Below are 57,671 nucleotides of genomic sequence, written 5' to 3' on the forward strand. Positions count from 1 at the left end.
CAATACCGCGAACTGGAGCCCAAATCGGTGATCGTGCTGCGCTCGCTGCAGGCCGAAGTGGCGCTGAGCCGCGGCGAGCTGGCGCAGGCCGCGCAACGCATCGACGAGGCGCTGCAGCTGGCCCAGCGCCACTACCTCGCCGGCACCTTGCCGATCGCCACGGTCGAACTCGCCGCCGCGCGCATCGCCCTGCGCCGCGGCGACCCGGCGCGCGCCGGCGAGTTGCTGAACCGGGCCGAGCCGCTGCTGCGGCGCGAACTGCGCCCGCAAGCGCCGGCCCTGGCCGACGCCGCGCGGCTGCGCCAGGAGCTGGAGCACGGCCCTGGGTCCGGCGCAGGACACGACGCCAGCCGGGAATCCCGGCGCGACGCGCGCCAGGACGCGGCGCCCGCGCGCGCCGCGCCGGCGCCGCGCGGAGCCGGCGGATGAATGCGGCCGCTTGCGCCGGCGCGCGCGGCCAAATAAATTCCAGCGGCGATGACGGATTCCGCCACCGCCCTGCGAACTCTTGATTGTTCCAACTCCGCAGCATGCGATTCGAACGCGCGCCGCGCCCAGGAACGCCATTCACCTCCCCGTGAGAAGGAATCGACATGCGCACCACCGCCCTTGCATTCGCCCTGCTGATCGCCGCGACCGCGGCCTTCAGCGCCCCGTCGTTCGCGCGCGAGAAGTCCTACCAGGCGTGCAGCCCGCCGTTCTCCGGCCCGCCGTTCTGCCAGCCGCCGCTGAGCCAGGGCGAGCTGTCCTCCGGCACCGACCGGCGCGCCACCACCAAGGCGCCGACCCAGGCGCCGCGCTCGGCGCCGCAGCCGTCCACCGCGAAGAAGTGATCCAGCGCCGAAGGCGACGGGGCATCCGCCTCGTCGCCCGGCCGGGCCAAGCAAGCCGATGACGCCGTCATCGGCTTTTTTCTTGTCCGAAATCATGCGCCGGCGCCCCGCTGCGCTTGCTCGCCGGCACCGCCTCGAACATGTAAACGTCCTACGACCGCTTCGATGCCGTCATCCTGCTCAACGCGAGCAAGGACTGCCGGCCGCGATGCCTGCGCCTGGGCGCTACGGCGCGACCGTCGCCGCAGGCCCGACCGCGGCCGCCTGCGCGTCGCCTTCGTCGCCCGACACCGCCGCCAGGAAGCTAGCCGACGGCGCGAAGAACAGCGAACCGGTGACCGCGCGGCTGAAGTCCAGCAGGCGGTCGTAATTGCCCGGCGGGTTGCCGACGAACATGTTCTCCAGCATGCGCTCGATCCGCCGCGGCTGGCGCGCGTAGCCGATGAAGTAGGTGCCGAACTCGCTCTTGCTGGCGTCGCCGAACGGCATGTTGTCGCGCACGATGCTGAGCTCTTCGCCGTTCTCCTCGATCACCGTCAGCACGTTGTGCGCGTACGAGGGCTTGGCCGCGTCGTCGAGCTCGACGTTGGACAGCTTGTGCCGGCCGACGATGCGCTCCTGCTGCTCCACCGGCACCGACTCCCAGCCCTTGAGGTCGTGCAAGTACTTCTGCACGATCACGTAGCTGCCGCCGGCGAAGCTCGCGTCCTCGGCGCCGACCAGGGCCGCGTCCAGCGCTTCCTGGTCGACCGGGTTCTCGGTGCCGTCGACGAAGCCGAGCAGATCGCGCTGGTCGAAGTAGCGAAAGCCGTGCACTTCCTCGGCAGTGGCCACCGCCTCGCCGAGCCGCGCGAGGATCTGCGCGGTCAGCTCGAAACACAGGTCCATGCGCTCGGCGCGGATGTGGAACAGCAGGTCGCCGGGCGTGGACACGGCGCGGTGCTTGCCTTCGATGGCGCGGAACGGATGCAGGTCCGCCGGCTTGGGCGCGCCGAACAAGCGCTGCCAGGCCGCATCGCCGAACCCCAGGATGCAGGACAGGCGGCCGTCGGGATCGCGGAAACCGACCGAACGCAGCAGCCCGGCGAGGTCGGCGCACAACGCGCGCACGGTTTGCCGATGCTGCGCCTGCGGCCGCAGGGTCACCACCAGGAACACGGCCGAACGGGTCAGGCCCGCCACGATGGGTTGGGAAACGATGGCTGCCACGATCTGCCTCTGTGCGCTGCGAAGGGGGCCAGGATTCGATGAATGCGCGAGGCGTCCGGCGCGCCATCGAACGGCGGATCGGCCGATGATAGCGCCGCGGCGGGCGAACGCCGCGCGAGGACGCGCGCGCACTGGCCGGCCCGGCGGTTTGAGCCGCGCGCCCGGGCGATGCTAGATTCGGACCGGACCCGATACGGACAGCGAGCATGCGACAGCGAGGCGACCTTCCTGAATCTGCGCCCGGACCGGCCGACGCCGGCCAGGACGCGGGCGCGATGGCGCCGGCGTGGCCGCGCGAGCCGATCAGCGCGCAACGTTTGCGCGACGCCGAAGTGGCGCAGGCCCAGGCCACGCTCAAGCGCGAATTGGTGCGCGTCTACGCGCAGTCTTGCGGGGCCTGCAAGCCCAGGCAATGAAGGCGGCGACGGCCGGCGTCCGGGCCGGCGCACTCGCGGCCCGGCCCCGCGCGATCAGGCCTGCGCGCGTTGCGCCTCGCGCTCGCGCAACAGATCGCCCACCCTGACGAACCCGTAGCCCTGCGCGCGCAGCGCCGGCACCAGTTCGCGCACGATCTCGACGATGCGCGGGCGCGCGCGGCCGTGTTCGTCGTCGCCGTCGTGCAGCAGCACGATCGCGCCGGGATGGGCCTGCGCCAGCACCGCGCCGGACACGCAGTCGACATGGCCGGGCGCATCTGGTTCGAGCCAGTCGCAAGGATCGATCGACCAACCGGCGACGGTGTAGCCGTGGCGCGCCAGCAGGTCGACCTGGTCGGCGCGGATTTCGCCGAACGCCGGGCGGTACAGGCGCGCCGACAGCGCGTCGGCGCCGGCGCGGCGCAACTCGGCGGCGGCCGGCGCGACTTCGTCGTGCAACAACGCGTCCGCGCCCAGGCCGCTAGCGTCGGCGTGGCTCATCGAATGATTGGCCAGTTCGTGGCCGTCGGCGAGCATGCGCGCGCTCAGCCACGGCACCGCGCGCAGCAGCCGGCCGACGCAGAAGAAGGTCGCGGCGACGTCGAGTTCGCGCAGCGCCGCCAGCAGCGCCGGGGTGGCCTGGCCCGGCCCGTCGTCGAAGCTCAGCGCGATCGCGCGCCGGCGCGGCAGGCCGCGGCCGAGATAGGCGCGCGGGCGCTGCGCGAGGAAGGCGTGATAGTCCATGCGCGCCTCAGCGGGTCATCCAGCTCTTGCGGCCGCCGCGCAGTTCGTCGAGCAGGCCGATCAGGTTGGCCGGCAGCAACAGCGCGTCGATGACGGTGTTGTAGACCGACACCAGCAACAAGTCGGCCAGGCCCAACTGCAGCCGCTCGCGCGCGTGCAGCACCGAGACGAAGTTCAGCGCGGCCATCAGCAGCCAGTTCAGCGCCGCCACCGCCAGCAGCGCGTGGCTGCGGTAGAACAAGGCGCCGGCGATCAACAACAGCAGGGTCGGCACCAGCGCCGACTGCGCCCACAGCAGCCACCACGGCAGCATCTTCATGGTCCGCGCCCACGAGATGCCCCAGGCCACCCGGAACGATTCCAGGCGCCCGCGCGCCCAGCGCCGGCGCTGGCGGAACAGGCCCATCAGCGTGGTCGGGCAGATCGTGTAGGCGACCGCGTCCGGCGCGTAGGCGATGGAATAGCCGTGGGCGAGCGCGCGCCAGGTCCAGGCGATGTCCTCCACCAGCCACTCGCCCCAGCCGCCGAGTTCGCGGATGACCTGGGTGCGGTGCAGCGAGAACGCGCCGGCCACGACGTTGACCGAACCGAGCTTGCTCTGCACGTAGCGGATCGCCGCCAGCGCGCCGATGTGCTCGTAGAACTGCAGCCGGTGCAGCCACGACTGGTGGCGGCCGGCCGGCACGATCAGCCCGCAGGCGGCGGCGTGGCGCGGCGAGGAATACAAGGCCTCGACCGCGCTGCGCAGCGCGCCGGGCGCGATCACGGTATCGCTGTCGATCACCGTGACCACGTCCGAGTCCGGCGACAGCCGCGGCAGCGCCGCGTCCAGCGCCAGGCCCTTGGCGCCGCCGTTGCGCTCGCGGGCGATGAACTCGTAGCGCTTGCCGCGCGGCTGCGCCAGCCACTGCGCGACCGCGGCGGCGGTGGCGTTGGTGGAGCCGTCGTCGACCAGCAGCACCTCGACCGGGCCGGGGTACTCGCTGCGTTCGATCGACTCCAGCGTGCACAACAGCGAGCGTTCGGGTTCGTTGTAGAACGGCACCAGGATCGATACGAACGGATAGCGCGCCAGCGCGCGCGGCGGCGACCGCCGCAGTTGCCGCCAGCACGCCCAGCCGGCCAGGAACAGCAGGCAGGCGAGCAGTATCAGGGTGGAGAAGCCGACCACGCCGGTCAGCACGAACTGGCTGAGGACCAGGTGGTCGAGCGCGAGCCGGTCGAGGACGAATTGGCCGAAGCCGGGGCGATCGGGAACGAACGTAGTGGGCATGGGGCGAGCGGCATCCGGCGAATCGCGAACGCGACGGCGCGGCGCTGGCGCGCGCGACGCTGCGTTTCGCAAGGGTCTGGTTTGGCAGACCGGACGCGTCGATACGGGCCGCGCGATGCGGACCCGCACGCCAGGTGCTGAAGCGGACAGGCAAAGCGGACGAAACGACTGCGGTGGGGGAACGCTTGCGGATGAAACGATTCGCGGGCGTCGTGCATGCGCTGCATCGCGACGGCGATTCGGATCCAGGCGCCGTCCGCGCGGCGCGAGCGCGATGCATGGCCGCGCTTTCGCAAGCAAGAATGAAAGCTGGACACGATTTAATCTGTGACGCCGCCATGCAGTTCCGCGAAACCTGCGCGTGTTCGCGCTCGACACGCGTTCGCGCATGGGAGAAGAATCGACGCGCCCCGCCCGCGCCGAGCCCGCCTTCATGCCGACCACCGCTTCCGTTTCCGATTCCAATTCCGATCCCGCCGCCTTCCACCCGCGCTTCGACATCGGCGCGCAACGCATGGACTGCGGACGCGAGCCGCACGTGGACACCCACCAGGCCGCCGACGCGCGCGCGACCTGGCCGCTGCTCGACTACTCCGAGTGCGAACCCACCGACGACCAGGCGGCGATCAACCGCTGGCTGCAGGCCGCCGCGCTGGACGGCGCCGCGGTGCTGCACGTGGGCACCGGCAACTCCTCGGTCGCGCGCCTGCTCGACGGCCGCGCGCGGGTGGTCTCGGTCACCGTCGCCCGCGGCGAGTTCGAGCACGCCCAGTCGCTGGGCCTGCACGACTACCGCGTGCACCTGCTCAACAAGCACGGCCTGGAATTCGGCGAGCGCTTCGCCGCGGCCAGCTTCGACTGCATCCTCGACAACAACCTGGCCAGCTTCGCCTGCTGCCAGCGCCACCTGGAGCGCTATTTCGAGGCCCTGGCGCGGCTGCTGCGGCCCGACGGTTTCGTGCTCACCCATTGGCAGGGCATGCAGTGGACGCTGGACGTCGGCGTGGACGACGTCGAGCCGGCGTGGCGCCTGGACGCGGGCAAGCTGGAGGCGATCGCCGCCGCGTTCGGGCTGGCGACCACGCGCGAAGGCGACCTGTTCTTCCTGCGCCGCGCGGCGCGCGGCTGAGCGCGCCCGCGTGCGCATGCGCCGGCAGCGCCATCCGGCCGCGCGGCTGTGGCGGATCGGCCGGCGCGACCCGCGCCCGCGGTGGCTGCTGCTCGACAACCTGATCACCACCTTCGGCGCCGCGTTCACCCTGATCGCGCTGCCGTTCCTGGTCATGCGCCTGAGCGGCCGCGCGCTCGACCTCGGCGCAACCGCGGCGATCGAGGCGCTGCCGAGCCTGCTGTTGCTGTTCTGTTTCCGCGGCGCGCTCGATCGCCTCGACCCGGCGCGCCTGCTGTGGTGGTGCCGGGCCGCGTACGTGCTGCTCAACGCCACCCTCGCCGTCGCCACCTGGACCGGGGCCATCGGCTTGCCGCTGATCTACGCGCTGGCGCTGATCGGCGGGCTGGTGTGGGCGGTGGCCTACCCCGCCGGCCGCGCCTGCTTCGGGCTGTACCTGCGCCGCGGCCTGCTGGCGCCGGCCAACGCGCTGTTCGCGGTCGCCTCCAGCGTGGCGATGATGGCGATGCCGATGCTCGCCGGCGGCCTGATCCTGGCGTCGTCCGGCCCGCACGCGCTGGCCGCGGCGTTCGCGCTGGATGCGCTGTGCGTGGCCGCGTCGCTGCCGCTGATCGCGGCGCTGCGCAAACGCGGGCCGGCGCGCGGGCGCGAGGCCACGGCGCTGGCCGAAAGCGCGGCCGCGGACGGCCCGCCGCTGGCCGCGCCGTCGCCCGCCGCCGGCGACGTTCCGCGCAGCTATTACCTCTATCTGCTCGCCAGCACCGTGCTCGCGTTCGGCCCGGTGCAGATCCTGCTGCCGGTGCTGCTCGTGCAACGCCGCGACCCGGCGTATCTGGCGATCTACGCCGCCCAGTTCGCCGGCATCGCCGTGGCCGCCTCGGCGGCGGCGCGACGGGTGCCGACGGCGATGGCCGACACCCTGCGCGGCGTGGTGCTGTGCTGGGTCGGCGCCGCCTGCGCCTACGCCCTGCTCGGCGCCGCGGCCGATGCGCCCAAGGGCGCCGCGCTGGCGGCGGCGCTGCTCGGCTTCGGCCTGCTCGCGGCGGCGTCCAACCACTACGGCATCCGTTCGCTGTCGTGGCTGCAGCGCAGCGCCGACCCGCGCCGCATGGGCCGCGAGATGACCTGGTTCTCGGCCGCGACGATGGGCGCGATGCCGCTGTCCTCGCTCGCCGTCGGCGTGGCGGTGGATCGCCTGCGCTGGAGCGGCGCCGCGCAGGCGCTGGCCGCGGCCACCGCGCTGGCCGCGCTCGCAGCCGCGCCGCACCTGCTGCGCCTGCAACGCCGCGCGCCGCAGCGCGCGCAGGACGAAACGGCCGCGCCGCCGGCCACCGGCGACGGCGCGGCCGCCCGTTGACCGCTCAGGACGCGGTCTTCTTCGCCGCCGGCGCGCGCGCGCACGCCGGCGCCGCGGCGCCGGCCAGGCGCTTGGGATCGGGCTTGCAGGCATAGCCCTGGCCGCCGGTGCCGACCGGCTCGGTGCCGACCCGCTCGTAGGCGTCGATCAGGATCGGTTTCAGCGACACGTTCTGCGGCGGATAGGCCACGCGCTGGGCCTTGGGTTGCCACGGAATCGCGCAGGTGGTGGCGCCGGCCGGATCGGTCTGCACCAGGTACACGTCCTGCGGATCGGCGCCTGCGTCGCGGTCGATGAAGGTGCTGCCGGCCAGCAGCAGCCGGTCGGGCGCCTTGAGGTCGATCGACACCAGCATCTCGCGCCCGGCGCCGAAGTAATTCATCGATCCGGTCGCCGGCAGCAGGCTGGACGTGCGCGCGCCGAGCGCGGCGCCGAACTCGGGCACGCCGCGGGTCGCGGCGATGGCCAGGATGCTGTCGTCGCTGCTGCGGTCCAGCGCTTCGACCACGTCGTAGGCGCGGATCGAAGTGGTCTTGGGATCGGACCAGAACGCCTGCGCCAGCACCTTGCAGCCGACCGGTTCGAACCGCGCCAGATAGACCTGGGTGGCGCCGTCGGCGGGGTTGGACTGCAGGCCGACCAGCGCCGACTGGCCGAAGTAGCCCGGCGCGCGCAACGCGGTAATGCCATGGAACAGGGCGTGTTGCTTGTCGGCGTTGTTGAGCGTGCTCGCGCACACCGGCGTGCCGCTGATGTCGGTGCGCAGCAACAGCGCGCCCATCAGGCCGGCGCCGTTGGTGGTGTTGCCGGCCACCACCAGGTCGTCGGCCAGGCCGGTCGCGGCGACGTTCTGCGCGAGCGCGCGCAGGCGCACCTCCGGCCAGCGCGAACCGCCGTCGTAGAACTGGTTCCACAACAGCCCGCCGCCGGCGTCCAGGCGCGCGATGCGGCCGAACTTGCGGCGCGCGTCGCGGCTGATTTCCTCGCCGACCAGGTACAGGGTCTCGCCGCGGTCCGGCGCGCTCTCGATCAGGTCCAGGCCGACCGCGTTCTGGCCTTCGACCCGGTTGCCGAGCACGCTGGTCCAGGCCGGCCGGCCTTCGCAATCGACCTGCAGCACGTAGATGCGGTCGGTGCTGCCGCCGTACTGGACCGCGCCGGTGATGGCGAAGCCGCGGCCGCTGCTGAGCTCGATCACCGCCTCGCCGCGGCTGCGCTTGCTGCCGCCGATGTAATACGCGGCCTGCCAAATCAGGTTGCCGTTGTCGTCGGCGCGGCTGAGCTGGGCGAGTTGGGTATCGCCGGCCTGGCGGGTGCCGACGGTGATCGAACCCGGTCCGCAGGCGCGGGTGGCCTTCACGTCCCAGCCCGAATCGGCCGGCTCGGGATCGCCGTAATAGGCTTCGAAGTTCTGCGCCTGGGCGAGCGGCGCGGCCAGCAGCAGGGAAATCGCCAGCGCCAAAGCGCAGCGGCGCGAACCGCAAGAGCTACGTTCCATCGTGTCCATGTCGGCCTCGTGTGCGGAAACTTCCGCGAAGGGGCCGGCGCGCCGCGCGGACGCGCCAGCGATACGTGAGCGGGCAGGCCGGACGCTCGAACCAAGGGCCTGCGCGGACGCCCGGGCTGCACGGACGGCGCGTCGCGCAACCGCGGCGTGCCTGGCATGAGCGTTCGCGTCTCGACCTTAGCGCCGCGGCGCGCGGCGGCGTAGGACCGTTGCGGGCAGGAAACGGGACGCGCCGGGAAGCTTTCGCAGCGCGCGCGGGCACGGCTTGCGACGCAGGTGGCGGTTCGGCGTTAAAGCGCGCGCTGGGTCACGCCGGCGGTCATGGCGGGTTCGCGGGCGGTGGCGGTGGCGGCGGTTCCAGCGGCATCGGCTATCGCAGCGGCGTCGGCGGTCGTATTGGCGCGGTCGCGGCTCGCGCCGCTCCTACATGGGCGACCTGTAGGAGCGGCGCGAGCCGCGACCGCGAACCCGCACGCCCGCAACGCGGCTTACTTCGCCTCGCCCAGCAACTCGACTTCGGCCAGTTCGATCCCGCCGGCACCCTCGCCCGCCAAGCGCAGGCGATAGCGCGAATACGCCGCCGGCGCGGCGATGGCGAACGCGCGGGTCTGCCGCCGCCACGGGAAGTCCTGGTCGCGGCGCTCGTCCAGGGTGGTCCACTGCTGGCCGTCGTTGGAACCCTGCAAGGCCCAGGCCGCGGCGTCGCCGGGCTTGTCGGACGAAGTCAGCGTGTACAGCCTCACCGTGGCCGGCGTCTTGAAGTTCCAGGCCAGCAGCGGCATCGGCGCGTTCAGCCGCGCCGAGGTGGTGGCGTCGTCGTCGAACAGCGCGCCGGCCTGCTTGGCGTTCAAGCCGGCGACGCTGGCGTTGTCGCGCCGCGCCAGGTCGCGCCAGGGCCGCGGCGCGTCGCCGTCGGCGGTCAGCGATTCGGGCAGGGCCTGCGCCGCGCTGCCCCAGTTCGACGGGGTCGGCCCCATCCGGAACTCCAGCAGCGCGCCCTGCGCCAGCCGCGCATGCGGCAGGGTCAGCCGCTCCCACGGCTCGCCGTCGATCTTCAGCGACTGCACATAGCGATTGCGCGCGCTCACCCCCGGCGCGAGGATCTCGATCCGCTTGCCGTTGTCCAGGGCGATGCTCATGCGCTCGAAGCGCGGCGCGCCGATCACGTACTCCGGCGAGCCCATGCGCAGCGGATAGAACCCGGCGGCGCTGAACAGCCACCACGCCGACATCTCGCCGTTGTCCTCGTCGCCCGGATAGCCCTGGCCGATCTCGCTGCCGGCGTACAGCCGGTCCATGATGTCGCGCACCTTCTCCTGGATCCGCCACGGCTGTCCGGCCATCGCGTACATGTAGGGAATGTGGTGCGAGGGCTGGTTGCTGTGGCCGTACTGGCCCATGCGCACGTCGCGCGCTTCCAGCATCTCGTGGATGACGCCGCCGTAGCTGCCGGTCTCGAACGTGCCGGGCGTGGCGAAGAACAGATCGAGCTTGTTGCCCAGCGCGGTGCGGCCGCCGTACAGCGCGGCCAGGCCGGCGCCGTCCTGCGGCGCGTGGAAGGCCATGTTCCAGGCGTTGGTCTCGGTGTAGTCGCCGCCCCAGCGGGTCGGTTCGAACTCGGTCTCGGTGGAACGCCAGCGGCCGTCGCGGTGGCGGCCGACGAAGAAGCCCAGGCGCGGATGGAACAGGTTGACGTAGCCCAGCGCGCGGTTGCCGTAGTAGGCCGCGTCGTCGGCGTAGTGCGCGCGATACGGATCGTCGGCGCCGGCCTCGCGCGCCAGCGCGCCGGCCAGCTGGCCGATGGCGAAGTCGTTGATGTAGCCGTCCATCGACCACGACAGCCCCTCGTCGGTGCTGGTGTCGGTGTAGCCGCGGAAGATCGCCCGCTCGATGCCCTTGCGCCCGGCGCCGGCCAGCGGGCTGGCGCTGGCCGCGTTGCGGATCGCCGACTGATAGAAGCCGCGCACATCGAAATTGCGCACGCCCTTGAGCCAGGCGTCGGCGAAGGCCACGTCCGAGCTGGTGCCGACCATCAGGTCGGCATAGCCCGGCGAGGACCAGCGCGCGATCCAGCCGCCGTCGCGGTACTGCTGGACGAAGCCGTCGATCATCTCGCCGGCGCGCGTCGGCGTCAGCAGCACATACGCCGGCCAGGCGGTGCGGTAGGTGTCCCAGAAACCGTTGTTGACGTAGACCCGCCCGTCGACGATGCGCGCGCCGCTGCGTTCGCCGTCGCTTTGCGCCGGCGCCGGCACGAACGCGCTGGCGTACTGCCAGCGCGGCTGCTGCGCGCTGCCGGTGTTCTCGCTGGCGTTGTTGGGATACAGGAACAGGCGATAGAGATTGGAGTACAGCGTGGCGCGCTCGTGCTCGGACGCGCCCGCGACCTGGACGATGCCCAGCTGCGCGTCCCACGCCGCCTGCGCGCGTTCGCGCACGCGCTCGAAGTCGTCGTCCTCGCCGACCTCCAGTTCCAGGTTGCGCTGCGCCTGCTGCAGCGAGATCAACGACGTGGCGATGCGCATCGTCACCTGGCGGTCGCGGCCCAGCGCGAAGCCGTACCACGCCGACACCCGCTCGCGCCCGGCCTGCGGCGGCAGGCGCTCGCCCTCGCTCGCGGGACGGTCGAAGCGCGCATGGAAGTACAGCCGGCCGGCGCCGGCGGAGAGCTTGCTCTTGTTCTCGGTCCAGCCGCTGAGCGTGCCGGCCTGGCGATCGACGACCATGTCGCCGCGCTCGTCGCGCTGGTCGAACAGCAGGCGCCCGCGCGCTTCGGGGAAGGTGAAGCGCAGCATCGCGGCGTGGTCGGTCGGGGTCATCTCGGCGACCATGCCGTTGTCGAAGCGCACCCGGTAGTAGTCCGGACGCGCGGTCTCCTGGTCGTGGCCGAAGCTCAGCGCGCGCTTGCCGCGGTCGAACTCGACCGCGCCCTCGCCGGGCGCCGGCAGGATGTGGAACGCCTGGCGGTCGCCCATCCACGGGCTGGGCTCGTGCGACAGCGCCAAGGCTTCCAGGCGCGGCCGGTTGGCCTCGCCGTTGCGCTCCTGGTACTGGTAGATCCAGTGCGAACCGGCGTTGGTGGTCGGCGTCCAGAAGTTGAAGCCGTGCGGCAGCGCCACCGCCGGGAAGTTGTTGCCGCGCGAGAAGCGCGCGTTGGAATTGCTGCCGCGGCGGGTGTCGACGAATTCGCTGGGATGCTTGGCGGCGAGCTTGTCGAGGTCCTTGTCCTTGCGCGCGCGCACCGGCTCGATGCGCACGTCGTCGAGGTAACCGCCGTAGCGCGCGCCGAGCGCGCCGTCGTGGACCAGCACGATCCGGCGCACGCGCTTGCCGGCCGCGACCTCGCCGATGCGCGCGGCGACCGCGTTCCACTGGTCCGGGTACAGCAGCCGCGCCTCGCCCTGGCCGCGCGCGCTCAAGCCGAAGCCGTAGCGGTCGGCGGCCTTGAGCTGCGACAGCCGGCTGCCGTCGTCGAATTCCAGGTCGAGGGCGACGAAGGTCGAGGCGTAGCGCAGGTCGTCGAGCTGGCTCGCGGCCGCGTCGAGCTGGCGCGCCGACAGCGGGAACAGCCGGTAGGACAGTTCGCTGTCCTTGGCCACCGGCAGGTCGACCTCGAACACCTGCGCGCGCTGCTCGCCGCCGCCGCGGCCGTCGAAGCGCAGCGAGTGCAGGCCGGTGAAGCCGGCGTCGGGCTTGGCGGTCAGCGCTGCGGCCGCGGGCGGCCCGCCGGCCGGGGCTAGGCGCGGCGCGCCGTCGGCGGCCAGCGCCGGCGCCGGGTCGGCGGGTTCGAACGAACTCCAGAAGCTGCGCGCCTTGCTGCCGGCGTGGGCGCTGAACGCCGCGGCCAGCGCCGCCGCCAGCAGCGTCGCGGCGGCGGCCAGGGGCCGGCCTTCGCGCGGCTGTGTCGCCTGGCCGCGTCTTATCCACGCAGCGGCTGTCGACTGGTGCATTACCGACATCCGCGCCGGCCCCTTCGAGACCCGCATTTGCGAACCGTGCCCTTGCGACATCCGCGCCCTCCTCGCCGGACGGCACGATCGCCGCCACCAACCCGCATTCATTCGATTTGAATCGATCTAAAAGCACCTTGTCAAACCGCGGCGCAGCATGCACGACACACCCTTCACCCCATAAAAATACAATCAAAACAACGGCTTGAATTACGACAACCGCACGCCGCCCTGAGCCACTTGGCACAGCTTTTGCGTCAACGTCCCAAAGTGTGACTTTTTTCACACTTTTGAATCTCCCCGTTCGTGCCCGTCCCCCAACGGAACCCGGTCCCCATGCCGATACAGCGTCCCCTTGCCCTCGCCGCCGCGCTCGCGGCCGTGATCGCAACTTGCCCCTCAACGTCAGTTTTTGCCGCAACGCGTCATGATCCATCGCCCCCTTCAACCGACCCGCTGCCGGAGATCGAACGCCTGCGGGCGCAGCGGCAATGGCTGCCTGCGCTGGCCCGGATCGAAGCGGCCCAGGCCGCGCGCCCCGGCGACGACCGCTTGTACCGGCTGCAGGTGCTGACCCTGGCCGACCTCGGCGGCGCCGAGCGCGCCTGGATCCTGGCCCAGGCCCGGCCGCAGCTGTTCGACGCCGGCGAGCATCAGCGCCTCAACGCCGACCGCTTCGCCCGCCGCGTGCTATGGGGCACCGGCTACCCGCAGAGCGAGGCCCAGCGCCTGGACGAGATGCGCCAGGCGCGCGAACTGCTGGCGCAGCAGCGCGCCGCGCAGACCCCGGAGCAGCAGCGCGCCGACCTGCGCACGCGCTTCGACGAACTGATCATGCTCAACCACCTGGAGCGCCACGCCGAGGCGGTCGAGCGCTACCGCGAACTGCAGGCGCAGAACATCGAGATCCCGATGTACGCCCTGGCCAAGGTCGGCCAGTCGCTGCTGGCGGCCAAGCACCCGGAAGAAGCGGCGACGGTGCTGGAGAAAGTCACCCAGCAGTGGCCCGAGGACGAAGACTCGCAGCTGCAGCTGGCCTACGCCTATTCGGAAAGCGAGCGCTTCGCCGACGCCGACGCGCAGCTGGAAAAAATCAAGCGCGCGCAGCCGCCGTTCGTGCGCGTGCCCGGCGCCAAGGAAAGCCACCAGAACTGGCGCCACTACGACGCCGACAGCCAGCAGGCGATGATCGCCCTGTACGGCGAGGACACCGTCGGCGCGCAACAGCGCTTGGAACAGATGGCCCGGATCGGCCCGAGCAATGCCGGCCTGCAGTCCGACCTGGGCGTGCTGTACCAAAAGCGCGGCTGGACCGACCGCGCGCTGGAACGCTTCCGCATGGCCCAGACCCTGGAGCCGACCGACGTCTCCGCGCGCGTCGGCCAGGTCGGCGGCCTGCTCGAACACAACCGCGTCGACCTGGCCCGGCCGATCCACGACGAACTGCTGCAAAACCGCGCGCGCGACGTCCAGGTCGAGCAGATGGGGCGCTCCTGGGACAGCCGCCTGGGCTGGCAATGGCAGGTGTCCACCACCTTCGGCCGCAGCGATTCCGACGGCGACCGCGGCGCCACCGCCTCGCCGCTGGGTTCGCGCGATGCGGCCCATAAGGTCGAAGTGGCCAGCCCCCTGATCGGCGACCGCTGGCGCCTGACCGCGCACGCGCAGGACGCCTGGGCCGACTACGAAAACGGCGTCGGCAAGGACCGCGTGCACGACCGCCGCGCCGGCGTCGGCGCGCTGTACGCCTACGACCGCCTGAGCTTCGGCTTCGGCGTGGACCGCAGCAACGACCGCTGGCTGCCCAGCGGCGACCGCACCGGCTATTACGTCGATGCCGGCTGGCGCTTCAGCGACGTCCTGCAAGGCACCGCCGCGTGGTACGCGACCACGCCGGAAGCCTCGCTGCAGGCGCGCCGCGCCGGCCTGCACGCCGACGCGCTGAGCCTGGGCCTGCGCTGGACCCCGAGCGAGCGCAGCTCGCTGGCGGCGACCGCGCAGCAACTGCGCTACAGCGACGACAACACCCGCACCGCGTTCGGCCTGAGCGGCGCGCAACGCCTGTACACCCGCCCGCACCTGCTGATCGACGGCCTCGCCGACGTCTACACCAGCCGCGCCAGCCGCACCGGCGCCGACATTCCCTACTTCAACCCCAGCCGCGACGGCTCGCTCAACCTCGGCCTGCGCATCGACCACCTGGCCTGGCGCCGCTACGAGCGCCACTTCCGCCAGCGCCTGACCGTGCAGGCCGGGCCGTACTGGCAAGAGAACTTCGGCAGCCACTGGGTGCCGCAGGTGCGCTACGAACACGAATGGCGCTTCGGCACCGGCCGGGTGCTGGACTACGGCGTGAACTGGTCGCGCCCGGTCTACGACGGCATCCGCGAAGACCGTCTGGGCTTCGACCTGAGTTTCCGCTGGGGTGAGCAATGAACATGAGCCACGCATCCGTCCGCGCCGCATTGCGCCGCGCCCTCGCCATCGCGCTGCTGGCATTGCCGCTGGCGGCGCCGGCCGCCCCGGCCGCGCAGGCGCCCGAGGACAAGGACTACAGCGCCGCCGACGCCGCGCAACGCGAAAACCGCGGCGACCAGCTGCTGGTGCTGAGCTACCACGACATCCGCGACGACGTCGCGCGCAAGGGCGATCCCGACGCCTACGCGGTCAGCACCCAGAACTTCGCCGCGCACCTGGACTGGCTGGCCGGCCACGGCTATCGCCCGGTCGCGCTGAGCGAGGTGATCAAAGCCTCGCGCGGGCAGACGAAGCTGCCGCCCAAGGCGGTGCTGCTGACCTTCGACGACGGCCTGCGCAGCATCTACACCCACGTGTTCCCGCTGCTGCGCGCCTACAACTACCCGGCGCTGATGGCGGTGGTGACCGGCTGGGTCGACCTGCCGCAGGACCAGAACGTCGACTACGGCCCGCGCATGTTCACCCACGACGACTTCGTCACCTGGGACCAACTGCGCGAGATGCAGGCCTCGGGCCTGATCGAGATCGCCTCGCACAGCGACAACCTGCACCGCGGCGTCACCTCCAACCCGCAGGGCAACACCATGCCCGCGGCGATCACCCGCGAATGGGACGCCAAGGCCCAGCGCTACGAGACCGAGGCGCAATACCTCGACCGCGTGCGCCGCGACCTGGCCGCCAGCGCCGGCAAGATCAAGCGCGAGCTGGGCGTGTCGCCGCAATCGGTGGTGTGGCCCTACGCGGCCTACAACAGCCAGACCAACGCGCTCGCCGACGCGCTCGGCATGACCGTCACCTTCGACCTGGAAGGCCGCCACCAGACCGTCGGCCGCGACCTGCACGGCCTGGCCCGCCTGCTGATGTTCGACAACCCCACGGTCAAGGACCTCACCTACGAACTGCGCCACGACGAGGAACTCGACGGCGTGCGCGCGCTGCAGGTCGACCTGGACTACGTCTACGACGCCGACCCGGCGCAGCAGGCGCGCAACCTCGACAAGCTGATCGAGCGGGTCAAGCAGGTCGGCCCCAGCCACGTGTTCCTGCAGGCCTTCGCCGACCCCGACGGCAACGGCTCGGCCGACGCGCTGTACTTCCCCAACCGCCAGCTGCCGATGCGCGCGGACCTGTACAACCGCGTCGCCTGGCAGCTCAAGACCCGCGCCAACGTCAAGGTGTTCGCGTGGCTGCCGGTGCTCGGCTTCGAACTGCCGGACAAGGCGCTGGACGCGCAACTGGCGATCAAGGCCAGCAACCCGGCCGAGACCCACCGCCTCAACCCGTTCGACCCGCGCACCCGCGAGATCGTCTCGCAGGTCTACGAAGACCTCGCCGTCAGCGGCTACACCGAGGGCCTGCTGTTCCACGACGACGCGCTGCTGCGCGACGACGAACTGCGCGGCATCGCCCCCGACGCGCCGGCCGCGCGCACCCAGGCGCTGATCGACTTCACCCACGCGCTGACCCGCGCCGCCGGCAAGTGGCGGCCCAAGCTGATCACCGTGCGCAACCTGTTCGCCGGCCCGGTGCTGCAACCCAAGAGCGAAGCCTGGTTCGCCCAGGACCTGGCCGCGTTCAACAACGCCTACGACTACACCGCGGTGATGGCGATGCCGTGGATGGAGAACAGCCGCGACCCGCAGCGCTGGATCGACCGGTTGGTGGCCAAGGTGAAGGCTTCCCCGCGCGGCCTGTCGCGCACCATCTTCGAACTGCAGACCGTGGACTGGCGCGACAACAACAAGCCGATCCCGGCCGCGCAGCTCAAGCGCATCGTCCACCGCCTGCAGGCCGACGGCGCGCGCCACCTGGCCTGGTACCCGGACGACTTCATCGCCGACCGCCCCTCCACCGCCGACGCGCGCGAGATCCTGTCCGCGCGCGGCTTCCCTTACCTCGAAAAATAGGCCGCAAGGACCCGCACCGCCCACCAGAGCAGCCCGCCCACCGCAGACCGTCTCTTCGAATCCACCAACGGCGCGCGGCCAGGACCGGCCGCCGCCGAGGGAGCGTCGCCCCGCCATGAACCCAACCACCAGCCCCGTGCTGACCGCGCTGTTCCAGTTCGCGTTCTTCTATCCGATCGTGATGTCGTTCTTCTGGATCGCCGGCGGGCTGTACTACTACTTCCGCCGCGAGCGCGGCTCGCGCGGCCGCACCGACCCGCCGCCGCTGGACGCGGCGCCGTTCGTCAGCATCCTCATCCCCTGCCACAACGAAGGCGACCACGTCCACGAAACCCTCGGCGCCGCGCTGGCCCAGCGCTACCCGGACTTCGAGGTGATCGCGATCAACGACGGCAGCCGCGACGACACCGGCGAACAGCTCAACCGCCTCGCCGCGATCCACCCGCGCCTGCGCGTGGTCCACCTGGACCGCAACCTGGGCAAGGCCAACGCCATGCGCATGGGCGCGCTGGCGGCGCGCTCGGAATACCTGGTGTGCATCGACGGCGACGCCCTGCTGGACGAGTACGCCACCCACTGGATGGTCTGGCACTTGTGCTCGGGCGCGCGCGTCGGCGCGGTCACCGGCAACCCGCGCATCCGCAACCGCTCGACCTTGCTGGGTCGTCTCCAGGTCGGGGAGTTCTCCTCGATCATCGGCATGATCAAGCGCGCCCAGCGCGTGTACGGCCGCATCTTCACCGTGTCGGGCGTGATCTGCGCGTTCCGCCGCAGCGCCCTGCACCGGATCGGCTACTGGTCCGACAGCATGGTGACCGAGGACATCGACATCAGCTGGCGCCTGCAGCTCGACCACTGGGACATCCGCTACGAACCCAACGCGATGTGCTTCATCCTCATGCCCGAGACGCTCAAGGGCCTGTGGAAGCAGCGCCTGCGCTGGGCCCAGGGCGGCGTGGAAGTGCTGATGCGCCACACCCGCGACCTGTTCTCGTGGCGCAAGCGGCGCATGTGGGCGGTGATGGCCGAGTACGTGGCCAGCGTGGCCTGGGCCTACATCATGGCCTTCATCATCGCGCTGTGGGCGGTGGGCCTGTTCGTCGAACTGCCGCCGCAACTGCGCGTCAACACCCTGCTGCCGTCGTGGCACGGCGTGATCCTGGCGCTGATCTGCCTGCTGCAGTTCGCCGCCAGCATCATCATCGACCGCCGCTACGAAACCGGCGTCGGCCGCAACTACTACTGGATGATCTGGTACCCGATGGCCTACTGGCTGGTGAGCTTCTTCACCACCGTCACCGCCGTGCCCAAGGCCCTACTCAAGCGCCGCGGCACCCGCGCGACCTGGGTCAGCCCGGATCGGGGGCTGCGATGAGCAACGGCAACGAACGCACGCCCGGCAACGGCGGCGACGCCGCGCCGCCGCGCGGCGCCGGCACCGGCCGCGCCGCCGACGGCTTCAGCCGCCCCAGCCACAGCACCGCCGCGCCGCCGGCGGCGCCGCCCAAGCCCGCCGACACCGCCCAACCGGTCTCGCACAAGCACGACTCGCGCCTGATCCAGAAACCGGCGATGCAGCACCCGCTGCCGCGCACCCTGTGGGGCGTGATCACCGGCGCGTTCTGGCTGGTGTACCTGTACCTGTGGACGCCGGTGCTGACCCTGGTGCTGTGGCTGCTCGGCATCCGCACCGTCACCTCCGAGCTGTACCTGCGCACTCACGAAGTCGACCCGTTCCTGATGCTGATCCTGCCCGCCACCGCCGCCGCGGTGGTGGCGCTGCTGCTGATCTGGGCCGAGTACAACCGCTGGCGCTTCGCCGGCCGCGACAGCGAACGCCGCAGCCGCCTGGCCGACGTCTCCATCGACGAGGTCGCCCAGGCCCTGGGCGCCAGCGACGAGGTCGCGCGCGCGCTCAACGCCGGCCGGGTCAGCGTGCTGCACATGGACCCCAACCACGCCGTGCCGCTGGGCGTGACCGCGGTGACGCCGACCCAGCCCGCGCAGCACCCGTTCCCGCCGCTGGCGCCGAAGCCGCGCTTCGCCCGCACCGCCGCCGCGCCGAACAACGCCTGGCTGCTGGCGGTGGCGCTGGGCGCGATCGCGCTGGTGATCGGCGTGCTGATCGTGGTCTCGCACGGCTACCGCCAGATCGAAACCTCGGCGCCGGTGCACGGCCTGGAAGGCGCGCCCGGCCTGGACCGTCCAGGGTTGGCCGACGACGCCGAAGGCTCGCGCTTCGTCGATCCCGCCGCCCAGGCCGACGCCGCCGCGCAGGACGACGCCATGCCCATCGCGAGCGCGACGACCGCCGCCACCGTCGCCGCCGCGCAGGCGCGCGAAGCCAAGAAGCGCCGCGACGACGAAACGCGCGCGCGGCGCAAGCCCGCCGCAGACAACGCCCGGCCCAAGCCGCTGCCCGGCTTCAGCCCGAAACCGGCCTATCCGCTCGGCTCGCTGCGCCAGCAGGAGGGTGGACTGGTGACCTTGCGCGTGCAGGTCTCGGCCCAGGGCGAGGCCACCCAGGTCCAGATCAGCCGCCGCAGCGGCTACCGCGCGCTTGACCGCGCCGCGGTGGACACGGTGCGGCGCTGGAAGTTCTCGCCGGCGGTGCGCAACGGCAAGCCGGTGGCCGCGGTGGTGTTCGTGCCGGTGGAGTTCAAGCCCAACCAGTGACGGCGGCCGCGACGCGCGGGCGCGGGCGCGACGCCCGGCCCGCGCGCAGCGCGTTCCGTGCCGGCGACAGCGCGCGAACCGCGACGCGCGCCGTGCTTGCGGGTGAGCGGGCGTGAGGAACCCGACCGTTGTGAGCGCAATCACGACGACCGCGAAAGCCGCGGGCTACGGTTCCCCCAAGCGCGAAGGCCCGCAGCCGATGGATCGAGATGGCGGTCGTCCCCTACCCCAACCCGCTGGCCTGCGCGCAGGCCGCCGAACCCGCCACGCGCATCGCCGCCGCATCGCCGCCGCAGGACGCCGCCCTGGCCGCGGCGGTCGCCGGCTGGCTGCGCACGCAAGGCATCGAAGTACGCGGCCGGCCGCAGGCGCAACGCCTGACCGGCGGCATGTCGCACCTCACCTACCGCCTGCGCTACGACACTCACGACCTGGTGCTGCGCCGGCCGTTGCAAGCGCACGGCGGCCTGCAACGCATGCGCCGCGAATACCTGCTGCAGGCCGCGCTCGCCGAACATTACCCGGTGCCCGCGATGCTGCGCCTGTGCGCAGACCCGGCCGTCGCCGGCGCGCCGTTCTACCTCATGGCCCACGTGCCCGGCCTGGTGCCGCGCCGGCGCGAGTTCGCCGGCATCGCGCTCGGCGCGGAGCAGGCGCAGCGGCTGGGCGCGAACTTCCTCGACGCGCTGATCGCCCTGCACCGCCTCGACCCGCGCACGCTCGGCCTGGGCGACGCCGTGCTCGCGCCGCCCAGCGCCCACCATCTGCGCAAGCGGCTGACCCACTGGCTGGGCCGCCACGTGCGCCTCAAGACCTGGCACACCCCCGACCTGTGCGCGATGGGCCAATGGCTGATCGACCGCGTCCCGGCGCAGCAACCCGCCTGCCTGCTGCACAACGACTGGCGGCTCGACAACCTCGTCTTCGACCGCGAATGCCCGAGCCGCATCCGCGCCGTGCTGGACTGGGAATTCGCCGGCCTCGGCGACCCGCTGATGGACCTGGGCATCGTGCTGTCGTACTGGATCGAACCCGGCGACCACCCGCTGATGCGCCGCTACCAATGGCAGCCCTCGCACCTGCCCGGCATGCCGCGCCGCGACGAACTCGTCGAACGCTACTTCGCCGCCAGCGGATGCAGCGCGCAGCACTGGGCCTACTACCAGGTGTTCGGATGGTTCCGCTACCTGCTGGCGCTGCAGGAACTGCACCTGCGCCACGCGCTCCAGGGCGGCGACGAAAAGGCCTTCTTCGCCGGGGTGTGGACGCTGATCCGCTACCTGCACTGGAAATGCCGCGCGCTGATGCGGCGCGGCTGACCCGGCGGTGGCGATGCGCAGCTGGCACGAACGCCTGCTCGGCGACCTGTCCGGATCGCTGCGCCGCCTCGCCTTCCTGCCCGAGGCATGGCGCTACCGCATCGTGACCACCGCGCTGGGCCGGCAGAGCCGCTACTTCCGCACCCACCGCCTGCGCATCGTCCACATCGCGCCGGGCCGGATCAGCATCGGCGCCGGCAACCACCGCAGCCTGCGCAACCGCGCCGGCGCCCTGCATGCGATGGCGGCCAGCGTGGCCGGCGAATACGCCGCCGCGCTGGTGGTCGCGCAGCACCTGCCGCGCGGCGCGCGGCTGCTGGTCAAGAGCGTCCACGCCGACTTCCGCACGCCGCTGCGCGGCGACGTGCAGGCGCAGGCCTGCATCGACCCGGCCCAGATCGGCGCGGCCTGCGCCGCGGCCGACGGCCGCCTGCGGGTGGCGATGAAAGTGATCGACGCCACCGGCAAGGCCCCGGTGCGCGGCCACGTCGACGTGGTCTGGTCCTCGCCGCCGCCCGCACAGGACGCCGCCGCATGAACGCCGCCGCCCCGGCCGCAACGCCCACCGCCGCGCGCCTGCCCGGCCTGACCCTGCTGGCCGCGTGCTTCGGCTTCATGGTCGTGCAACTCGACGTCACCATCGTCAACCTGGCGCTGCCGACGCTGGCCGCGGACCTCGCCAGCGAACTGCCCGACCTGCAATGGGTGATGGACGCCTACACCCTGATGTTCGCCGCGCTGCTGCTGTCGGCCGGCGCCCTCAGCGACCGCATCGGCGCGCGCCGCAGCTTCCGGCTCGGCCTGGGCGGTTTCCTGCTGGCCTCCATCGCCTGCGGCCTCGCCGCCGGCGCCGCGCCGCTGATCGCCGCGCGCTCCGCGCAAGGCCTGTTCGCCGCGCTGATGGTCCCGTCCTCGCTCGCGCTGCTCAACCACGCCTTCGCCGACGACCCGCCCAAACGCGCGCGCGCCCTGGCCGTGTGGACCGCCTCCGGCGCCGTCGCTGCGACCCTGGGCTCGGTCGCCGGCGGCGCGCTGCTGCAATCGCTGGGCTGGCGCAGCATCTTCCTGGTCAACATCCCGGTCTGCGCGATCGGCCTCGCCCTGGCCTGGCGCATCGCCGAAACCCCGCGCCGGCCCGAGCGCCACATCGACGCCGCAGGCCAACTGCTGGCCATCGCCGCGCTGGCCGGACTGATCGCCGCGATCATCGAACTGCCCCGCCTCGGCATCGGCCACCCGCTGGTGCTCGCCGCCGCCGCGGTGGCGGTGACGGGCGCCGCCGCCTTCCTCGCCGTGGAAGCGCGGGCCCGCCAACCGATGGTGCCGCTGGCGCTGTTCGCGCTGCCCAACGTCAGCATCGCCCTGCTGTCCGCCATCGCCGTGGCCGTGGCCTACTACGCCTTGCTGTTCGCCATGAGCCTGTACCTGCAACAGCGCGCCGGCTACACCGCGTTCCAGGCCGGCCTCGCCTACCTGCCCCTGGCCGCCGCCTTCATCGCCGCCAACCTGCTCAGCGGCCGGCTGCTGGCGCGGCGCGGCTTCCGCGTCGCCCTGCTGCTGGGGCTGGCGCTGTGCGCCGCCGGCTTCGCCTGGCTGAGCCGGCTCGCGCCCGGCGACCACTACGCCTGGATCCTGCCCGCGTTCGTCGCCATCCCCGCCGGCATGGGGCTGGCGATGCCGGCCACCACCACGCTGGTGCTGGCGAGCGTCGAACGCTCGCTGTCCGGGACGGCGGCGGCGGTGCTCAATGCCTCGCGGCAAAGCGGCGCAGCGCTAGGCGTGGCCGTGTGCGGCTTGCTGATGGCCGGCGAAGGCGGCATCGGCAGCGGGCTGCGCAGCGTCTGCCTGATCGCGGTTGCGGTGTTGGCGGGCTCGGCGCTCCTGGCCTGGGCGCGCATTCGCGATGGCGGCCCGGCCGCAGCCGCCAAGCCCTAGGCCTGCGCCGGTCCCACTCGGATTCCATGGCGGCCGCGACAGTGGCCGACGCGAAGCGTGGCGGCGCCCAAGATTGAACATCGCACTCGCCTCGCCGACACTCGCGCATACCGCGCTGCCGGCCCGACTGCAATGCGCGTCGAACCATCCGGCCCACGCCCACCGATTCGCAGGCTCCGCACGCATGCCCACTTGGCTTTCGCAAACCCGGAACGTCCCGTCGCTCGAAGCGGAGGTGTGCTTCCAGATCCACGACCGCTTCTACTACGGCCCCGACCGGATCGACGACCCGTCCGATCTCGAACGGTTCGCCGAAACGCTCGCGCCGCCGGCGATCGCGTTGATCGCGTCGTCGATGGTGCGAAGCGCCGAAGCGCTGGGACACGAGGCGGAACTGGCGGCGTACTACCGGCAGATCGTGCGCCTCGCCCGCCATCACCAGCGGCCGTTCAATTCCATCCGCCAGTATTTCTGGCTACGGCTGTGGCTGTGGAACCCGGAGCACGAGGCCTACGTGTCGTTTCCCTGGTACGACAGCTTCGCCGAGATCGACCGCGTGCTGAAGGCGCTGGTGGAGACCGAAGCCGGCCCCGTCCACGACGATGCCGATCAAGGCTGGGCCGTGCGGATCCACGCCCAGGACGAGGCCGTGCACCTGCTGCAGCACGACCCGGACGAAGACGAAACCCACGCGGCGATCCGCGTGCCGAGGGCGGAGCTGGTGCGTCAGGTCGCGCAGTTGCGCGAACGCACCCAGGGCCTCATCGCACGGCTGTCCAGCGAACTGGGCGCCGACGTCTGGACGTCCTACGTCCGCACCGAACCTAGCTTCGCGCCCTGACGCCGAGTCTGATCCAGGCGCACGCCGCTCGACCGCCGATCATCGCGCCCCGTCCTGCGACGCAGACGCCGTCGCGCGGGTTTCCGCATCGCTAACCGGCGCCGCGTTTTCGCCAATCTTTTCAGCGTCTGTGCGCGCGCGATCACGCCGCATCTGAGCAGTCGCGAGGGTCGTTTGCCGCGCGCGCAGCGAGGCGATGGAATCCGCCGGTGCCGCGCGGCGAGCACGCCCGGGCCGGCACCGCGACGCGAGACTTCCTCGCCGCCGCGCCCCTCCCCATGGAAAGGACGAAAATGAACATCTCGAACGCGATCGCGAACAAGAGCCGTTGGCTGGCGCTGGTGCTGGTCCCGTTGGCGCTGGCGCTGCCGGCGCAACAGGCGCAGGCGCAGTCGTTCACCACCCTGCGCGCGTGGCAGGCCGGCTCGTTCGGCACCGGCTGGAGCACCGTCGCCGAAACGCCCGTCGGCCTGTTCTTCTACAACGCCCAGAACGGCGCCGCCGCCGTCGGCCGGATCGACCCCAGCGGCAACTACATCAACATCCGCGACTACCCCGCCGGCGCCTTCGCCACCGGCTGGAGCAGCATCGTCTCCACCCCCAACGGCCTGCTATTCTACAACGCGCAGACCGGCGCCGGCGCGATCGGCACCCTCAACAGCGCCGGCATCTTCACCCACTTGGTCACTTACGCGCCCGGCGCCTTCACCCTGGGCTGGAACCGCGCGACCTACACGCCCAACGGCATCTTGTTCTACAACGCGAACAACGGCGCCGCCTCGACCGGACGGGTGAACTGACGCCGTCGGCGCCATCGCGAACTGCGCAACGGCCCCGACGGGCCGTTGCGCTCGCACTATGCGCCGCGCTCAGCGGCTCAGCGGAATCTCCAGATAACTCCCGCCATACCACCGCACCCGCATCGGCTCGCCGGCATCGGCGATGCTTTCCGCCGCCACCGCCTTGCCGCTGCCGTAGTTGATCTCCTGCTGCGGATTGCGCAGCACGCTGACCACCGCCACCAGCCGGCTGCCGGCCTGCATGCGCTTGCTGGTGGCGCGGCCGGCCTCGAAGTTCAGCACGGTGCGGCGGTCCGGCTCCAGCAGTTTGCGGCGGCTCACGTCGTCCACGTAGCTGGCGCGCGACTGGTAACGCGACAGCTCGAAGTAGCGCTGGTCGGGCATCAGCTCGTACAGCGAGATATTGAAGTCGAAATCGCGCTTGTTCGTGCTCGCCTCCAACCGGCCGGAGAACAGGCCGCTGAACTCCTCGGCCTGCGCGAACGGCTCGCTGACGAAGACCACGCTCTCGGCGGTGTCCAGCGCCGCATCGACGATGCCGCCGCCGGGCACGATGCGCTCGGCGTCGCGGCGGTCGCGCAGGTCGATGACCTGCTCGGCGTACGCGTCGGGCGCCGCGGCCTGCGCCAGGAACGCATAGCGGCTGTCGCTGCCGGCCGTCGCGCCGAGATAGAACTTCTGCCGCCGCTGCGCCATCGCCGCCAGCGACGGCGCGTGCTTCCACTCATTGGCGCCCATCACCTGATAATTGATCCGGTCGGCCAGCAGCGCCGGCTTGGCCGCGCCCTTGAACACGTAGTCGAACCACTGGTAACGCAATTGGCCGATGTCGATCTGCGCCTGCGGATCGAGCGTGTAGCCGCGCAGGCTGTCGCCGGTGGCGACCGTGCCGCGCTGGCCGCTGACGTGGTTGTACGGGCCGATCACCAAGTAGTGCTCGGCCTGCGGGCGATAGCGGTAATGCTCGCGCAGGTAATACAGCGCGCCGATCTGCGCGCCGTCGTAATAGCCGGTGGTGGTCAGCACCGGCAGGTCCAGCGCGGCGAACTCGTCGCGGTAGGGGATCATCGCCTGCCAGTACGCGTCGTAGTCCGGGTGCGAGAGCCAGCGCAGGTAGATCGGATTCGGCGTGCCGTCGATCTGCGGCAGCTCGCGATACGGCCGCCCGCTGACATACCAGCCCTGGTACATGCGCTGCCAGCGCGGGTAATCCTCGATCGCGGCGTTGTCCAGCTGGCGGCTGTTGGCGACATAGAACGGCCAGTAATACTGGAAGCCGTAGAAGATGCCGCCTTCCATCGGCACGTCCAGACCGGGCGCGCCGGTCACCGACGGCATCAGCGCCTTGAGCGCCTTGGGCCGGCGCTTGGCCGCCGCCCACTGGGTGAAGCCCTCGTAGCTGCCGCCGTACATGCCCACGCGGCCATCGCTCCACGGCTGCGCCGCGATCCAGTCGATCAGCGCCGCGGCATCGTCGCCGTCGTGCTCGTACGGCATCGCCTTGTCGGTGCTGCAACCCTTGCCGCGGCTGGTGCCGGTGACGCCGACATAGCCGTTGGACGCCGACCGCCGCGCCTCGTTGAGCGTGGTGCTGGGGTCGGCATAGATGGTGAAGTTCAACAGCGTCGGCAAGCGCGCGGCGGCGTTGAGCGGACGCACCACCGTCGCGCAGACCGTGGCGCCGTCGGGCGTGGCCACCGCCACATCGCGTTCCACTCGATAACGCCGCGCATCGTCCGCCGCCGTCAGCGCCGGCAGCAGCGGCGCCATCGCCGCATAACTGCGTTCGACCTGATAGCTGCGCACCAACGCCAGCGCCGCGGCGCGGTCCAGCGCCGGCTGCTTGCGCAGCGGCGCCAGCGCATCGGCCAGCGCGCGGCGCTGGCGCGGAACATCGGGCGACTCGAAATTCAGCACCCGCATCGCCACCCCGGCGGCGCGGTCGTCCATCGGCGTCACCGTCTCGGCGAACGCGCGCGTCAGCGCCGCGCCGAAGTCCAGCCCCTGCCCGGCCTGCAGCGCCTTGGCGCGCGCATACAGGCGGTACTGGGCGAAGTTCGGCCGCACCGGCACCGGCCCCTGGGTGGCGGTGGCCGACAATGCCTCCAGGCTGCGCTCGGCGGCGGCGTAATCGCCGGCCACCAGTTGCAGGCGGAAGCGCTGGTTGAGATCGCGGCTGCGGTCGTCGTCGCGATAGTCGGCGAGCAATTGCCGCGCCAGCGCCGGCATCGCCGCGTCCAGGCGCGCGCCGTCTTCGATGGCTGCAGCCGGCAAGACATACGACGCAGACGCCGCAGCGGGCGTCGCCGCCCACCCATCGGCGGCCCAGAACACACCGGCGGCGACCAGCGCCGCCCCCCAGATCGATCTCAGCATTCGTCCTCCCAGGCGCAGCGGCACTCCCCGATGAGATGCCGGCGCGAGCCGAATCGTCGCACGACTGCGCAACGCCTGCGCAACGCCTGAGTTCCCTCGCCCGCGCAGGCGCGGCCCGAACAGCGCAGCGCACCGCCGCGCGGCCAAGCGCCGGCGCGGCTCGCGCCGCAGCCGCATGCCGGCGAACGCCATGCAGCCTTCGCGCCCAGTGGCCGCTCGCACAGGCCCGCACCGTTTGTGGGTGAGGCCCGCCTCGGCCGCCACCCACAGGACCGCAGCCCCATGAGCTATCCCGATTGCCAGTACTCGCACGTCACCTGGATCCGCAAGGACAGCCCCACCTTCAAGGCGCTGATCGAGGGCCTGAGGAACGACCACACGGGCGGCGCCGCGGTGACCACGTTCCTGGCCACCCTGACCTCGGCCCACGAAGCCTTCAAGCAAGGGCTGCGCCCCGGCGCCGACCTCAACCGGCTGCTGGCGAAGTACCAGGACGCTACCGGCATCATCTCCACGCGCGAATACGCCTTGCCCGACATTCCCAACGACCCGAACGACCCCAGCAACAGCTTCCTCACCGACCTGGTCGAAGGCATCGCCGGCGCGGCGATGACCGAGATCGGAATCGGCATCTCGCTGTACACCCTGGTGATGGACCTGGTGGCGCTGTTCAACATCAAGCTGCATCTGCGCGGCGTGCTGTTCAACACCGCGGCCACCGACCTGGAAGAACTGCGCATCAACTACGGGCCCAACGGCATGCCGAACCTGTTCCCGCTGAAAACGATCCTTCCCGGCGCCAAGCCGATCATGAATCCGCTCGACAAGAAGAATTACGACTGCGTCGGCTTCACCCTGTTCGGCGGGATCGGCTTCCAGGGGCTGGAAGGATTCTTCGTTTCGGTCCAAGCGCTGCGCAAGAAAGGCCCGTCGCCGCCGCCGATGTACTGCCAGTACTACTCCCAGTTCCGCGGCATCTCGGTCGGCATCGACGACCGCAGCCACGGGCCGTTGCGCGAGGTGTTCCGTGCCGACAACGACACCGTCGGGGTGTTGGTGAATCAGCCGATGAGCACGTACGGCGTGACCATGATCGTGTACAGCTGAGCCGATCGCCGCCGACGCCCGAAACGCACAGGCCCAGCGATGCGCGGGGCCTGTGCAGCGCCGGCGCCCTACGCCTTCGGCGCATCCGCCGGCGGCGCCGCGCGCTTGGCCGGCGTGCGATTGAACCGCGCCGACAACATCTGCCGCAGCGCCTCCAGCCCCTCGCCCTTGCCGGCGATCTTCAGGAAGGCATACCCCTCCAACCCGTTGGTCATCAGATCGCTGCCCAACGCGGTTTCGGTGTCGCGCAGCTTCTCGTGCAGGCGCGTCACCCGCAGCGCGCGCGGGCGCAGGCTGTCGAGCAAGGCCAGATCGCGGCGCAGGCCGTCCAGGTCGAAATTGCGCGGCAGGATGCCGGGGTTCTCGCCCATCACATGCAGCGCCTGACGGCAGAAGGCTTCGGATTTGTCGCCCATCTTGGTCAGCTGGCGGCGCTGGTCCAGCGGCAGCGCCACCAGCCCGGCGAGGTGGTTTTCGAGCGTGGTCAATGCCTCGTCGATGAGGGCGAGCGACTCGGCGGACAGGGAAAAGTCGATCAGGTTCTGGCTCATGGCAATCCTTGGCAGTCGGGGGACGCCGGCCGCGACGGCCGGCCCGCGCAGCCTAAAACCGCGCGCGCGACCCGCAGCGGCCCGGACGCAAGCCGCGACGGCCCGACCGCAAGCCGTCGCGCCTTGCGCGTGGCCCGCCGACACCCAAGCGCAAGCCCGCGCGGCTTGCGCGCGACACACCCGGCTTGCGCGCAACGTCGTACGCGTTGCGCACGCAAGCCACATCGGCTTGCGCGCAAGCCTTGGCGGAGCAAGCGCAAGCCGTCGCGGCTTGCGCGCAAGCCGAACCGGTTGCGCGCAAGGCGTTGCGCTTTGCGAACGCAAGGTGCGAAGCGTGGCGCGCAAGAATCGGCAGGTTGCGCGCAAGGCTCGACGGCTTGCGGCCGGGATGCGCAGCCTTGCGGCCGGGCCGGCGCGGCTCGCGGCCGGGCGAAAACGGCTTGCGCGCAAGCCGAAACGCCTCGCGCGCGACACCTTTTGGCTTGCGCGCGAAGCAATTTGGCTTGCGAAAGCAGCGATTCGGCCCGAAGCCCGGCCCCGACAAGGCGGCGGCCATGCCCGCCCCCTCGCGACCGCCCGGCCCGTCACCGCGAGAAGGCGCGTCCCTCAGTGCAGACGCCCCGACGCTCCCGGCCCGTCCCCATCCTCCCCGGCGGGCGACCAGACACAGGCCGCCATCACCGGGTCCAGCCGCCGGGCCAGGGCCTGGAAGACCTCCCGCAGCAAGCGGCGGTCCTGCCCGGCGGGATACCCGATCTCGATCAACACCTCAGGCTGCAAGGTCCGCACGATGCCGTGCAGTTCCTGCTGGAAGGCGGAAAGGGCTTTGAATGCGTCGACGGGCATCACCACGCCTTCTTGCGGGGATGCGCGGTCGGATTTGCGGGCGGGCTTACGGGGCATACGCGGTACTCCTCCAAACGACAGCTATGAAAAGACCCACCATTGACGAAGGTAGGAATCGCTATGTGTTTGGGAGTTTCGACGCTCCGTGGGTGGGACTCTGTAGAGCCAGTACAGAACTGTCAATCAGACTTGTCCGAGTTTATCGCTCGGTTACGTATCCATGCAGAGGCCATTCTGAAGAGGCGGTCGGCGCTATAGATGTCCGCTTTCGACCCATAGCCATCATTCACAAAGGATACCTGGTAGCGCCCGGTGCGACCTCTGCCCTTACACGGGCGACATTGGCTGGCGGCCAGCGCATGGGGCCCGTCTGCAGGTTACTGGCTATGACGGCATCGCTGGCGGGAGGATCGTCCACGAAGCCGCGGATGGTGCGCTTCGCCTACCCGGGCCGCGTTTTCTGACGCGCCGACGGGCAGACCGCCTCTCTCAGAGGGCGCAAGTGATGATCCCAAGGATGATTGGCCGTTCCTTGGCTATTATCTAGGGACGGTCTCATCGGACACTTGGGGGGTGTATGGCTGTCAATCAGGAAGAGCGTGCCTATCGGGCTTGGAGGGTGCTTACCGCGGTTGCGTCGAAGAGGAGTGGGTTGATCACCTACGGAGAGTTGGGTGCGGCAATCAGCGTCCACCCACGCGCGCTTCGTTATGTGCTGGGGGTAATCCAGGCGTACTGCCTCGACCAGAGGCTTCCGCCTTTGACGATTCTGGTGGTGAATGCGCAGGATCAGACGCCAAGCTCGGGGTTCATCGCTTGGGATGTGGACGACCTGCCCGAAGGGTTGCGGAAGGTCCGCAACTACGCATGGAACGAGAGCGAGAACCCATTCCTCTATGCATCCCAAGGCGAAACCGAACAAACGCTCGCCGCAGAGCTGGATTCCGATCCCGGGAAGGCCGCCGATATCTACGCGCAGGTCAAGGTACGTGGCACGGCGCAATCGATCTTCAGAAAGACGCTGTTGCTCGCGTATCAGGGGCGGTGCGCAATTTGTGGGCTGACTTTCGAGGATGCCCTTCAGGCGGCCCACCTGATCGAATGGAACGCCTGCAGCCCCGCGCAGCGGATGGCCACGTGTAACGGACTGCTGCTTTGCGCAACGCATCATCGCCTGTTCGATTGCGGTTACATCACCATCGCGCCAGATCACACCGTGTACTACATCGATCCGAAGGGCGGGGATGGGAAGTACTCCAGCGCGGACAGTCAGGTTTCAACGACCCTTCATGGCAAAAAAGCTTTCATGCCTAAGGACCGCCGTCACTGGCCTTCGGCAGAGTGTCTTGGATGGCATTACAAGATGTACGACTGGAAGCTCCATGCCATGTAGCTGCATTGCAAAACAATCGTATGTGGCCACCGGCGGCCAGGACAGGTAATAGCGTCAGCTTTTGGCCCAGATCGGCCGTTAACGAGAATGACGGCTATCGACCCAAAGCAGTCGTTCGGACTCGCATTCTCTCTATCCGTCTGTGAGTCATGGGCCTGTTCGCCGGACCTAGCCTCACTAAGCTCTGGGGACGACGGTGCGTCAATCGGGAAGTCGCCGACGCTGTCCGAAATGCGGCCGTGGCATCAAGCCAAAACTCGACGATTTCATTCCGCTCAAAAGCAACTATCGATGGTACCCATGTGAGCACTGTTCAACCTAGCTCATCCGCCGCTTGAGCCGGACCTTGCGGGTGCCAGGATATGGGTGGCAGAAGCTAGGGTGCGCCCGACGAACGGTAGCTGCAAGTTGCCCGATACGGCCGACGTGTTCCGTTTAGCTGCTTAAGAGGGCGCTTTCGATGAAGCGCGTCAGCCAGTCTAGTAGACAAGGAGTTTGGCTATGCGATTCGTCATCGCTGTGCTTGCATTAACACTGGTGTCGACGGCCCAAAGTACGTATGCACAGGAACCAGAAACGGAAGTTGTGGATGGTCTGATCAAGCGGATCTACGCAACGCTGGCGCGAGATCGGGGATTCAACGTACTGAGCGCACCAGACGCAGGGGCTGCGCAAATAGGAAATGTGTACTACGTGACTGATCCTGCGTGCGCGAGTGACCTCCTGTCAATGGCAAAGACGGGAACACCAACGCAGCTTTTCCTTGCTTTAGAGCTCCCACACCAGGAGCGCTTCAAGCCGCAGCCCATTAGCAACTGGACCAGCGTTCGTCTGGTAGCCATAGCTGGTCGCGCTTTCAAGACTGACGTGGGTGCCGAAAAGCCGGAGTGGGCGGCGCAAATTGGCCTCTCCATTGCAGCCATGGAGCAGACCAACGCGCAGATACTGTTTGCGACTCGCAGATTCAGCTCAATCCCAATAAAGAAAGCTATGGTGAATGAGCTACTAGCTCAGGGTGTTGATGACGCCTCCGACCTCGGCGACGGCGCAACTGGAGCCCTAGCGCCTCATGAGGAACTGATTGTTCAGAAGTTTGAGTTCGATCGGAAGGCTGTCCGTGGAAAGAAAGGTGGAGTGATGGTTCGGCTGATGGAACTCTTCAGTGCTCGAGTAGAGGCGGGTTCGGAAGTGACCCGTACCGCTGGATTCAAGCAAGCGACCTATTCAACCGCCGCATTCAAATCCGTGACAACCTTGTTTCGTAATTGCTCCGTGCTGGCAACACCTGCAGTCACTGCTCCCTAAGCCGAGCGGCATCCTTTGCCACTGCATGGCCATGCTGCGGGGTAGCGCTACATTTGGCTAGGAAGAAAAGGGCGACCATCGTCCGAGTACTGAAAGCCATGTAGGGGAAGGCTTATGGCAATGGAGTCGCCAACCGAGGCAGACAACGAGTGCCCATGGAATGGCTTACAGGTTTTGCGGCGTGATTTGCTTGTGCCCCGCTGAATCGTCCATCCGAGGCCATGAACTCAGCTTCGCCACGGTAGTGCAGGGTCTGCGGACGCTTTGGTGTGATAGCAGCCAATTCGACCCGAACCCGCTTCGACGGCGGGCTGCAGCCATCATTCCCCTAAAGCAGATTTAGAGGATGAGCTCGCGTCCACTACTACCAGTCCATTGGCTGATTTGATTTTCAACCGCTCAATTGCTCTCATTGCTAGATAGTTGATGGAGTTCACTTTCGTCCCGCGCCCGGCCAGATAAAGCAACCGGAGCATTCTGGCGATAAAATCTGGATGTCTCGTCCCGCCATCTATGACGATCGGATCAAAGTTCGATGAATTGAAGAGAATTCCCGCTCCCTGCGCTATCGCTTCGCAGGGCTCAGGATAGGTTGTGGGGCAAAGATTTTTTCTTATCAGGTTGTTAACAATGGTAAGTAGAAGTGCATAGTTTTCAGCTTCTGACTTATCTAATGCACCCATAACTGAGATTGAGTACTCGTCGGCTTCTAGCTCAGAGCGCTGTTGCTCCACCTCATACACTAGAAATCCGGAATGGGCGGTCCTATACGAAGAAGGATGGTGCCCCTTTTCAATATGGCCAATCTCGTGTGCGATAACCCATTTCAAGAGAATTAGCTGATCTTTCGTATAGTGCGCAATTTTGTTTCTCGGGAGCTTGGCCGACAAGAGCCCAAACTCCTCAGACAATGAGTCGATGACTCTGAGATCACAAGTAACGATGCGGAGATTAGCGTTCGCGCGGCAGTTGTCATTGTCTGGGCTCATTGACGTAGGGCTGGATCTAAAAATAACTAGCGAAATCAAGTCAGTATCACGCTTGACAGGTCCCTGCTTGTTAGGGACCAATCGAAATGTTCTTCGCTCCTCTCCTATTTCTGCTATCCATCGCTGCTCAACTACAGCATCTAAGGTGAGATGTGGCTGTTGAGCCCAAGCAGGTCCCGCAGCTAAAGCGAATAGTGTGCTAAGAATGGACAGGATTGTATTTGCCATGACAACTACAGTGATTGGTCACGCAGGGAAAACTGAATTGCGATTGCTAGGTTTTCGGAAAGTTGGGCCGCGTTCTTCAGGAGATTAGTTTCTTGCTCTGGACAAGACAATTCCGACATCTCCAAGAGTGCTTTGAAGGCACTTGAATTTATCGATCTATAAGCGTAATAGCCTGAAAGGTTCCGAGTGTAGTTGTCCTTCATAAATTTCGTGGCGTCGTAGCCCAGGGTTAAGGCCGTGGCAAGGGCTAGACCGTTGGTACCAACTCGACTGGTCCCGGCTTCATACCCTAGGCTTGGCCCCACTGAGCAAGGCTTTTCGGAAGAGTCCGTATGGAGAGCTAAAAATATCTTAGTCTTGAGCCCCCGCGTAAAATCATCAGCTCCGACGACGATTGTGGAGATTGCCTTGTTATCTACTTTCAAAGTCGAAAGTTTTTGACGGACTCCATCTGCGATTGCGGCCGCCGCCTGTTGCTCCGTTACGTACTTACCCGTGCCCCCAGTTTTTCCGGTTTTTCGCGGGAAGTGACCGATCTGAAGGACAACGTCGTAAGTCGTCCCTGCGTCTCCAGGTAGCGTTTTCGTAGCATCGAAAATCGCCTTTATCCGTCCAGCAGCAGTCTTAGCTTCATCTGGCGAGAAGGCAAAATCGTTTCGTTTCGAGAGGGCGTGGCTGAGCGCGGATGAGACTGTGGACTTGATTTCTTCGTCGGTCGCTCCAGGTGTAAATCTCTCGTTTACTCCTGGCTCGGTTGCCCAGGCGCTTGCAGTCAGCATGGTAAAAAAAATCGCTACTGAAGCGGCAGTGATCTTCATGCGCAATCTCCCCAAGTGTGAGCAGCTTCTTTGGTATGACGTGCAAGATGAATCTAGAAACATCTCAGATACAGCCTTGAATGCGAGCACTAAGTTTTGCTAGGGACACACAACAAGTGATGCGTAGTAAATCGCTCGCCCATATCTTTGAGTAAACGTCGGGAGGAAAACACTTCGGACAGGTGAATCGGAAAACCCGCACGTGTCTCGTGGCGCAGTGAGTTTTGCGACTTGACCGGTACGGTCACCCAGGGGCCACGTACTTCCAGTGTCTGCTTCTGGCCGAAAGCGGACCGGTCAGCTCAGATTAGAGCTAACACCCCACGGAGCATGTCCGCCCTCGAAACAGCCACCAATTAATGTCAAAAGCTCATTTTTTGGGTCGCATGCACCTGCGAGGCTTGCTGTTCCAGCTGTTGAGTCTGTAGTTGACCTTGTTGCCAATTGAGCTGTTCGACGCGATCCAGACTCTTATCCGCAGGCACCTGGGCAGCAGCGTCAGCCTCTACCGCGAGATGATGATGCGGCCCCATCGGCCCATGGGGAGATGCATACCCGATGAGATTGGGCGCGCCATCAGCGCCCCTGCCGATGACGACTCCAGATAGGTTCTGGCCTACGACAGGGTCGGCCTTCACCGCCGCTAAGCCGGCGGCAGCGAGATTACGGGCTTCGGTCTGGTTCCAACGGCCATCGGCCTGCGCGGCACGATGGAACATCTCGAAGGCCCGATGATCGGGATGCCCGGGACTATCCGCTCGGAAGGCGGAGCGCGCTGCCGACGCCTCGATATCAACATCCTTTGGCGTCGGTTGTGGCGTGCTTGCGCTGGTGTCGTTGACGGTCTTCCATGCCAGCTTGCCGTCGCTGATGTCGGTAAAGCTGAAGCTCTTGCTCGTGCCGGGCAGATCCACGCCATTCCGTTCGATCTGAGCGAGATCTAGTTTCAGATGTTTCAGATCGATGTGGACATCCGGAACCGCTTGCGTGGTGCCTTTGGCCACATCGGAGTGAACCGCTGCGATGGTGGCGAGCACGCTCGGGCCGTAGTAGTTGCGATAGTTGGAATCGCCATGTCGGCCGAGCGTTGCTCCCTGGTCATAGTGGCAGGCCGCCACTGCTTCGACGGCGGGGCTTTTGAAGCGGTTTCCGGTGAACTGGAAGCCGTGCTCCGAAAGCTTGATCCCGGCAGCTAGCTCGGCGTGCCTGGCGTTTTCCCTTCGCTCAATGCACTGGGTGGACGCGTCCATGCGTCGCAGGAACTCTTTCTCGTTGTATCCCCCGGGCTGGCTCGCGATGCGGCTTGCGACCGAGTTCATGCTGATCAGCTCGGACAGCGCTTCGTCGTTGCGGGTGAAGTCCAGATAGCGTCCCACTTCTGGGGTGACATCCACTGTGGAGGCGTTGCCTAAGCCCTCGGTGAGCTTGATCTCGATAGCGGTCGACAGACGGTCGATCTCCGCGGAGCGCGCCTTTTCGGTCAACGCGTGGCCCGTCTCATGGCCCAGGGTACTGGTGATGTTGTCGATGCGTGTTTGGGGCTTCGCATCCTTGTGTGTGAATGTCTCGACGCTGACAAAGATGGTGGCGGTCTGTTTGTCGTAATGGCCGCCCTCATGGTTTGCGGCGCTCACGCCGATATTTTTGAGCGTTTTCTGGTTGACGGCGTCGGCCATCACACTGGCTAGATAAGGGGAACTCGCGATCGCCGCCTCGACATCTTGTGCGGCGTTTGGAGGCAAGCCTTTTTGTTTGGCGAACTCGTCGACGAGGGAGCGCAGTTGCGGCGGCAACGGCTCAGCCACGGCCCACCTCGGCGTCGTCCGCGTCGATCTCGACGGACAGCACGCAAGGCCGCCCCTTCGGATCTGCAGCATCGATCGCTCGATAAAGGGTCACGACCAGGTAGAACGTGATGTCGTTGGCGGGCACATCCTTTCGGAACGACCAGGCTTCCTTCAGGTGAGGCGAATTTTTTGAGCGTGAGTAGCCCAATGCGGCGATGTCGTCGCTGAGCGGCGGGAAGTGCAGGCTGCAGGTAGGCAACGCGTTTTCGGGTTTGCGTGGATCGCCCTTCCAGCCGGCGGGTGTCCAACGGATTTCGACATGCCGGCCTGGCGTGCCCGGATACAACGTATCCACCGAGACGCTGTAACGACCGCCGCCGGTCAATTGGCCTTCGACCAACTGACTCTCGGCATCCTCTGGATCTGGACCCAAGGGCGTGCCCAACACCTGTGCAACATGGGACGGTTCCGTATCTCGCGCCGTCTTCAAGCTTTCGATCAACTTCAGCAATCGCACCCGCAGTTCCTCGCTCCCCAGGGCGGGGCCCTGGGTCAGTTGGACAGGGGGAGAAGGAGCTCGGCCCGTATTGGCCGGCGATGTCGTGCGGGAGGCCATTTCCGCCGCCCGGTCGGCGGCGGTCGCGGCAGCGTCGGCTGCCTGCTCCGGCGTGGCGGCGCTGTCGAAGGCCGCAGGCGATGGGGCCGTCATGGCGGAACTCTCCTTTCGCGTTTCAGGGACTGGAGCCGCCGGGGGCTGCGCGCATGCCGTAAGGCCGGCCAGGGCCAGGGGCCACAGCCACAAGGCAGACGTGGGGCTCGGCCTCGGGGACTCCTCACGACGCGGGGTTGGGGCGTTCCTTGTCGGGCTCACACGGTCTCCTCTACCAGCGAGCGGCCTCGGAAGCTCGGCGTCGCGGTGTTCCATCAACGATGCGCAACTTCTATTTGGACATCAACCGTTTTTTTGCCCTGCCAACCAAGGGCATAGCGCGACAGACGGCTCAGATTGGAATGCTCTTGCAGAGGATGTGTTTTGTAGGCACACGGGCGGTGTCGCTCGCAGGTTACGCCCGACTTGATCTCGTCCAAGTTAACGCGAACGGGCAGTGCCCGCTACGATGTCCGCTACTGCAGAAGGCGGCAAACCTTTCTTCTGCGCAAGCTCCTCAATGACCGGACGAATCTCCTGCCGCAACGGGCTCACGCCTCGTCCTCAGGCGTGTTGGCGTTGATTCGGATTTCCTGGACGCAACCGGCACCCCCAGGCGCCAACTGGGCCGAGACCACGAAGACGATCCCATCGGCAGTCGCCGCAGAGCGATACAGGGCGCGCTCGCCGCCATCACGCTGGCGCACGCCTTCATTGGCGCTGTAGCCGCGGCCGCTGAGGTGCTGGCGCAATCGGCTGAGGGGGAACAGGCAGCCCTTTTGGCCGGAACGAGGCTCCTGGGACAGCCCGGCCGTCCATTTGCCTGGGCGTTCCCTGTAAAGCGTGTTGACCCAGAGCGCGTAGTCGCCTTGCGACCCTAGGTCGCCCCGGGCCACTTGTTCGGTGCCGGCCGGGTGCAGGCTCAGGCCGATGGTGTTGGCGACACGGGCGGGTTCCAGATCGCTCGGCGAACTGAGGCTATCGATCAGCCGGAAAATGCGCGCGATCCATTCTTCGGGCTGCAAGGACGGTCCGGGCGGCGGGGCGGCCGGCGGTTGCTCAGGAGTGGGCTTGCCTTGGGCGGACGATTGCGCGGCGATGCGGTCGAACTGGGCTGCGACATGTTCGGCCGCAGCTTCGCCACCGGCGGGTACCTGGGTGGTTGTGGTCATGGGGGCGTCCTTCGGCTGGTCCGATGATGCTTGGGCGGGCGGTTGCGCGCAGCCGGCAAGTGCGAGCCAAGCGCCTCCAATGCCTGCATAGCGTGTCCAGCGCGAATACGTCATAGAGGAGGTCCTTTCTACTCGGTCTTTTGATCAATGAACGATCGGTTGTGCCGGTCGACGGCGTCGACCATGACGCTGGCAAGATAAGGGGAACTCGCGATAGCTGCTTCGACATCCTGAGCGGCGTTCGACGGCAGGTCTTTTTGTTTGGCGAATTCGTCGACGAGGCTGCGCAGTTGCGGCGGCAGCGGCTCAGCCACGACCCGCCTCGGCGTCGTCCGCGTGGATCTGGATGGACAACACGCAAGGCCGCCCCTTCGGGTTTGCAGTATCGGTCGCCCGCTAGAGGATCACGACCAGATAGATGACGGACGCTCGCCCTCGGTCGCTCCTCACGAGGCGGGGCGGAGGCGTTCCTGGTCGGGCTCACACAATGTCCTCTACCGGCGAGCGGCCTCGGCGCTGCGGTGTCCCGCCAACCATGTGAATCTTTTACTGGGGCATCAAGCGTTTTTTGCCCTGACAATCAACGGTATAACGCGATGGACGGCTCGGATTGGAAAACCGTTGCAGAGGATGTGCGTTGCAGGCACAAGGGCAGTGTCGCTTGCAGGTTCCGTCCGCGCTGGCCTCGTCGATAGCGATTACCGCTCCATCACTCCCCTGCCCGCCCGCCCCGACGCCGACACACTCCGAAGGCCATGGCCGTCGCGCCCAAAGCGCTCGCCAGCGTCTGACATCGATCGGCCACGCACCTGAGCACCCGCACCGCCGCTGCCCACACGCGCCAACGGCAACGCCCAGGCCGTCGCCACAGGCCCCGCCGCCTCCACCGCTACCTCCGGATAACGGCAATCGGCGACGACCGCAGGCGCGCAGCCTTGGCCGTACAACAGCACGGGCGACTGGCTGTCCCGGCTGATCACCAGATCGCCGCAGCCGTCGTGGTTGAGGTCGCCGGCGGCGAAGTAGTTGGACCGCCCCATGTATTGATTGACGTTGATAACGTTCTGGGGGGTAAAGCCGGTGTCCGTCTGCAGGTAGTAGCCGACGTAGCCCCAGCCGTTGTGCGCGATCGCCAGATCGCTGCGGCCGTCGCGGTCGAGGTCGTGGACGACCAAGGAACCGCCGCCCCGGTTTCTGGCAATGTCGCGGGTCGATGAAAGCGTGCCTTGTGCGTCCTGGAAGTACAGGTGCACGTCCGCGTAATCCTTCGCCTCGTCCAGCGCGAGGTCGATGCGGCCGTCGCCGTTGAAGTCGCCGGTGACGAGCGATCCGGTCTGATTGGCGTCCAGCGCACCGTAGTGCACCAGCGGCGCGGCGTATCCACCCGATGCCAGCGCCGGGTAGACGCGGAATTCGCGCAGCGGCCGGTTGAAGATGGTGGCGAGGATGAGGTCGTCCAGGCCGTCGCCAGTGACGTCGCCGGTGGTGCGCACCGCAGACGCAGGCAGCGGCAGCGTGGAGGTGCGCTCGACGCCGCGCGGGCCACCGTGCAGGACGCTGGCTGTGGTGTCGCTGGCGTCGACCAGCACGTCGAGGTAACCGTCGCGATCGACGTCGGTGGCGACCAAGGCGTCGGGGTCACCGACCACGGTCAGACTAGAGGTGAACCGGCCGTCGGCGTTCGCGTAGAACACCATGACGCCACTGCTGGTGGTGGTGACGATGTCGCCGATCCCGTTGCGGTCCAGGTCAGCGATCAACAAACGGAAGTCGAGTTCGGTACCCGACTCTCCGATCTTGACCGCCGGCTCGAGGCTGCCATCGCTGCGCTGATAGGCGACGTAGACGTCCATGCCGTTGAGCCACGCGCCGGGAACGTAACGCGCGGACAGGAAGACGAGGTCATCGCGCCCATCGCCGGAGACGTCGCCCACGGCGATGGACCGCGCTCGGGCGGCCGCCGGGTCGGAGAGGTACTGCGGCGCGCTCATCGAATAGATCGGCGGCCCCGGTGATGCCGCCTGCATCGACGAGGCGGCGGCTCCCGCCCCACCATGCGCAAGTGCGCCCGGTGCCGCACCTGCCCATCCACCTGCGCTGGACGCGATGCGTCCCCAGGCGCGCGCGCCGAACGTCGCGCCGGTTTGCGGGTGTGCGCTGGACGTCGTGTCCGCCCGCGGACGGGCCTTGAACGCCGCGCCTGTCGCTACGCTGGCCCAGGACAACGTGGGCCGACGGACGAAGTCGGCCAGACTCTGCGAGGCCCACAGCAAGCCTGCACACGCACTGCCGGCCGCGATCGCCCACACCGCACTCGATTCCCTGCGCATCAGCATCCCCTGTCGTTCGGGCCAAGTATATCGGCAGTGGTTGGGGTGGGCGCGTTGATCCGCTTCGGCCGCCGGAGAGTGCCCGGCGGTCGCACCGGGCCTTCCGGCAAGAGTGGCGGCGCGCGAACCACTGTCTTGAGCGCCTGCGCAGGCGGATGTTTTCGCCGCGGTGGCTGCGCGGGCGGGTGAGGTCGCGGTCGCGGCCTACGCCACTCCTGCAGGGGCGGGCGGCAGGTGCCTGGGGCCGGGCTGGGCGCCACGCGGGGTCAGGCGGGGTCACGCGGGGCTGTGGAAAATCGCGGTAGCATTTCCGCTCGAAACGAGGACCGCGCGCAAGACCAGGGATCGTCCACTGGTGGGCCGCTCGCTCCATAACGGCGGTGCATGCAATGGATGCCTTGAAATCCCACCTGAGGCCGATCGCCTCGCGGGTCAGTCAGTATTTCCGGGATTTTCTCGATTCGGATTTCAAGCGCCAGCAGGCGCCGCGCCGGCGGATCGTGCTGACGTCGGACAGCGGGTTCCGCTCGGGCTTGCGTACCTCGCCCTACCCCAATCTGGACCGCGATCTGTGGGCGCTGCTGAGCCGGCCCAGCGGGGACGATCTGGCGCTGAACATCGCGCCGCGCAAGTACGTGCGGCCGATCAGCCCGGTGTTGCGCAAGGTGATCGAGGAGCAGGTCAACGCGATTCCGGCCTCCGCCATCGAGCTGGTGGGGCATGAGGTCGGCGCGTTGGCGGTCAGCACCTACGCCAGCGCGGTGCAGGACCCGGAGCTGTGGGTCGAGGGGGTGCAGCAGCATCTGGCCGACAAGGTGTCCGAGCACATCATCCGGCCGCTGATCGCGCACCTGGACGGGCCGCTGCGCACGCAGGCTTATTGGGTGGTGGATTCGCTGCATGCGGCCGAGCGCGATCTGGTCGAGCGGGTCGGCGCGGACCTGTCGCGGATCCTGCCCGAGCAATTGGCCAGGTTGCTGGCGACGCAGGAGCCGGCGCCGCTGCTGGAGGCGATCCCGCAGTTCCTGACGTTGGAGGGAACGCGCCAGGCCTTGATCGCGTTCTTCGAGGGTTTCGTCGCCGCCGACGCCTATCTGGAGTTCCGCGACCTGGAAACCTATGTCGCCACCAGCGACAACCTGCAGCTGTATCTGTACCTCGGCGCGGTGAAGTTCAAGGGCACGCAGTACCCGCTGTTCTTCCTGCCCATCGAAGTGCAGCGCGATCCCAGCGGCGCCGGCTACAAGCTCAAGCTGGTCAATCACCTGTACGCGAACCGCAAGGCCATCGACTTCGTGCTGCAGGAGTTGGCCGCTGGCCTCAATCGCGCCTGGGTGTCGCCGATTCCCGAGCGGATCACCTACCTCAAGCCGGAGCAGTCGGTGTACGAGGAGGCGCGCCTGCTGTTCCGCCGCGTGGCCAATGCGATGGACCTGGGCGGCGAGATCGAGCTGTCCTCGTCCGCGCAGGATGCGGCCACGGCCCAGGTCGGGCTGTCGAGCGCGCTGTATCTGGCGGCGTTCGAGCGCGCGGACGAGGCGCTGATCAACGATTACGAAGAGATCCTCGACGCGCTCAACAAGGGCGGTTCGAGCGTGGTCGATCTGTTCGAGGGCATCGTCGGCGGCGTGCTGCGCGAGAACCCCAAGTCGATCGCCGCCGAGGTCGAGGCACAGTGGGACGCGCTGCCGATGGTCGAGCGCGTGGTCTACGACTCGCCGATCCCGCTCAACGAGGAGCAGCGCAAGGTGCTGCTGGCGGTGCGCCACCCGCAGGGCAAGATCGTCGTGGTGGCCGGGCCGCCGGGCACCGGCAAGAGCCACACCATCACCGCCATCGCCGCCGATTGCGCGTTCAATCACCGCTCGTGCCTGGTGCTGTCGGACAAGACCGAGGCGCTGGACGTGGTGTACGACAAGCTGTCGGAAGCCATGTCGCGGGTGCGCCACGATCCGGACTTTCCCAACCCGCTGCTGCGCCTGGGCCAGCAGGCGGCGAATTTCAAGAAGCTGACGTCGAACCAGACCATCAGCCAGATCGGCGCGTACGCGAAGGCGATGAAGGCCAATCAGGCGCGCCTGGAAGCCGAGCGGCAGGCCAAGGCCGCCGACCTGAAGCAACAGATCGCGCAGACGGTGAGCGCGCTGGGCGCGATCGAGCTGGCGGCGGTGCAGGCCATGCACGAGGACGAGGCCCAGCTGGCGCAGCTGCATCCGGCGCTGCTGGAGCAACTGCGCCGCTGCAAGGACGCGCGCCTGCAGGCGGAGCTGGACGCGCTCGCGCCCGGGCTGCCGGGCCTGGAAGCGTATCTGGTCAAGGTCTTCGACGAGCAAGACCACACCGCGGCCACGCTGTGCGACCGCTTGAGCCTGGAGCTGGCGCTGGCCGAGTTCGCCCAGGGCGCCGGCTCGGTTCCCTGGAACTGTTTCGAACAGTTGGACGCCGACCAGCTGCGGGCGCTCGGCAGCGCGCTGGTGACCTATCAACAGCTGCGCATGCCGGTGTTCGGCTATCTGTTCCGCGGCGGCGCCGTGCGCGAGCTGGAACGCCAGATCAACCTGCTGCCGGTGTCGCAGCCGCTGCTGCTGAAGCCCTCGGTCGCGCGCTTGCAGGCGGTCGCCGCGGCCGCCAACGCGCTGCGGCTGAAGCTGGCCGCGCAGGGCCAGGAGCAGGCGTTCCCGGCCGCGTACCGCTGGCTGGCGACGGCGCGGCCGGTGGACCCGGCCGCGGCCGGCGCGGCGCAGGCCGTCGCCCTGCTCCGCCGCATCGACCCGACCATCGTCGACACATTGCTGGAACGCCCGAAGGACGATGCGCGGCTGTGGCCGCTTGCGATCCGCTTCCTGGCCGGTTGGCTGCGCACGCGCGAGGCGTTCGCCGCGGCGCCGCAGATCGATTACGTGGGCACCAAGACTCAGCTGGAACGGCTGAACACCTCGGTCATGAACTCGCACGTGGACGGCCGGCTGATCAGCTTCATGGACAACTACCGCTCCGACGCGCGCGCCCTGGCCGGGGTGATCGCCAGCCGGCAGAAGTTCCCGGAAGAGAAGTTCGGCCAGGTGCGCGAGAGCTTCCCGGTCATCATCGCCAGCATCCGCGAGTTCGGCGAGTTCATGCCGCTGGCGCCGGACCTGTTCGACGTGGTCGTCATCGACGAGGCCTCGCAGGTATCGGTGGCGCAGGCGCTGCCGGCGCTGCTGCGCGCGCGCAAGGTGGTGGTGCTGGGCGACGACAAGCAGTTCTCCAACGTCAAGTCGTCCAACGCCAGCATCGAGCAGAACGAGAAGTACCGCGGCGAGCTGACCCACTACTTCCGCACCAATGTCAGCGACGCAGCCGACGCCCTGCAACGCCTGTCGATGTTCGACGTGAAGCGCTCGATCCTGGAGTTCTGCAATCACGCCGCGTCTTATTCGGTGATGCTGCGCAAGCACTTCCGCTCCTACCAGGAGTTGATCGGCTATTCGTCGGGGACCTTCTACGGCCACCAGTTGCAGGCCATCAAGATCCGCGGCGTGCCGGTCGACGAAGTCATCCGCTTCGACCAGGTCGACACCGCCGGCAAGAAGACCACGCGCGGCACCAACGAGGCCGAAGCGGACTTCATCCTGGAGCGGCTGCTGGAACTGATCGAGGACGAAGACCCGCCGACGGTCGGCGTGATCACCCCGTTCCGCGAGCAGCAGACCTACCTGTCCAAGCGCCTTTTCAGCCACGCCCGCGGCGCGGAGTTCGAACGCCTGCTCAAGCTCAAGGTGATGACTTTCGACAGCTGCCAGGGCGAGGAACGCAACATCGTTTTCTATTCGATGGTGGCCACCGCCGAGCACGACGCGCTGAACTACGTGTTCCCGGTCGAGCTGACCGATGCGCAGCAGGCGGTCGAGGAAAAGCTCAAGGTGCAGCGGCTCAATGTCGGCTTCAGCCGCGCTCAGGAGATGGTGTGGTTCGTCCACTCCAAGCCACTGGGCGAGTACCGCGGCGCCATCGGTCAGGCGCTGCACCACTATGCCAACGTGCTGGACCGGGCCGCGCGCCTGCCCGACGCGCAGGACGTCGATCCGTCCAGCCCGATGGAAGCGCGGGTGCTGGAATGGCTGCACCAGACGCCGTTCTACCAACAACACCTGGACGACATCGACGTGTTCGCCCAGTTCGAGGTCGGCGCCTATCTCAAGCAGCTCGATCCCACCTACCAGCATCCGGCCTGGCGGGTGGACTTCCTGGTGACGTATCAGTCGCCCAAGGGGCCGATCCAGATCGTGATCGAGTACGACGGCTTCGAGCATCACTTCCAGAAAGGCAAGCACATCCACATCGGCAACCACGAGCGCTACCTGCACGAGGCCGACGTGGAGCGCCAGCTGACTCTGGAAAGCTACGGTTACCGCTTCCTGCGCATCAACCGCTTCAACCTCGGCGACGATCCCGTGGCGACCTTGTCCGAGCGGCTGGACCGGCTGGTCGAGATCGCCTTGGGCGAGCATCGTTCCGAAGCGGTCAGCCAGGTGCAATCGCAGGCGGCCGGACTGGCGAGCAAGGAACTCAAGCCCTGCACGCGCTGCGGCAAGATCAAGGAACAGGCCGAGTTCTTCGACCCGGCGCTCAAGGACGGGGCCGGCGGCTACGGCCGCGTGTGCCTTGCGTGCAAGGGCGAGTCCGCGACGGGAGCCGCGCGCGAGGGCGGCGCCAAGCGTCGTCGCCGCTGGCGCTGAGTCGCGCGATGCGGCGTTCGCCGCGCCCGCGGGCCGGCGGCGCCCTCGCCGCCCGGCCTCGCCTGCCGCCCGCACCATCCGGCATCGGCGCGCACGCCCGCGCTTCGACATGAACAGACCGTAGAAGCGTTCGCCGACGCTGCGCGCGCGTGGTTGAGTCCACCCCGACCGCGCGAGGAAACTCCAACGCCGCACTCAAGGCCGCCCGGTCCGAGCTCTCGCGTTTCCTCGTCTGCGAGGCAACGGCCTCGCATTCGCATCGGAGGCGACCATGAAAGGCTACTTTACCCTCGTCCTTGCCGCCGGCCTCGGCCTGGCGGCGCTGCCGTCGGCCGCGCAGGACTGCACGGTCTATCAGCACCGCGATTACCAGGGCGCCCATTGGGGCCTGGGTGCGGGCGAGCGCCTGGCCGGGCTCAGGGACCCCGGCATCAACCAAACCTGTTCCCACAGCGATTGCCAGATTCACTGGAAGGCCGACTGGAACGACCAGATTTCGTCGTTCCGCGTCCGCAGCGGCTGCACCGTCACCTTGAGCGAGCACATCGACGGCAGCCGCATCCCGCCGCGCGGCTATGGCGCGCATTTCCGCAGCAACAAGAGTTACCGCTATGTCGGCAGCCGCTGGAACGACAAGGCCTCGCTGGTGGAATGCGCCTGCCGGAATTGACCGGAATCGATTCGCAGCTTGGGCGAGCGTTCGCATGCGCTCGACCGCAGGGCGCAGCGGCCGAGGGGTCGAATTCTTGCCCAAGTCCGGTCGGCCAAGCGTCGGATCTGGAGCGCTCCTGCAAGCGTTTCCCGACCCCGACCCGATCGAGTCGAATCCCTAATGGCTTTGCCATGAATTAACTGTGGCCGCCAATACATTTTTGAAGATCGCAACAAAGCGCTTGTGCCTGTCGGTGAAGCAAGCTGGATGCAATTCGCGCTTGTGTTACGCTCGAAGTATGAAATCAAAGGAGTGATTCATGTCTGAAACAACCGTCTACGAAACCCTCGTCGCCGTGTTCCGCGACGAACTCGCGATCGACCCCGCCCGTGTCCACCCCGGCGCCGCGCTGATCGGCGAACTGGGCTTCGACTCCATCGCCTTCGCCATCGGCCTGGTGTCGATCGAGGAACAGCTGGGCGTGACGCTGCGCCAGGAAGAACTCATCGTCTGCAAGACGGTCGCGGACGTGGTCCAGCTCATCGAACGCACCTGCAATCGCGTCGCGCCCGCCGCCGCAATGCCCGCCACCGCCGGACTTCCCGCCCCGTAACGCCCGGGGGCCGGGACGGATCGCCTCCGTCGCCGGCCGCGCGGAACCGGAAGATCAAGGACCGATCGGATCATGAGCAGATTCACCCACGACGTATTCGTCGCCGCGCCCGCGTCCGGCAAAGGCCTGGTCACGGGCGAGCCGCAACAGCCCGTCCGGCGTACGTGGCAGGACATCCATGAGATCGCACGCCGCATGGCCGGCGCGCTCGCCGCGGCCGGCGTGAATCCCGGCGACGCGGTCGGCGTGCTGATGGGCGAGCCCGCCGGCATCGCCCCGGCGATCCAGGCCATCTGGATGCGCGGCGCGTCGGTGACGATGCTGCACCAGCCCGGTCCGCGGGCCGACCTCGACGCCTGGGCGGAAGACACCTTCGCGGTGCTCGACATGATCGGCGCCAAGCTCGCCGTCGTCGGCGACGCGTTCGCGCGCACGCTGCCGATCTTCGAAGCCAAGGGCATGACCGTCGTCGGCGCCGACACATTGGCCGAGGGCACCGCCATCGAACCCGTGCAGTGCGGCGAGGACGACATCGCATTCCTGCAGCTGACCTCGGGCTCGACGGGGCTGCCGAAGGCCGTGGCGATCTCGCACCGCAATCTGCACCAGAACGCGGCGGCGATGGTCGCCGCGTCCAAGCTCGACCCGCAAGTCGATGTATTGGTGAGCTGGCTGCCGCTGTTCCACGACATGGGCATGATCGGCTTCCTGGTGTTGCCCATGCAGGTGGGCGCGGAAGCGGTTTGCGCCGCGCCCGGGGAATTCCTCAGGTCGCCGCGGCTGTGGCCGTCGTTGATCGCCAAGTACCGCGGCACCATGACCGCAGGGCCGAACTTCGCCTACGCCCTGCTCGCGCGCTACCTGCGCGCGGCCGCCGACGGCGCGTTCGACCTGTCGTCGCTGCGCTTCGCGCTCAGCGGCGCCGAGCCCATCGATCACGCGACCGTCGCCGCGGTGCTCGAATCCGGCGCCCGCTTCGGGCTCGACGACAAAGCCTTCGTCGCCGCCTACGGGATGGCGGAAGCCACCCTCGCCATCTCGTTCTCCGAAACCGGCGAGGGGGTGCAGTTCGATGCGGTGGATCAGGCCGCGATCGAACTCGAATCGTACGCGACGCCGCGCAGCGACGACGCCGCGCGGCGCCTGGCCAGGCTCGGCAAGCCGGTGCCCGGCATCGAGATCCGCGTCGGCGACGCGGCCGGCGCCGACGCCAAGGCGCGCACGGTCGGCGAACTCAAGATCCGTGGCGATGCCGTCTCGCGCTATTACCTCACCGCCAGCGGAAGGCAGTCGCTGCTCGGCGACGACGGCTGGTTCAGCACCGGCGACATGGGTTATGTCACCGAAACCGGCGAGGTCGTGGTCTGCGGCCGGTTGAAGGACATGATCATCGTCGCCGGGCGCAACATCTTCCCCGGCGACATCGAGCGCGCGGCCTGCCGCGTCGACGGCGTGCGCGCGGGCAACGCCATCGCGGTGGCGCTGGCCGCCGCGGGGATACGCGAAGAGTTCGCGGTCGTGGTCGAAGCCGGCGACAGCGCCGACGGCGAGTCGAGCGCACGCATCAAGAGCGGCGTATCCGACGCCGTCTATGCGGCCTTCGGCGTCAGCCCGCGGCTGGTCTCGGTGGTCCCGCCGCGCACGCTGCCGAAGACGCCCTCGGGCAAGCCCAAGCGCTCGGCCACCATCGCCATCGTCGAAACCGAGCTGGCCCTGCTGCAGGCCGCGCACAACCCACGACACCACGAACCGATCGGCTCGCCATGACCCTGCACATGGAAACCTCGTTTTCCGATATCGCCGCATTCAAGGAGCACCTGGACGCAGTCCTGGCGCGGGAATCGACCCGCCGGATCGTCGACGACGCGGAAGCCTCCGGCGCGTTCCCGCGCAGCATCATCGAACTGCTCGGCCGGGAAGGCATCTTCGCCGCGAAATGGCAGGAGCGCCCGGTGCCCGCGCTGGAACACACCCTGGCCTTGTCCGAGCGCTTCGGCCGGCTCGGGGCTGGCGGCATCGCCTCCGGCGTCACCCTGCACGACTCGGCGATCGCGATGCTGCGCCGGTTCGGCCGCTCCGACCGCCTGCGCGAAGTCGCCGCCCAGGCGATCGCGGGCGACGCCGTGTTGTGCATCTCCGCGACCGAGGCCGGCGCCGGCTCGGACATGCTGGGGCTCAGCTCCACCGCCGTGCGCGAAGACGGCGGCTATCGCCTGCGCGGCCACAAGAAGATGGCTTCGCCCTCGCCGGTGGCCGACTACGTGGTGCTCGCGCTGCGCGGCATCGACGACAGCCACGAAGGCCGCGACGATCTCGCGCTGTTCCTCGCGCCGACCTCGCAGCTTCGCGTCGGCAAGGCGTTCGCGACCGTCGGCGCCCGCAGCATCAGCACCGCGCCGGTGTTCTTCGACACCTGGGTGCCCGCCGAGATGATGATCGCCCGCCCCGGCACCGGCCTGGCCGTGCTCAGTTGGGCCTTGGCCCAGGAGCGTTTCGCCATGGCCGCGCAGATCCTCGGCGCGTGCCAGCTGGCGTTGGGCGTGACCGTCGCCCGGATGAAGCGACGCAAGACCTTCGGCGTCGCGCTGTTCGACCATCAGGCCTTGCGGCTGCGGGTCGCCGACTTGCAGGCGCGGGTCGACATGATGCGCCTGGCCTTGAACGGGCTGATCGCCAACGCCGCCGGCTTCAACGTGCGTTCCTGCTCGGCCGCGAAGGTCACCGTGGTCCGGCTGGGATGCGAAGTGATGTCCGAGTGCATGCACATCTTCGGCAGCGCCGGCGTGCTGGAGGCGGAATCGCCGCTCGGCCGTTGGTGGCGCGACGCGAAGATGGCGCGCATCGGCGGCGGCACCGACGAAATGCTGTGGGAGATCGTCGCCGCCGGGCTGGAGCCGGATTACGCGAGCTACGATCGACTCGTCGACGAGTGGCAGCCCGAGCCCGCGGGCTGACCGCCGGCTCAGCGCCGGCTACGCCGCGCGACCGCCGCCCCGACCCGCTGCGCATCGCGGCCGACGAAGCCGAGCAAGGCCGAGCCGCGGTTGCGCATGCGGTACAGGCCGACGAAATGCAGTCCGGATGCGCCGATGCCCGCGTCGTGCTGCGGCTGTCCGTCCGCGCCGAGCAGCTCCGCGTCCAGCCACGACCAGTCGTTGCGGTATCCGCTCGCCCACAGCACGGTCGACACCTCGATCCGCTGGCCGTCGGCGGTGATGAGTCGCGCGCCTTCGGCATCGACGGCGCGCCCGGCGAAGCCGACGCTGCGCGCGAGTTCGTCGATTTTCGTGCCGACCACCGGATCGGGCAGCGCCAGGCGCCGCGCCAGCGGCGTGTTGGTCGGCAGGCGCAGGATTCCGCACCTGGACAACCACCAGAACGCATCGCGGCCCAGTATCCGCTGCGGCAGCCGCGGCTGCCTGCGGCCGCGGCAGACCACCACTTCATGGCTGGCGGACAGCTCGGCCGCGATCTGCAGGCCCGAGTTCGCCGCGCCGATCACCGCGACCCTGCCGGCGGGAATCTGGCCGGGGTTGCGGTAGTCGTGCGAATGCAGCTGGGTCACCGACGGCGCGAGCCGCTGCGAAAACGCGGGGATGGCCGGCGTCTGGAACGCGCCGACCGCGGCCACGACCTGGCGCGCGGCGATCCTGCCGGCCGGCGTGGTCACCGTGAAGCCGTCGCCGGAGCGGGCGACCGAAACCACCGGCGTGCCCAGACGGATCGGCAGCTCGAACCTCGCCGCGTAGCTGCGGAAGTAGTCCGGCACTTCGTCCTTGACCGGGTATCGATCCGGATCGCCGGGGAACGGCAGTCCGGGCAGACCGCAATAGCGCGCCGAGGTGAACAGCCGCAACGAATCCCAGCGCGTGGTCCAGGACGCGCCGAGCTGGTTCGCGGCGTCGAGGATGACGAAACTCACGCCCGCCTGTTTGAGCGTATGGCCGACGGCGAGGCCGGCTTGGCCGGCACCGATCACGACGACGTCGATGTCGGTGGGCAGGTCGCCGCGGCCGTCGGACAGGCTCGAACTGGACATGATTACTCCGCCGCGCCGACGCGAACGGGCGTCGGCGCGGATAGCGTTGGCGGGGATGGGCGACGGCGCAGGACGGTCATCGGGCGAGCTCCCGCAGTGCGGCCACCACCTCGGCGATGTGCTGCGAGGCGAACAGGCTGTGGTGGGTGCCGGCGACGACGCGCGCGGCCACCGTGCCGCGGGTGCGCGACGACCAGCCCCAATCGGCCGCGGCCTCGCGCGGGTGCCCCGCGTATTCGCTGACCCGCCCATCGCGCGCCCGGATCAGCGCCACGTCCGCGGACACGATGCCGGGCCGGTAGCTGCGGCAGGCGTTCACGATCTGCGCGAACACCGGGTAGACATGATGCAGTTCCGTGGCGAGCAGGTCGGCGCCGGCGGTGTCTTCCCGGAACCAGTCCTGCAAGGTCGCCTCGTCGACGGCGCCGGGAGGCGGGTCCGTCGGCGCGGGCGCATCCAGCACGATCAACTGCGCCACCGTTTCCCCCGCCGCTTCGAGTTGCGCGACCATCTCCAGCGCGATCACCGCGCCCGACGACCATCCCAGCAGCGTGTACGGGCCCGGCGCCGCGGCGCGCACCTCGGCCACGTAGCGCTGCGCCAGCGCTTCGAGGGTGGCCGGCAGCGGCTCGCTCGCGGCGAGTCCGAAACTGGCGCGATCGAGATCGCGCGCCAGCTCGCGATAGGCGGCGACCGACCCGCCGGCCGGATGCACCATGAACAACGCCGGCCCGGTTCCGGGGTGCAGCGGCACCAACGCGTTGGACAGCCGCTGCCCGGTCACCAGGCTGGCCAGGCGCGCGACGGTGCGCGACTCGATCAGCCCGCCGAGCGAAACTGCGATCTTGGCCTTCGAGCGAAGCGCAGCCACCGCGCGCAACGCGGTGAAGGATTGCCCGCCGAGGTTGAAGAAGTCGTCTTCGACGCCGATGGTTTCCACGCCCAGCACGTCTTTCCACACCGCGACGATCTGACGCTCGAGCTCGGTGCGCGGGGCGACGTACTCGGCGCCGGCCTCGGCGCTGGGTTCGGCCAGCGCGAGCAGCGCGGCGCGGTCGAGCTTTCCGTTGGAGGTGACGGGCAGGCTGGCGATCACCGTGATCTGCCCGGGAACCAGATAGCTCGGCAGCCGCTCGACCAGGCTGGCGCGGATGCGCTCGCCGTCGCCGGGGCTACCGCCTTCCTGAAGGACCACGAACGCGCGCAGTTGCTTTTGCCGGGCCTCGCCGGCCACGACGACGACGGCGTCCTTGACCCGCGGATCGGCGGCCAGCACGTGCTCGACTTCGCCGGGCTCGACTCGATGCCCCTGGATCTTGCATTGCGCATCGATGCGCCCGATCAGCTCGATGTTGCCGTCGGGCAGCCGGCGGCCGAGATCGCCGGTGCGGTAGATCCGCTCGCCGGTGGCGCGGTGGGTCGCGAACGCCGCCGCGGTCTTGTCGGGATCGCCCCAATAGCCCTGCGCCAGGCCGACGCCGCCGATATGCAGTTGGCCCGTGGTCCAGGTCGGCGTTTGGTCGCCCTGCTCGTCCAGCACGTACCAGGGTTGGTTCGCCATCGGCCGGCCGTAGGGGATGCTGCGCCACTTCGGATCGACCGCATCGATGGGATGCCAGATCGACCAGATCGACGCCTCGGTCGCGCCGCCGAGGCTGATCACTTTCGCATTCGGCGCGATCGCCTTGATGTCTTCGGGCAGCGACAGCGCGATCCAGTCGCCGGACAGCATCACGATGCGCAGCGCGGGCAGCTGCACGCCTTCGGCGCGCGCGACATCGACCAGCAGCTGCATCAACGCCGGCGCCGAATTCCACACCGTGACCTGCCGCTCGAGCATCGCCGCCAGCCACGCGTGCGGGGTGTGGTCGGCGGGATCGGGCAGGACCAGCGTCGCGCCCGCCATCGCCGCACCGAAGATGTCGTAGACCGACAGGTCGAACGACAGCGACGACACCCCGAACAGCACGTCCTGCGCGACGATGCCGAGCTCGCTGTTGACGTCGAGGATCGTGTTGACCGGCCCGCGATGATCCAGCGCGACGCCCTTGGGTTGCCCGGTGGAGCCGGAGGTGTAGATGACGTACGCCAGCGCGGACGGGTCGAGGCCGCCCGGCAGTTCCACGCTGGCGCAGTCCGCGCTGGCGCTGGCTGCGGCGGCGCCGCGGACCTGGATAACCGGCACGCCCTGGCATTCGCCGGCGTCGGCGCCGAGGACGGCCGCTGCGCCGATGTCGCCGACCAGTTGCTCGATGCGCCGCTGCGGCCACGCCGGGTCGATCGGCACGTACGCGGCGCCTGCGAGCAGCGCCGCATGCACCGCGATCATCTGCGCAGTGCCCTTGGCCAGGACGATGGCGACGCGATCGCCCGGGCGGACGCCGTGGGCGCACAGCGCCTTCGCCAGGGCCTCGGCGGCCGCGGCCAGTTCGCCGTAGCTCAACGCATCGTCGCCGCAGACGACGGCCGCACGCTCGGGCGAAAGGCAGGCTGCGAGCGTCAGGCCGTCCGACAGGCGGCCCGCATGCAGCGGCCGCGTGGGGCCGGCTTGCGTCGGCGCCGCCGCGCTGTCGGGCGCTACCAGCGTCGTCGTCGCCAGCCATCCGTCCGGATCGTCGGCCAACCTGCGTATCAGCGCTTCGTGCGCAGCGCACAGCGCATCGATGAACCCCGCGGGGAACGCCGCCTCGACGACGTCCCAAATGATTTCGACGCGGCCGCCGCGAAGCGCGAAGAACTGGTGATCGAGCAACACCTGCGGCGTCGCCAGCTTGCTGTAGCCGAACGCTTCCTGCTCGCCTCCGGCCAAACCCGAGGAGACCACGAACGGACACGCGGCGCGGCCTTGCGAACGGTGGCGGGTATTCAAGGCTTCGAGCACGTCGACGCCCGACCAATCGGTGCGCCCGAGGTCGCCGATGATCGTCGCCTGCAGGCGGCGCGCGCGTTCCTGCAGCGACGCCGTCCCGCGCCAATCGAATTCGAGCGGATAGATCGCGCCGAGATTGCCCAGCACCGACTCGGCGCCGGGAATCCGCCTGAGCAGGCGGCGCGTGATCATCTGGTTGAGGATGAAATGGCGCGAGCCGCTGAAACGCGCGACGATTTCGCCGTACACCGCGAGCAACGCCGTCGTCGGGCTCATGCCGTGCAGCGTGGCGCCGGCGGTGAAAGCGCTCCAGGCCGCCGCGTCGAGCAGCAGACGGCGCCGGTTCAAGCCCGGGTTGCCGTGCAGGCGCGCGGTCGGCAGGTCGGGCGGTGCGGGCAGCGCCGCCACGCGCTCGGCCCAATAGGCGCGCGCGCGGTCGGCGGCCTCGTGCCGCTGCGCCAACGCGGAGGAAACCGCTTCGATGCTCACCGGGTCCGCGGGCAGTTCGATCTGCGGATTCGCGTAGTACTGCTCGATCTCGCAAAGCAGGCGCAGCCCCGACGACTGGTCGAGAAACAGGTTGCTGAAGTTGACGTGCAGCCGCACGTCGCTCTCGCCGTAGCGCGTGAGCTGGAAGTCGAGCCAGGGCCAGCGGTCCATCGGCAGCGGCTGATTCGCCATCCGCTGTCGAATCTGCAGCAGCCCTTGCGTGGTCGCCAGCTCGGAGCGCCCGCGCAGGTCCCAGACGGCCACGTGCGGCGGCTGTACGTCGTCGACCTGGCGCAGCCGCAGATCCGGCGTCACCGCGACGATGTTGCGCCGGTGGCGCTCGATCACGCGAGCGATCGCGGACACGAAGCGATCGATATCGAGGCCGGGGCGTTCCACCTCGAAATAGAGGTGCGGATGCAACGCGTACTCCATGCCGTCGGAAGCGCTCACGACGAGCAGGCGTTGCATGTCGGTCAGCGGGAAATCGGCGCGGGCGGGACTGACGTCCGGCACTGCGATGGTCCCGTCGTTCGAGGGCGGGCTCACTAGCACGGGTTCTCCTTACCCTATACCTGTTTCGTCCTTCGGCCGGACACTACATTGGCGCCTACAGGGCGTCAACCGAGCACATAAGTCGTCGAGAATCCTCGCGCTGCGCCTGGAAAAAAGCAGGACGCTGCCCAGAATGACGCTTAATTACATTTTCTCGTCTCGCGTTCCGCGATTCGCGCCGGCGCCCCTGTCAGACACGGAAAAACCGGCCGCGACCGGTCGGCGATGGCCCCATCGAGGGCAGGCAGGAACGACCGCGGCCGGTATCTACACCCGCCCCATCGCCCTGGCCGGTGCGTGCCCTTGCGCGGAACGCCGGAGCCGATCACCCGCGGGCCGGCGCGCCGTCGTCGAGAAAAAAATCCGCGGCCGCGGCGAACACCCGCTGCGGGTCTTCCAGTTGCGGAAAGTGGCCGACATCGTCCAGCACCACGACATCGGCGTGCGGGACGAGTTCGCGATAGCGTTCGCACATGTGCAGCCCGCTGACCGGATCGAGCGCGCCGCAGACCAGGCGCACCGGCATCCGCGCGGTTTGCAGCGCGCCGACCCAGCGCGAACGTTCGCGCCGGCGCTCGGCCATGTACCCGAGCAGCGACGGCACCGCATGCAGGCCTTGTTCGTGCTGCAGCAGCGCCCAGTACTCGTCGACCCCCGCCTCGCCGAGCGGCCGCGTCGGCGAGAACAAGGCGTTGAGGCTGCGCGCGAAACTGCGCCGGCTCATCAGCCCGACCAATCCGGGCCCGAGCGGCGATGCGAGCAATCGCTGGATCAGCCGCGCCCGATGGGTTTCCGGAAACAGGCCGCCGTTGAGCAGGCACAGGCGAACGATGCGCAGCGCGGCGTTCGCGTCGCCCTGGCCGCTCCGGGCGAGCAGTTCTTGCGCGACCGTGTCGCCGTAATCGTGGGCGAGCACGAACGCGGCGTCCCAGCCGTAATGATGCGCGACCGCTTCGGCCAGGTCGGCCTGCTCGCGCACCCGGTAGCCGTGGCCGCGCGGTTTGGCGGAAAAGCCCAGGCCCAGCAGATCGAAGGCGAGCACCTCGAAGCGCGAGGTCAGCATCGGCCACATCGGCGCCCAGTCCAGGCTGCTGGTCGGGAAACCGTGGATCAACAACAGCCGCGGCCCCGCGCCCGCGCGGCGGCAGTAGATGCGCCGGCCGCGCACGAGGATGAATTCGCCGGCGTCCCGCCACGCGCGCAACGCGGGAAAGCCATCGATGGCTGTTCGCATACCCGATGCCCCGATGCGATGATCCTGGCGGAGTATAGACCGCACCCCGTCCGAGACCGCCCCACGGGGCGCACGCTTTCGCTTCACTCCCGAGCCTTCCGATGAGCGCCGCAGACCGCCCGCACGACCACGACACCCCCTGGTATTTCGAACCGCTCGGCGAGCTGCGTTTCGCGCCCAGCGCCCATGTCGGCGGCGGCTGGAACCCGCGCGAGCAGCACATCGCGCCGGCGTTCGGCTTGCTGACGCATCTGATCGAGCGCGATCGCGACCGACGCCGCGACGACGGCCTCGTCCTCGGCCGGCTGTGCTTCGATATTCACGGCGTGCTGCCGATGGCGCCGTTCGAGGTCGAGCTGGAGGTGATCCGGCCCGGCCGGACCATCGAACTGGTGGAAGCGCGCATCGTGCACGGCGGGCGCACCGCGGTGGTGCTGCACGCGTGGTGGCTGGCCCGGACCGACACCGCCGGCCTGGCCGGAACGCCGCAACCGCCGCTTCCTGCGCCCGAGCGACTGCCGCCGTGGGACTTCGGCAGCGTGTGGCCGGGCGGCTTCGTGCGCAGCGTGCGCGCGCGGCGACGCGAGCAGGCGCCGGGGCGCTGCGCGTTCTGGGTCGATACCGACATCGCGTTGCTGCAGGGCGAAACCGTCAGCCCGACGGCGCGGCTGATGGGGCTGGTCGACATCGCCAACGGCGCGACGCCGCGGGTCGCGCCGGAGCAAGCGGTATTTCCGAATCTCGACCTCACCGCGCACCTGTTGCGCGCACCGGTCGGCGGGTGGATCGGGTTCGATACCTCGGTCAGCTTCGGGCCCGACGGGATCGGGCTGACGCACAGCTGGGTCCACGACCGCGAGGGGCTGGTGGGAACGGTCAGCCAGTGCCTGACGGTGCGGCCGGTGGCCATGCCGCCGGGCCGCTCCCTGTAGGCGCGGCGCAAGCCGCGACCGCGAATCCCGGTTTGCGGCGCGAGCGGGTCGCCCTGCGGTCGCGGCTAGCGCCGCGCCTACAGGGGTTCAGCGGTTGAGCGACTCAGCGTGGCGCACCTGCCCCGCCCCGCGCACCACGAAGCGCTCGATGGTCAGCGACTCCACGCCCATCGGGCCGTAGGCGTGCAGGCGCGTGGTGGAGATGCCGATCTCCGCGCCCAGGCCGAGTTGGCCGCCGTCGTTGAAGCGCGAGGACGCGTTGACCATCACCGCCGAACTGCGGGTGCGGCGGACGAAGGCGTCGGCGGCGGCGGGGTCGGCGGTGGCGATCACTTCGGTGTGGTCGGAGCCGTACTGCGCGATGTGCGCCAGGGCGTCGTCGAGGCCGTCGACCACGCGCGCGGCGATGATCAGGTCGAGGTATTCGGCGGCGTAGTCGCCGTCGTCGGCCGCCGCCACCTCGAAACCGCCCTCGCCCGCCAGCGCGCGGATGCGTTCGCAGCCGCGCACCTGCACCCCGCGGCCGGACAACGCCGCCAGCGCGCGCGGCACGAACGCAGGCGCGATGTCCTGGTGCACCAGCAGCGTTTCCAGCGCGTTGCACACGCCCGGGCGCGAGGCCTTGCCGTCCACCAGCAGGTTCAGCGCCAGCTCGAGGTCGGCGGCGCGGTCCACGTAGAGATGGCACACGCCCTTGTAGTGCTTGATTACCGGCACGCGCGCGTGCTCGGCGACGAAGCGGATCAGGCTCTCGCCGCCGCGCGGGATCGCCAGGTCGATCAGTTCGGACAGCTGCAGCAGCTCCAGCACGTGTTCGCGCGCGGTGTCCTCGATCAGCGACACCGCGGCGACGGGCAGGCCGCGTTCGCGCAGCGCGGTGTGCAAGGCCGCGGCGATGGCGGCGTTGCTGGCGCGCGCTTCCGAGCCGCCGCGCAGCAGCACGGCGTTGCCGGCCTTCAGGCACAGCGCGGCGGCATCGGCGGTCACGTTGGGCCGCGATTCGTAGATCATCGCGATCAATCCCAGCGGAACGCGCCTGCGTTCGATGACCAGACCGTCGGCGCGGGTTTCGCTGCGGGTGACGCCGTCGAGCGGATCGGGCTGCGCGGCCACCTCGCGCAGGGCGCCGGCGATGGCGTCGAGGCGTTGCGGGTCCAGGCGCAGGCGGTCGAGCATCGCCGCGCTGAGGCCGGCGGCTTCGCCGCGGGCCACGTCTTCGGCGTTGGCGGCGAGGATGGCGTCGGCCTGCGCATCGAGCTGCCCGGCCATCGCCGCGATCAGCGCGGCGCGCTCGGCGCCGTCGAGCGCGGCCAGGACCCGCGAAGCCTCGCGGGCGCGTTCGGCCAGGGTGCGTACGTAACCGCTCACGGCGTTGCCTCGTTCTTGCCCGACAGGTGGGTCGCAGGTTCGATTCCTGTTTCCGGAACCGCGGTTGCGAAGGCCGCTTTGTCGCCCAGCATCACCAGATCGTCGCGATGCACCACCGATTCGCCATAACGGAAGCCGAGCACGGCTTCGATGTCGCGGCTGTGCCGGCCCTTGATCCGTCCCAGTTCGGCCGAGTTGTACTGCACCAGGCCGCGGCCGACCGCTTCGCCGCCTTCGGCCACGCGCAGTTCGACCACGTCGCCGCGGCGGAATTCGC

General features: G+C 68.7%; 44 protein-coding genes (2 of these 44 cut by a window edge). 23 read left to right on the plus strand and 21 right to left on the minus strand.

What is annotated here, in order from left to right; translation table 11 throughout:
• Together BLV01_RS15555 and BLV01_RS15560 are read left to right on the plus strand one after the other, a co-directional pair.
• A protein-coding gene (locus tag BLV01_RS15555) for a protein kinase domain-containing protein (RefSeq protein WP_091801505.1) crosses the window boundary here: on the plus strand, positions 1–429 show its end. Its footprint begins 2,436 nt before the window's first position; only the last 429 of its 2,865 coding nucleotides appear in the window; its start codon lies off the left edge, out of view; it ends in the stop codon at positions 427–429.
• Positions 430–593: 164 nt separating this feature from the next.
• Entirely contained in the window at positions 594–833 is a 240-nt protein-coding gene (locus BLV01_RS15560) for a hypothetical protein (RefSeq protein ID WP_091801508.1), read from the plus strand.
• 225 nt (positions 834–1,058) lie between these two features.
• On the opposite strand, the gene BLV01_RS15565 is transcribed toward BLV01_RS15560, so the two are convergent.
• On the minus strand, positions 1,059–2,042 hold the full coding sequence (locus tag BLV01_RS15565) for a Dyp-type peroxidase (protein ID WP_091801511.1): 984 nt from the start codon (positions 2,040–2,042) through the stop codon (positions 1,059–1,061).
• A gap of 206 nt (positions 2,043–2,248) precedes the next feature.
• Here BLV01_RS15565 and BLV01_RS25540 point away from each other — a divergent pair, with 206 nt between their 5' ends.
• Positions 2,249–2,458: a hypothetical protein gene (locus BLV01_RS25540; RefSeq protein ID WP_139178736.1), complete on the plus strand. Its 210-nt coding sequence runs from the start codon at positions 2,249–2,251 to the stop codon at positions 2,456–2,458.
• 54 nt (positions 2,459–2,512) lie between these two features.
• Here BLV01_RS25540 and BLV01_RS15570 read toward each other — a convergent pair whose 3' ends face one another.
• Together BLV01_RS15570 and BLV01_RS15575 are read right to left on the minus strand one after the other, a co-directional pair.
• Positions 2,513–3,202 (minus strand): polysaccharide deacetylase family protein, encoded by a 690-nt coding sequence (locus BLV01_RS15570; protein ID WP_091801515.1) that lies wholly within the window; start codon positions 3,200–3,202, stop codon positions 2,513–2,515.
• 7 nt (positions 3,203–3,209) lie between these two features.
• Positions 3,210–4,475: a glycosyltransferase family 2 protein gene (locus BLV01_RS15575; RefSeq protein WP_175485987.1), complete on the minus strand. Its 1,266-nt coding sequence runs from the start codon at positions 4,473–4,475 to the stop codon at positions 3,210–3,212.
• Between the two features lie 433 nt (positions 4,476–4,908).
• On the opposite strand from BLV01_RS15575, the gene BLV01_RS15580 reads away from it, so the two are divergent.
• Positions 4,909–5,604, plus strand: coding sequence for an SAM-dependent methyltransferase (locus BLV01_RS15580; protein ID WP_175485988.1), 696 nt, complete (start codon positions 4,909–4,911; stop codon positions 5,602–5,604).
• Positions 5,605–5,620: 16 nt separating this feature from the next.
• Positions 5,621–6,961: an MFS transporter gene (locus BLV01_RS15585; protein WP_175485990.1), complete on the plus strand. Its 1,341-nt coding sequence runs from the start codon at positions 5,621–5,623 to the stop codon at positions 6,959–6,961.
• Positions 6,962–6,965: 4 nt separating this feature from the next.
• Here BLV01_RS15585 and BLV01_RS15590 read toward each other — a convergent pair whose 3' ends face one another.
• Positions 6,966–8,459, minus strand: coding sequence for a hypothetical protein (locus BLV01_RS15590; RefSeq protein ID WP_139178738.1), 1,494 nt, complete (start codon positions 8,457–8,459; stop codon positions 6,966–6,968).
• Between the two features lie 497 nt (positions 8,460–8,956).
• A complete protein-coding gene (locus BLV01_RS15595) occupies positions 8,957–12,418 on the minus strand; it encodes a GH92 family glycosyl hydrolase (protein ID WP_091801528.1) in 3,462 nt (1,153 codons plus the stop codon).
• A 336-nt stretch (positions 12,419–12,754) separates the two neighbouring features.
• Between BLV01_RS15595 and pgaA the strand changes: the two genes are divergently transcribed.
• From pgaA to BLV01_RS15640, 9 genes are all read left to right on the plus strand, one after another.
• Positions 12,755–14,854 (plus strand): poly-beta-1,6 N-acetyl-D-glucosamine export porin PgaA, encoded by a 2,100-nt coding sequence (gene pgaA / locus BLV01_RS15600; protein ID WP_091801531.1) that lies wholly within the window; start codon positions 12,755–12,757, stop codon positions 14,852–14,854.
• 2 nt (positions 14,855–14,856) lie between these two features.
• Complete coding sequence (gene pgaB, locus BLV01_RS15605; protein WP_091801533.1) at positions 14,857–16,803, plus strand: poly-beta-1,6-N-acetyl-D-glucosamine N-deacetylase PgaB; 1,947 nt, start codon at positions 14,857–14,859, stop codon at positions 16,801–16,803.
• A 115-nt stretch (positions 16,804–16,918) separates the two neighbouring features.
• Complete coding sequence (gene pgaC / locus BLV01_RS15610; protein ID WP_091801534.1) at positions 16,919–18,178, plus strand: poly-beta-1,6-N-acetyl-D-glucosamine synthase; 1,260 nt, start codon at positions 16,919–16,921, stop codon at positions 18,176–18,178.
• Positions 18,175–19,479 carry a poly-beta-1,6-N-acetyl-D-glucosamine biosynthesis protein PgaD gene (pgaD, locus tag BLV01_RS15615; protein ID WP_091801537.1) on the plus strand — a complete coding sequence of 435 codons (1,305 nt, stop codon included), beginning with the start codon at positions 18,175–18,177 and terminating at the stop codon, positions 19,477–19,479. The genes pgaC and pgaD overlap by 4 nt, the downstream gene beginning before the upstream one ends.
• Positions 19,480–19,688: 209 nt before the next feature.
• Positions 19,689–20,798, plus strand: coding sequence for a phosphotransferase family protein (locus tag BLV01_RS15620; RefSeq protein ID WP_091801540.1), 1,110 nt, complete (start codon positions 19,689–19,691; stop codon positions 20,796–20,798).
• Positions 20,799–20,811: 13 nt separating this feature from the next.
• Positions 20,812–21,336 carry a DUF4442 domain-containing protein gene (locus tag BLV01_RS15625; protein ID WP_091801543.1) on the plus strand — a complete coding sequence of 175 codons (525 nt, stop codon included), beginning with the start codon at positions 20,812–20,814 and terminating at the stop codon, positions 21,334–21,336.
• Positions 21,333–22,733: an MFS transporter gene (locus BLV01_RS15630; RefSeq protein WP_091801546.1), complete on the plus strand. Its 1,401-nt coding sequence runs from the start codon at positions 21,333–21,335 to the stop codon at positions 22,731–22,733. The genes BLV01_RS15625 and BLV01_RS15630 overlap by 4 nt, the downstream gene beginning before the upstream one ends.
• A gap of 73 nt (positions 22,734–22,806) precedes the next feature.
• Positions 22,807–23,574 (plus strand): hypothetical protein, encoded by a 768-nt coding sequence (locus tag BLV01_RS15635; RefSeq protein WP_139178740.1) that lies wholly within the window; start codon positions 22,807–22,809, stop codon positions 23,572–23,574.
• 293 nt (positions 23,575–23,867) lie between these two features.
• Positions 23,868–24,374 (plus strand): hypothetical protein, encoded by a 507-nt coding sequence (locus BLV01_RS15640; protein WP_091801553.1) that lies wholly within the window; start codon positions 23,868–23,870, stop codon positions 24,372–24,374.
• Between the two features lie 69 nt (positions 24,375–24,443).
• Here BLV01_RS15640 and BLV01_RS15645 read toward each other — a convergent pair whose 3' ends face one another.
• On the minus strand, positions 24,444–26,750 hold the full coding sequence (locus tag BLV01_RS15645; RefSeq protein WP_139178741.1) for a CocE/NonD family hydrolase: 2,307 nt from the start codon (positions 26,748–26,750) through the stop codon (positions 24,444–24,446).
• A 282-nt stretch (positions 26,751–27,032) separates the two neighbouring features.
• On the opposite strand from BLV01_RS15645, the gene BLV01_RS15650 reads away from it, so the two are divergent.
• Positions 27,033–27,857 (plus strand): hypothetical protein, encoded by an 825-nt coding sequence (locus BLV01_RS15650; protein WP_091801559.1) that lies wholly within the window; start codon positions 27,033–27,035, stop codon positions 27,855–27,857.
• A 68-nt stretch (positions 27,858–27,925) separates the two neighbouring features.
• On the opposite strand, the gene BLV01_RS15655 is transcribed toward BLV01_RS15650, so the two are convergent.
• From BLV01_RS15655 to BLV01_RS15660, 3 genes are read right to left on the minus strand one after another with little or no spacing between them, the layout of a single operon-like run.
• Positions 27,926–28,408 (minus strand): hypothetical protein, encoded by a 483-nt coding sequence (locus BLV01_RS15655; RefSeq protein ID WP_091801563.1) that lies wholly within the window; start codon positions 28,406–28,408, stop codon positions 27,926–27,928.
• 52 nt (positions 28,409–28,460) lie between these two features.
• On the minus strand, positions 28,461–28,964 hold the full coding sequence (locus BLV01_RS25545; protein ID WP_139178743.1) for a hypothetical protein: 504 nt from the start codon (positions 28,962–28,964) through the stop codon (positions 28,461–28,463).
• A 50-nt stretch (positions 28,965–29,014) separates the two neighbouring features.
• Entirely contained in the window at positions 29,015–29,311 is a 297-nt protein-coding gene (locus BLV01_RS15660; RefSeq protein ID WP_139178745.1) for a hypothetical protein, read from the minus strand.
• Positions 29,312–29,906: 595 nt separating this feature from the next.
• Between BLV01_RS15660 and BLV01_RS15665 the strand changes: the two genes are divergently transcribed.
• Together BLV01_RS15665 and BLV01_RS25550 are read left to right on the plus strand one after the other, a co-directional pair.
• Positions 29,907–30,647: an HNH endonuclease gene (locus BLV01_RS15665; protein WP_175485994.1), complete on the plus strand. Its 741-nt coding sequence runs from the start codon at positions 29,907–29,909 to the stop codon at positions 30,645–30,647.
• Between the two features lie 501 nt (positions 30,648–31,148).
• The gene (locus tag BLV01_RS25550; RefSeq protein WP_139178747.1) at positions 31,149–31,952 is read left to right on the plus strand and encodes a hypothetical protein; all 804 of its coding nucleotides are present in this window, start codon (positions 31,149–31,151) and stop codon (positions 31,950–31,952) included.
• Positions 31,953–32,272: 320 nt separating this feature from the next.
• Here BLV01_RS25550 and BLV01_RS25555 read toward each other — a convergent pair whose 3' ends face one another.
• The 7 genes from BLV01_RS25555 to BLV01_RS15680 form a co-directional block, all read right to left on the minus strand.
• On the minus strand, positions 32,273–32,842 hold the full coding sequence (locus BLV01_RS25555; protein WP_139178749.1) for a M48 family metalloprotease: 570 nt from the start codon (positions 32,840–32,842) through the stop codon (positions 32,273–32,275).
• Positions 32,843–33,174: 332 nt separating this feature from the next.
• A complete protein-coding gene (locus BLV01_RS25560) occupies positions 33,175–33,987 on the minus strand; it encodes a hypothetical protein (RefSeq protein ID WP_139178751.1) in 813 nt (270 codons plus the stop codon).
• 362 nt (positions 33,988–34,349) lie between these two features.
• Complete coding sequence (locus tag BLV01_RS15670; RefSeq protein ID WP_139178753.1) at positions 34,350–35,792, minus strand: hypothetical protein; 1,443 nt, start codon at positions 35,790–35,792, stop codon at positions 34,350–34,352.
• The gene (locus tag BLV01_RS25565) at positions 35,785–36,483 is read right to left on the minus strand and encodes a hypothetical protein (protein ID WP_139178755.1); all 699 of its coding nucleotides are present in this window, start codon (positions 36,481–36,483) and stop codon (positions 35,785–35,787) included. Before BLV01_RS25565 ends, BLV01_RS15670 begins: the two co-directional genes overlap by 8 nt.
• A 491-nt stretch (positions 36,484–36,974) precedes the next feature.
• Complete coding sequence (locus BLV01_RS15675; RefSeq protein ID WP_091801576.1) at positions 36,975–37,595, minus strand: hypothetical protein; 621 nt, start codon at positions 37,593–37,595, stop codon at positions 36,975–36,977.
• A gap of 128 nt (positions 37,596–37,723) precedes the next feature.
• Positions 37,724–37,909, minus strand: coding sequence for a hypothetical protein (locus BLV01_RS25570; RefSeq protein WP_139178757.1), 186 nt, complete (start codon positions 37,907–37,909; stop codon positions 37,724–37,726).
• A 384-nt stretch (positions 37,910–38,293) separates the two neighbouring features.
• Positions 38,294–39,931, minus strand: a complete 1,638-nt coding sequence (locus tag BLV01_RS15680) for an FG-GAP repeat domain-containing protein (RefSeq protein ID WP_091801579.1) — start codon at positions 39,929–39,931, stop codon at positions 38,294–38,296.
• A 392-nt stretch (positions 39,932–40,323) separates the two neighbouring features.
• On the opposite strand from BLV01_RS15680, the gene BLV01_RS15685 reads away from it, so the two are divergent.
• From BLV01_RS15685 to BLV01_RS15705, 5 genes are all read left to right on the plus strand, one after another.
• Positions 40,324–44,643, plus strand: coding sequence for an ATP-binding protein (locus tag BLV01_RS15685; protein ID WP_175485996.1), 4,320 nt, complete (start codon positions 40,324–40,326; stop codon positions 44,641–44,643).
• Between the two features lie 271 nt (positions 44,644–44,914).
• On the plus strand, positions 44,915–45,313 hold the full coding sequence (locus tag BLV01_RS15690; protein ID WP_091801584.1) for a hypothetical protein: 399 nt from the start codon (positions 44,915–44,917) through the stop codon (positions 45,311–45,313).
• 301 nt (positions 45,314–45,614) lie between these two features.
• Positions 45,615–45,908: an acyl carrier protein gene (locus tag BLV01_RS15695; protein ID WP_091801587.1), complete on the plus strand. Its 294-nt coding sequence runs from the start codon at positions 45,615–45,617 to the stop codon at positions 45,906–45,908.
• A 72-nt stretch (positions 45,909–45,980) separates the two neighbouring features.
• Positions 45,981–47,675 (plus strand): fatty acyl-AMP ligase, encoded by a 1,695-nt coding sequence (locus BLV01_RS15700; RefSeq protein ID WP_091801590.1) that lies wholly within the window; start codon positions 45,981–45,983, stop codon positions 47,673–47,675.
• Positions 47,672–48,862: an acyl-CoA dehydrogenase family protein gene (locus BLV01_RS15705; protein WP_091801593.1), complete on the plus strand. Its 1,191-nt coding sequence runs from the start codon at positions 47,672–47,674 to the stop codon at positions 48,860–48,862. The genes BLV01_RS15700 and BLV01_RS15705 overlap by 4 nt, the downstream gene beginning before the upstream one ends.
• Positions 48,863–48,870: 8 nt before the next feature.
• Here BLV01_RS15705 and BLV01_RS15710 read toward each other — a convergent pair whose 3' ends face one another.
• The 3 genes from BLV01_RS15710 to BLV01_RS15720 form a co-directional block, all read right to left on the minus strand.
• A complete protein-coding gene (locus BLV01_RS15710; protein WP_091801596.1) occupies positions 48,871–49,947 on the minus strand; it encodes a flavin-containing monooxygenase in 1,077 nt (358 codons plus the stop codon).
• 76 nt (positions 49,948–50,023) lie between these two features.
• The gene (locus tag BLV01_RS15715; protein WP_139178759.1) at positions 50,024–53,854 is read right to left on the minus strand and encodes a non-ribosomal peptide synthetase; all 3,831 of its coding nucleotides are present in this window, start codon (positions 53,852–53,854) and stop codon (positions 50,024–50,026) included.
• Positions 53,855–54,185: 331 nt separating this feature from the next.
• The gene (locus BLV01_RS15720) at positions 54,186–55,064 is read right to left on the minus strand and encodes an alpha/beta fold hydrolase (RefSeq protein WP_175485998.1); all 879 of its coding nucleotides are present in this window, start codon (positions 55,062–55,064) and stop codon (positions 54,186–54,188) included.
• A gap of 131 nt (positions 55,065–55,195) precedes the next feature.
• Between BLV01_RS15720 and BLV01_RS15725 the strand changes: the two genes are divergently transcribed.
• Positions 55,196–56,026, plus strand: a complete 831-nt coding sequence (locus BLV01_RS15725; RefSeq protein WP_091801607.1) for a thioesterase family protein — start codon at positions 55,196–55,198, stop codon at positions 56,024–56,026.
• Between the two features lie 87 nt (positions 56,027–56,113).
• Here BLV01_RS15725 and BLV01_RS15730 read toward each other — a convergent pair whose 3' ends face one another.
• Entirely contained in the window at positions 56,114–57,394 is a 1,281-nt protein-coding gene (locus BLV01_RS15730; protein WP_091801610.1) for a glutamate-5-semialdehyde dehydrogenase, read from the minus strand.
• On the minus strand, positions 57,391–57,671 hold the 3' portion of the coding sequence (gene proB / locus BLV01_RS15735; protein WP_091801613.1) for a glutamate 5-kinase. The gene runs 937 nt beyond the window's last position; only the last 281 of its 1,218 coding nucleotides appear in the window; the start codon falls outside the window, past its right edge; it ends in the stop codon at positions 57,391–57,393. The genes BLV01_RS15730 and proB overlap by 4 nt, the downstream gene beginning before the upstream one ends.

Source organism: Lysobacter sp. yr284 (genome assembly GCF_900107375.1).
Lineage (GTDB): Bacteria > Pseudomonadota > Gammaproteobacteria > Xanthomonadales > Xanthomonadaceae > Lysobacter.

Excerpts from the sequence above, each read along its gene's own strand:
- BLV01_RS15690 (WP_091801584.1), top strand. The coding sequence starts at position 44,915 with ATGAAAGGCTACTTTACCCTCGTCCTTGCCGCCGGCCTCGGCCTGGCG.
- BLV01_RS15705 (WP_091801593.1), top strand. The coding sequence starts at position 47,672 with ATGACCCTGCACATGGAAACCTCGTTTTCCGATATCGCCGCATTCAAG.
- BLV01_RS15675 (WP_091801576.1), bottom strand. The coding sequence starts at position 37,595 with ATGACCACAACCACCCAGGTACCCGCCGGTGGCGAAGCTGCGGCCGAA.
- BLV01_RS25560 (WP_139178751.1), bottom strand. The coding sequence starts at position 33,987 with ATGAAGATCACTGCCGCTTCAGTAGCGATTTTTTTTACCATGCTGACT.
- BLV01_RS15695 (WP_091801587.1), top strand. The coding sequence starts at position 45,615 with ATGTCTGAAACAACCGTCTACGAAACCCTCGTCGCCGTGTTCCGCGAC.
- pgaC (WP_091801534.1), top strand. The coding sequence starts at position 16,919 with ATGAACCCAACCACCAGCCCCGTGCTGACCGCGCTGTTCCAGTTCGCG.
- BLV01_RS15620 (WP_091801540.1), top strand. The coding sequence starts at position 19,689 with ATGGCGGTCGTCCCCTACCCCAACCCGCTGGCCTGCGCGCAGGCCGCC.
- BLV01_RS15595 (WP_091801528.1), bottom strand. The coding sequence starts at position 12,418 with ATGCACCAGTCGACAGCCGCTGCGTGGATAAGACGCGGCCAGGCGACA.
- BLV01_RS15580 (WP_175485988.1), top strand. The coding sequence starts at position 4,909 with ATGCCGACCACCGCTTCCGTTTCCGATTCCAATTCCGATCCCGCCGCC.
- BLV01_RS15585 (WP_175485990.1), top strand. The coding sequence starts at position 5,621 with ATGCGCCGGCAGCGCCATCCGGCCGCGCGGCTGTGGCGGATCGGCCGG.
- BLV01_RS15660 (WP_139178745.1), bottom strand. The coding sequence starts at position 29,311 with ATGCCCCGTAAGCCCGCCCGCAAATCCGACCGCGCATCCCCGCAAGAA.
- pgaA (WP_091801531.1), top strand. The coding sequence starts at position 12,755 with ATGCCGATACAGCGTCCCCTTGCCCTCGCCGCCGCGCTCGCGGCCGTG.
- pgaB (WP_091801533.1), top strand. The coding sequence starts at position 14,857 with ATGAGCCACGCATCCGTCCGCGCCGCATTGCGCCGCGCCCTCGCCATC.
- BLV01_RS15655 (WP_091801563.1), bottom strand. The coding sequence starts at position 28,408 with ATGAGCCAGAACCTGATCGACTTTTCCCTGTCCGCCGAGTCGCTCGCC.
- BLV01_RS15640 (WP_091801553.1), top strand. The coding sequence starts at position 23,868 with ATGAACATCTCGAACGCGATCGCGAACAAGAGCCGTTGGCTGGCGCTG.
- BLV01_RS15625 (WP_091801543.1), top strand. The coding sequence starts at position 20,812 with ATGCGCAGCTGGCACGAACGCCTGCTCGGCGACCTGTCCGGATCGCTG.
- BLV01_RS15700 (WP_091801590.1), top strand. The coding sequence starts at position 45,981 with ATGAGCAGATTCACCCACGACGTATTCGTCGCCGCGCCCGCGTCCGGC.
- BLV01_RS15590 (WP_139178738.1), bottom strand. The coding sequence starts at position 8,459 with ATGGAACGTAGCTCTTGCGGTTCGCGCCGCTGCGCTTTGGCGCTGGCG.
- BLV01_RS15725 (WP_091801607.1), top strand. The coding sequence starts at position 55,196 with ATGAGCGCCGCAGACCGCCCGCACGACCACGACACCCCCTGGTATTTC.
- BLV01_RS15630 (WP_091801546.1), top strand. The coding sequence starts at position 21,333 with ATGAACGCCGCCGCCCCGGCCGCAACGCCCACCGCCGCGCGCCTGCCC.
- BLV01_RS25550 (WP_139178747.1), top strand. The coding sequence starts at position 31,149 with ATGCGATTCGTCATCGCTGTGCTTGCATTAACACTGGTGTCGACGGCC.
- BLV01_RS15570 (WP_091801515.1), bottom strand. The coding sequence starts at position 3,202 with ATGGACTATCACGCCTTCCTCGCGCAGCGCCCGCGCGCCTATCTCGGC.
- BLV01_RS15680 (WP_091801579.1), bottom strand. The coding sequence starts at position 39,931 with ATGCTGATGCGCAGGGAATCGAGTGCGGTGTGGGCGATCGCGGCCGGC.
- pgaD (WP_091801537.1), top strand. The coding sequence starts at position 18,175 with ATGAGCAACGGCAACGAACGCACGCCCGGCAACGGCGGCGACGCCGCG.
- BLV01_RS15650 (WP_091801559.1), top strand. The coding sequence starts at position 27,033 with ATGAGCTATCCCGATTGCCAGTACTCGCACGTCACCTGGATCCGCAAG.
- BLV01_RS15710 (WP_091801596.1), bottom strand. The coding sequence starts at position 49,947 with ATGTCCAGTTCGAGCCTGTCCGACGGCCGCGGCGACCTGCCCACCGAC.
- BLV01_RS25540 (WP_139178736.1), top strand. The coding sequence starts at position 2,249 with ATGCGACAGCGAGGCGACCTTCCTGAATCTGCGCCCGGACCGGCCGAC.
- BLV01_RS25545 (WP_139178743.1), bottom strand. The coding sequence starts at position 28,964 with ATGGCCGCCGCCTTGTCGGGGCCGGGCTTCGGGCCGAATCGCTGCTTT.
- BLV01_RS15575 (WP_175485987.1), bottom strand. The coding sequence starts at position 4,475 with ATGCCCACTACGTTCGTTCCCGATCGCCCCGGCTTCGGCCAATTCGTC.
- BLV01_RS15645 (WP_139178741.1), bottom strand. The coding sequence starts at position 26,750 with ATGCTGAGATCGATCTGGGGGGCGGCGCTGGTCGCCGCCGGTGTGTTC.
- BLV01_RS25565 (WP_139178755.1), bottom strand. The coding sequence starts at position 36,483 with ATGACGGCCCCATCGCCTGCGGCCTTCGACAGCGCCGCCACGCCGGAG.
- BLV01_RS15560 (WP_091801508.1), top strand. The coding sequence starts at position 594 with ATGCGCACCACCGCCCTTGCATTCGCCCTGCTGATCGCCGCGACCGCG.